Below are 54,860 nucleotides of genomic sequence, written 5' to 3'. Positions count from 1 at the left end.
CCCGGGCGGCGCCGCGGACGACCCGCTCGCCACCCTGCGCGAGGTCCTCCGCATCGCCCCCCGCCACGCCGTACTCGTCCTCACCGCCGAGGCCGACGCGGAACGCGCCGCCGAGGCCGTCCGCGTGGGGGCGCAGGACTTCCTCTTCCGCGACGAACTCGACGGCCGCCTCCTCAGCCGCGCCATCCGCTACGCCGTGGAACGCAAGCGGGCCGACGTCGCCCAGTACAAGCTTGCAGAATCGAAACTGCGCGCCCAGGAGAACGCCCGCCTCGAACGCGGACTGCTGCCCAACCCGCTCCTGGACGGCTCCGACCTGCGCTTCGCGGCCCGCTACCGCCCCGGCCGCAGCCGCGCCCTGCTCGGCGGGGACTTCTACGACACCGTCCGCACCCCGGACGGCACCGTCCACGCCATGATCGGCGACGTCTGCGGCCACGGCCCCGACGAGGCCGCCCTGGGCGTGGAACTGCGCATCGCCTGGCGCGCCCTGACCCTCGCCGGCCTGTGCGGGGACGACCTGCTGGCCACCCTCCAGCAGGTGCTGGAAGTGGAGCGGCCCTGCGACGAGATCTTCGCGACGCTGTGCACGGTGGACATCTCCCCCGACGGCCGCCACGCCGGCCTGTGCCTGGCGGGCCACCCGGCCCCGCTGATCGTCCGGGCGGGCGGCTCGGCGCGGCTGTTGCCGTACGAGAGCAGCGGCCCGGCGCTCGGTCTGCTGCCCAAGGCCCGCTGGCCCCGGCGTCAGGTCGAGCTGGGCGGCGCGTGGAGCCTGATGCTCTACACCGACGGCCTGATCGAGGGCCGCATCGGCGAGGGCAGGGAACGCCTGGGCCAGGACGGCATGGTCGAGATGATCAACCGCCACCTCGACGCCGGCCTGAGCGGCGAAAGCCTGCTGGAAGCCTCCGTCACCGAGGCCCGCCGGCTCAACGGCGGCGAGCTCACCGACGACGTCGCCGTCGTCCTGCTCTCGCGCGCCGAGGGCTGACCCCGCCTGACCGCCGGGCCCGCGCCCGCCGGCCCGCCATGCCCGCGCCCGCCCCCCACCGCAGGCGCCCGCCCGGCTGCTACCGCCCGCTACCGCCCGCTAGCGCCCGCCGTTGTACGGTCCGTACGGCCCGTCGCTGCTGCTGCCGCCGGAGCGCCGGCCGCCGCCCGAGACCTGCTTGAGGGCCGGCCGGACGTCGACGAAGAAGACGATGGTGGCCACCAGACCGGCGATCTGCAGGAACAGCATCCCGAGGAAGAAGTCCACGAGGACCGTGATGCCGAGGATGACCAGCCAGAAGGTCTTGGTCTGCTTGTCCGCGGCCCGGTACGCGTCCTCGCGCCCGAGCAGCGCGAGCACGAAGGCGACGACGGCGAGCGCCAGCATGGCGTAGCCGAGCAGGGGGAGCACCCCGTTGTCGAAACCGTTCATCAACATCGCCCGACCGCCTCTTCGCGCTTGTGCCGCCTGATACCGCCGATACCGCCTGCCTCCACGCTACTGGCAGAGCCGCCTTCACCCACGACAACGGACCGGACACCCCGCAGGTGCCCGGTCCGTCATCACCTCACCCGCTCTTGCGATCAGCTCTCTTCGCCGGCGGTGGCGGCCGGCTTCTTCACCGGCGCCTTGCGCGCGGCGGGCTTCTTGGCGGCGGACTTGTCCTCGTCGGCGGAGAAGTCCGACGAGGCCGCGGACGTCGCCGGCGCGGACTGGGCCGGGACGTCCGGCTCCACCACGGCGGCGATGTCGACGATGTCCTCGGAGACCTCGCCGCGCCAGGCCCGTACGGCCTGCTCGCCGTGTTCGGCGACCTTGTCGTATGTCTCCTTCGCCCGTACGGCGTACTCGGCGGCCACGCCGACGCCGCGCAGCGCCAGGTCCTGGGCGGTCTCGCCCAGCTTCTTCGGGTCGATCGCGCCGAAGACCTCGGCGACCTTGGCGGCGACGACCTCCTGCGCCTCCCTGGCCTTCTCCTGCACGATCTTCGTGTCGGTGTTGCGCACCGCCTCGATGCGCGCGGGGGCCTCGGCGCGCAGCTGTTCGATCAGCCCGGGCACCTTCTTCGCCTGCTGGACGGCGAGGTCGGCGGTGCCGGCGGCGAAGTAGAGGGGGGTCGGGTCGGTGAGGGTCTTCTTCAGGTCATCGGCGATGGCCATGTGCTGGTCCTCCCGGATCACAGTCAGTTCGTGTGGGGCTTCTCGTCGTCGGCACCGGCCGGATCGGCCTCTTGAGCGTTCTCCTTGCGGAACGACTCGTAGATCTGGAGCAGCACCTGCTTCTGCCGCTCGTTTATGGACGGGTCGGCGAGGATGACGGCCCGCGTCTCCACCTCGTCGCGGTCCCGCTCGTCCAGGATCCCGGCCTGCACGTACAGCGTCTCCGCGGAGATCCGCAGCGCCTTGGCCAGCTGCTGGAGGATGTCCGCGCTCGGCTTGCGCAGCCCGCGCTCGATCTGGCTCAGGTACGGATTCGACACCCCCGCCGCGTCGGCCAGCTGCCGCAGCGAAAGCTGGGCCTGCCGCCGTTGCTCGCGGAGGTACTCGCCGAGATTTCCGACGTTGAGCGATGCCATGTCCCCATGCTGCCGCACCTTGCTAACTATTGCAAGCAGGCGCTTGCAATAGCTCCCACGGGCGGCCGCGCCCCACGGCGCGAGCCGTCACCTTCCCCCGGCCGCAGACCCCGCCCCTCCGGCGCCGCTCGCCAGGCGCTGGGCCGCACGGTCCCCGCGGCGGCCCACCGGCTCGACCCCCCAGGCGGCGCCCAGGCCGGCCGGCGGCATGTCGACGTAGATCGACTCGTACGAACCGGCCGGCACCGCGTACGTCTCGTGCCAGATCCCCACGGCACCCCTACTGCCCCGCACGCGGCGGTTGAACGCCGTCCACGCGGGGCGGTGCTCGCCGTCCTGGTCGGAGGCGTAGGCGAGGAGCTTCTCGCGCGACTCCCAGTACTGCACCACGCCGAACAGGCGGGGGCCGCCGGCCAGCCTCCGCAGGCCCAGCAGCCCGCGGTCGTCGTCCCGCGCGAGCTCCTTGAGCATGCGCGGCATCGCGACCAGGGTCGGCAGCCAGTGCCGTACGGCCCGCCAGCGGTTGATCCGCATCCCGATGAGGAAGACGACCACCTCGCCCTCCGCGGCAGCCGTGACCCGACCGGATTCCGGTGCACTACCCATTGGATTCCCCGTCCCTTGTTGGATAGCGGCGCTACCCATGATTGGATAGTGGCACTGTCCGATGGAAGGTGCAAGAGGGATGCGGCTGGCGGAACTGAGCGAGCGCAGTGGCGTGTCCACGGCGACGATCAAGTACTACCTGCGCGAGGGGCTGCTCCAGCCCGGGCGCCGCGTCTCCGCGACCCAGGCCGAGTACGGGGAGGACCACCTGCGGCGGCTGCGCCTCGTGCGCGCGCTGATCCAGATCGGCGGGGTTCCGGTGGCCGCCGCGCGCGAGGTGATCGCCGCCGCGGAGGACGAGTCGCTGGACCACCACCTGCGGCTGGGCGCGGCGACCCGGGCGTTGCCCACCGCCGGGCGGCCCGCCGAGGACGACCCCGCGGTGGAGACGGCCTGCCGTTCGGTGGAGGCGCTGATGGAGCGGCTGGGCTGGTCCTGCGCATCCGGCCTGGACATGCTCGACCCCGCCCACCGGCGGCTCATCGACTCGGTCGCCGCGCTGGTCCGGCTCGGCTACCCCTGCGACACCGAGCAGTTGCTGCCGTACGGACGGCTGGCCGCGCAACTGGCCGTCACCGACCTGGACATGGTCGAGGCGCAGCCGACCCCGACCGGGCAGATCGAGGCGGCAGTCGCGCTCACGGTGCTCTACGAACCGGTGCTGCTGAGCCTGCGGCGCATGGCCCACGCGGAGGAGTCCGCCCGGCGGTTCTGAGGCGCCCGCGCGGCGGGGACGTCCGGGACCGTGACCCCGGCGGCTGCGGACGGGCCGGTGGTACCGTCGGGACATGGATCCGCAGGAGCTTGCCAACCTCGCGCATCTGCGCCGGGCGCGGGACCTGATCGACCGGGAGTACGCGCGTCCGCTCGACGTGCCCACCATGGCGCAGCACGCGCTGATGTCCCCGGCCCACTTCTCGCGGCGGTTCCGCGCCGTCTACGGCGAGACCCCCTACAGCTACCTCATGACCCGCCGGATCGAGCGGGCGATGGCGCTGCTGCGCGCCGGCATGAGCGTGACCGACGCGTGCATGACCGTCGGCTGTACCTCCCTCGGCTCGTTCAGCTCGCGGTTCACCGAGATCGTGGGCGAGACCCCCACCTCGTACCGCAGCCGGGAGCACCACGCGGTCACGGCGATGCCCGCCTGCGTGGCCAAGGTGTACACCCGCCCGACCCGCTGAAGCGCCGACCCCGCGCAACGCCGGCCCGCGGAACGCCGAGCAGGATCCGAGAAGCGGGCGCCACGGCCGCGGCCTAGCGTGGGCGCCATGAACATCTCACTCCAGTACTGCCACATCACCGTCAACGACGTGGACGAGGCGCTCGGCTTCTACCGCGACGCCCTCGGCCTCGACGTCCGCAACGACGTCGCCTCGGGCGACTACCGCTGGGTCACCCTCGGCAGCCCGGCGCAGCCCGGCCTCGAAATCGTGATCTCCGAGCCGCACGCGGGCCGCTCCCAGGCCGACGGCGACGCCCTCCAGGAGCTGCTCACCAAGGGCGTCCTGCCGATGGTCGTCTTCCGCACCGACGACCTCGACGCGACGTTCGAGAAGGTACGGGCCTCCGGCGCCGAGGTGCTCCAGGAACCGATCGACCAGCCCTGGGGCCCGCGCGACTGCGCGTTCCGGGACCCCTCCGGCAACCTCGTACGGATCAACCAGGCGCCCGCAGCCTGAGGAGGCGCTGCCCGAGCAGTCGCCCGGCGGGTCGCCCGCTGGGTCGCCCGATAAGTCGCCCGGAACACCGCTCAGACGCTGCCGATCAGGACCGTGGCGTAGAGCTCGTCCGAGGTGACCGCGCGCACCGCGAGCCCGCCCGACGTCAGGGCCGACGCCGTCAGCGGGGACTGGCGGGCGCTCGTCTCGATCAGCAGGTGGCCGCCCGGGGCCAGCCATCGGGCGGCCTCCGCCGCGACCCGGCGGTGGATGGCGACGCCGTCCGGGCCGCCGTCCAGCGACACCGGCGGCTCGTGGTCGCGGGCCTCCGCCGGGAGGAAGGCGATCTCCCCGGTCGGCACGTACGGGGCGTTGACCACGAGCACGTCCACCCGCCCCCGCAGCGAACCGGGCAGCGCCTCGTACAGGTCGCCCTCGTGGACCCGGCCGCCGTACGGAGCCACGTTGCGCCGCGCGTACACCAGCGCCCCCGCGTCGATGTCCGCCGCGTGCAGCTCGACCCCCGGGACCCGCGAGGCCACCGCCGCCCCCAGCGCGCCCACCCCGCAGCACAGGTCCACGACGACGGCGCCCGGGCCGGCCTGCGCCACCGCCTGCTGCGCGAGGAACTCGCTGCGCCGGCGCGGTACGAAGACCCCCTCGCCCACCTCCATGCGCAGCCCGCAGAACTCCGCCCAGCCGACGACCAGTTCCAGGGGCGCGCCGGCGACCCGGCGCGCCAGCAGCTGCGCCAGGTGCTCCTCGTCCCGGGCGGCCGCCGTGAGCAGCTGCGCCTCCTCCTCCGCGAACACGCAGCCGGCCGCGCGCAGGGATTCCACCAGTGTCACCACGTACCTCAGTCCTCGTTCCCGTCCCGGCCAGTGTCCCCGTCACACGCTCCGACGGTCGTCAGAAGACGTCCGGGCACCACGGCCGGCGCGCCGTTCGGAACACCGCGTCCGCCAGGGCCACCGCGCCGGGCCGCTCCTGCGCGACCAGGCCGAGCGCCGCCAGCCGGACCGCCGACTCGTCCCCGAGGTACAGCGACCCGAGCGTGCCGACGTCCAGCCGCAGATCGGCCGGCTCCCGCGTCCGGGCGCACTCCCCCGTGCCCGCGTCCAGCCGGTAGCGCCCGCCGGCCGGACCCGCCGGGTCGCTCACCTCCAGTACGAGCACCCCGGGCACGGCGTACGTCCGCGCGCCCAGCGCCCGTACGACGTCCAGCAGCCGCACCCACAGGAAGTCGGCCGAGGTCACGAGGCGGGCGGCGCGCGGGTCCGGCAGGTACCGCGGGAGCAGGTCGTCGGGGGCGCGGTAGCCGGTGCGCACCTTCTGCACCCAGTCGATGGAGCACAGGAAGTGCCAAAGGGCCCGCTCCGCGGCCGGGGTCAGCGCGAGCAGGTCCTTCACCTCGATGGTGTTCTGCGGGACCTTCGCGTCCGTCCAGTGGTCGTCGGCGCCGTAGGCGGCCAGCCCGGCCACCTCGCCGTCCGCGTCGCGGTACACGGCGTAGAACTTCTCCCGGTGGGGCCGGGACGACACCTCCTGCAGGCCGGTGAACAGGTTCCACCGGTACGTGCTGCGGTCGACGGCGCCGGGCGTCGTCGCGCGCAGCCGCTCGTGCAGCGCGGGCCCCACGCGCCGCACCTCCGCCCCGTCGACGAGGTCGATCCGGCCGCCGTCCACGGGCGCGGGCCGGTGCGGGTCGAGGCCGGTGCGCGGGACGTCGATCTCCCACTCGCAAGTGTGGGAGGCGGGCCCGAACCCGTAGCGCCCGTAGATCGGGTACTCCGCCGCGATCAGGGTCGCCATGACGTCGCCGCGGTCCCGGGCGGCCGTCAGTTCGGCGGCCATCATCCGGGTCAGCAGGCCCTGGCGGCGGTGCGTGGGCAGCACGGTGACGTTCGTGACCGCGCTGCAGGGCACGGCCGCGCCGCCGGGCACCGTCAGCCGCTGGGCGAAGGAGCGGAAGGTCGCCACGCAACGGCCGGTGACGGCATCGAAGGCGCCCTGGGTGCGGGCGAGCTCACCGTTCTTGGCCCGCTGGGCCACATCCGACTCGGTGACCCCGGCAGCGGTCAAGAAACCGGTGTTCACGGTCTGGATCCACTCGCGGATCTCGGCTTCGGCTATCGGCCGCACGTCAGCGCTCATAGCCGCCCACGCTAACCGGCCGCCCGGTTCAGGTCGCCTGATTTTCGGCGCGGGCGGGACGGGCCCCCGCGCTACGCCAGCAGGTCGTCCACCTGTGCCTCGCCCTCCCGGTAGCGCCGGGTGATCTCCGCGCTGGAGTCGTCCGCCATGCGCTGCAACTGCTGCCTGCGCCGCGAGACCTGCTGCTCGTAGCGGAGCAGCCGGGCCATCGCCTCGTGCAGTTCGGCGTCCGTCCGGGCGCCCAGGTCCGACAGCTCCACGTCCGACAGCATCTCGGCCGCCAGCAGCCGGGACTCCTCGCTCTGCGGGGTGCCGAGCGTGACGTGCCGGGCGGAGGCGCTGCGGCTGGACGGGGCGTCGGCGAGGATCTCCGAGAGCCGGTCCACCACCGGCGCCTCGGGGTCCGTACGCCGGGCCAGCTCCGCACGCAGGATGTCGATGCGGCCGTGCAGGAGTCTGCGTACGTAGCTCAGGTCGGCCTCGTCGCGCTGCGCGTCGCGGCGCATCGCGCGCAGTTCCCGCAGCCCGAGGGCGGTGGCCGGGATGGTCGGTCCCGGGCCGTCGCCGTTGCGCTGGGCGGGCGGGCGGCCTGCCGATGGCATGGCCGACATGGCTGACATGGCTGACATGGCTGACGTGGCTGACGTGGGTACAGGTACGGAGGTACCAGAGGTGTTCATCGTTCGTGTCCGTCCCCTCGACCGGTGCTGGGGGCACCGCCTCACTGCATCGTGCCACTGACCGCGGTGCCGACGCAGTCCCACGCCACCCGATCGGCCCCGGACGGGTGCACGCCTGGTACACAGGTGGTATGCGAGCAGTGGTGCAGAGGGTGGACGGCGCGAGCGTCGTGGTGGCCGGCGAGACCGTCGGGGAGATCGTCGGCGAGGGACTGTGCGTCCTGGTGGGGGTCACCCACGACGACACGCCGGAGAAGGCGGCGCTGCTGGCCCGCAAGCTGTGGTCGGTGCGGATCCTGGAGGCCGAGAAGTCCTGCAGCGACGTGAACGCGCCGCTGTTGGTGATCTCCCAGTTCACGCTCTACGGGGACGCCCGCAAGGGCCGCCGGCCCACCTGGAACGCGGCCGCGCCCGGACCGGTGGCCGAGCCGCTGGTCGACGAGGTGGTGGCGCAGCTGCGCGCGCTCGGCGCGACCGTGGAGACGGGCCGGTTCGGTGCGGACATGCGCGTCTCGCTCACCAACCACGGCCCGTTCACCATCGTCATCGACGTCTGAGCGGTCCGGGACGTCCGCTTCGTATACGGCGTCCTGTCGTATACGAAGTCCCGGCGGGGGACGGCGTCCCGGCGGGGACGGCGCCCCGGCCGTCAGGGCGCGACCACGACCTCCTGCGCGGCGGCCGTCGTGCCGACCAGCAGCGGCGCGTCCACCGGAACGTTCCGCTTGACCAGTGCCAGCGCGATCGGCCCCAGCTCGTGGTGGCGGACGGCGGTGGTCACGAAGCCGAGCTGCCGTCCCTCCTCCCCGTCCGAGGCGAGCCGTACGGGCGTCCCGTGCGCGGGCAGCAGCACCTCCGAGCCGTCCAGGTGCAGGAAGACCAGACGGCGCGGGGGCTTGCCCAGGTTGTGGACGCGGGCCACCGTCTCCTGACCCCGGTAGCACCCCTTCTGGAGGTGCACGGCGGTGCCGATCCAGCCCAGCTCGTGCGGGATCGTGCGGTGGTCGGTCTCCTGGCCGAGCCGCGGCCGGTGCGCCTCCACGCGCAGCGCCTCGTACGCCAGCAGGCCCGCGGCCGGGCCGTGGGCCGCGGCGAAGGCCTCCAGGTCACCGCGCGGGACGAACACGTCGCGGCCGTGGGGGGTCTCGCGTACGGCGAGTACCTTGGCGACTTCGGCGATGGAGCCGGCCGGCAGGTGCACGACCGCGAAGTCGGCGGTGCGGTCCGCCACCTCGACGCGGTAGAAGAACTTCATCGACTCCAGGTAGGCGATCAGCGCCTCCTGCGTGCCGGGCTCGACGTGCGCCCACACCGTCTCGCCGTCGTCCACGAGGTACAGCGCGTGCTCGATGTGCCCGTGCGCGGAGAGGATCAGCGCCTCGGTGGCCTGCCCCGGCGGCAGATCGGTGACGTGCTGGGTGAGCAGCAGGTGCAGCCAGCTCAGCCGGTCCGGTCCGGTGACGGTGATGACTCCGCGGTGGGAGAGGTCTACGAAGCCCCGGCCGTCCGCGAGGGCGCGCTGTTCGCCGTACAGCTCTCCGTAGTGGGCGGCGACGCCCTCGTCGCGGCCTTCGGCCGGTACGGCGCCGGGGAGATGGAGCAAGGGGCTGCTGGTCATGGCACCAAGCGTACGGCCCTCCCGGGCAGGGCCGGGGCGGAGCCTCAGGCGGAGCCGGAGCGGTGCTCGGCGGCGCAGCCGGCGCACAGTCCGAAGATCGCGAAGTGCTTCATGTCGGTCTCGAAACCGAAGGTGGTACGGAGCTTCGCGGTGAACTCGGAGGCGATGTCCACATCGGCCTCGATCACCTCGGCGCAGTCGCGGCAGACCAGGTGGATGTGGTGGTGCCGGTCCGCGAGGTGGTAGGTGGGGGCGCCGTGCCCGAGGTGGGCGTGCGAGACCAGACCCAGCTCTTCGAGCAGCTCCAGCGTCCGGTAGACGGTGGAGATGTTGACCCCGGAGGCCGTCTTGCGCACCTGGACGAGGATCTCGTCAGGGGTGCCGTGCTCCAGGGCGTCGACCGCCTCCAGCACGAGCTGGCGCTGCGGTGTCAGCCGGTAGCCGCGCCGCCGCAGGTCGGTCTTCCAATCGGTGCCTTCGGTGCTCTCGGTGCTCACCACCCGGCAAGTGTAAGCGCGCGAAGGGGACCTGCGGGCGGTCCCGAGGTCCCCTTCTCGCGTGCGCTGCGGCCTTGCGCGGGCCTGGGCGGACCTGCGGCTCAGCGGAAGAACGCGATGCCGTCGTCCGGCATGTCCGGGAGGTTGCGCGCCATCTCGGCGACCTCCTCGGGCGTGACGACCTTCTTGAGCTGGGCCGACATGTACGGGCGCAGCTCGACCTCCGGGGTGGCCTTCTCGCCGACCCACATCAGGTCGCTCTTGACGTAGCCGTAGAGCCGCTTGCCGCCGCTGTACGGGCCGGAGGCCGCGGTGCGCGCGACGGCGTCCGTCACCAGGTCGATCTGGGGCTTCTGGTCGGCGAGCTCGCCGTACCAGACCTCGACGACGCCCTGGTCGCGGACCATGACGATCTCGACCTTGCGGTCCCCGTCGATGCGCCAGTAGCCGGACTCGGACTCCAGCGGCCGCACCTTGTTGCCCTCGGCGTCGAGGACCCAGCTGTGGGAGGTGTACTCCAAGAAGTCCCGGCCGTCGTGGCTGAAGACGACTTCCTGGCCGAAGTTGCACTTCTCCTCACCGGGGAAGTCGAAGACGCCCGCGCCCTCCCAGGTACCGAGGAGGAAGGCGAGGGGCACGAGGCCCGGGTTCAGGTCGGACGGGATCTGGATCATGGGTGGCTGCTCAGACGATCTGTGTGAGGGGTTCCGGGGCGGTCGGCGCGGCGGATGCTCAGCGCTGACCCTGGTACAGCTTCTTCACGGCCAGGCCGGTGAAGGCGAGGACGCCGACGCAGACCAGGATCAGCAGGGAAGTGAAGACTGCCTCAAGCACGGGGTGCTCCTCGGAGGATTCGGTGCGGTGTACGGGCCGGTCCCCAAGCCTACTGGCCCGGAGACCGGCGCACTCTGTGAGGTAGGCCGTACCCGCCCTCAGGCCGGCAGCCGGCTCTGCAGGACCAGCGCCTGGCGCACGGGGAGGATCGGCGCCCGGTGCACGGGGAGGAACGGCGCCGCTCCCTCATTGCGGTGGATTCGGGTCGCCGTTCCCGTCGTACCGGCGCCGCTTTCCGTCCAGTTCGTCCCACCATTCGTCGGACTTGGGATCGCCCGACGGGTCGTCCCACCAGCGGTCGTCCGGGCCGCGCCGGTTCGCGATCATGGCGGCGACCGGGGGGATGACCATGGCGACGACGCACAGCGCGACGGCGGCCTCGACCGACCACAGGCGTACGAAGGCCCAGGCGGAGACGAAGAGGAACAGGCAGCCGCCCATCATCAGGAAGTAGACGCGGCGCCTCCTGGCGTACATACCTCCAGAGTAGGGCGGGATCCCGGACGGCACGAAGGGCCGCACCCCGTTCCAGTGGCGTCCAACCCCCTGGGGTGCGGCCCTTCGGCCGGTCGTACGTGGAGCAGCGGTCAGACCGCGATCGCCACGTCCGTCACTCCGCCGGCCTCGGCGACGACGACGGCACGGTCCGCCTGGGCACCGGGGACGAGCGCCCGCAGCGTCCAGGAGCCGGTGGCGGCGTAGAAGCGGAACTGGCCGGTGGCCGAGGTCGGGACCTCGGCGGTGAACTCGCCGGTCGAATCCAGCAGCCGCACGTAACCGCTGACGGGCTCGCCGTCCTTGGTCACCTGGCCCTGGATGGCGGTCTCACCGGGCTTGAGCGTGGCGAGGTCGGGCCCGCCGATCTGTGCTCCACACATGTTTCTCTGTCCTGTCCTGGAGAGGGCTTGTGCTGGTTACTTGTTCGGACCGAGCTCGATCGGCACGCCGACCAGCGAGCCGTACTCGGTCCAGGAGCCGTCGTAGTTCTTGACGTTCTCCTGGCCCAGGAGCTCGTGCAGCACGAACCACGTGAGCGCGGAGCGCTCGCCGATGCGGCAGTAGGCGATGGTGTCCTTGGACAGGTCCACCTGCTCGGCCTCGTAGAGGGCGGTCAGCTCTTCGTCGGACTTGAAGGTGCCGTCGTCGTTGGCGTTCTTCGACCACGGGATGTTGCGGGCGCTCGGCACGTGGCCGGGGCGCTGCGACTGCTCCTGCGGGAGGTGCGCCGGGGCGAGCAGCTTGCCGGAGAACTCGTCGGGCGAGCGGACGTCCACCAGGTTCTGGTTGCCGATCGCGGCGACGACGTCGTCGCGGAAGGCGCGGATCGAGGCGTCCTGGGGCTTGGCCTTGTACTGGGTGGCCGGGCGGTTCGGGACGTCCTTGCCGTCGACCAGGTCGCGGGAGTCGAGCTCCCACTTCTTGCGGCCGCCGTCGAGCAGGCGGACGTCCTGGTGGCCGTAGAGCTTGAAGTACCAGTAGGCGTAGGAAGCGAACCAGTTGTTGTTGCCGCCGTAGAGGACGACGGTGTCGTCGTTGGAGATGCCCTTGGCGGACAGCAGCTTCTCGAAGCCCTCCTGGTCCACGAAGTCGCGGCGGACCGGGTCCTGGAGGTCGCTCTTCCAGTCGATCCGGACGGCGTTGGTGATGTGGTTCTTGTCGTACGCGGACGTGTCCTCGTCCACCTCGACGATGACGACGTTGGCGTCGTTCAGGTGGGCCTCGACCCAGTCGGCGTCGACGAGGACGTCGCTGCGGCTCATGGTGTTCTCCTCCGGGGCAGTGTGCGGCGGGACGGTGCGGGTGCTGCTGCGGGGTGGTGCTCGTGCGCGGTGCTCCGGCGACCGGCCGTGAGCCCTGCGCGGGGAGGCGTCAGGGGGCAGCCGGGCGGGTCGCGGAATCGGTCACGCGGGAAAGGCCGTCGACGGCCGGTGGAGCGGAAGGGCTCACACCGCTAGACGGAGCGACAGAGCATGGCGGCGACGCGACACAGGTCTACTGCCCGCCGCTTCGTGAGGTCCGCCTGCTGATGCTTCATAGGTAGGGATCGTAGGGACGAATCGGCCGCCCTGTCACCGGTGTGTCATATTCCGAGACAGGATCGTCCGAATGGCGGGATGTGAAGAGCCCCGGAGGCCGTGGTACGGCCTCCGGGGCTCTTCGTTGCGGCCCGTTCTCCTGCGGATCGGACCGTCCGTCTCACGATCCGGCCACCGTGCGGGCCGGGTCGTCCTACTGGCCGGCCAGGACCACGTCCGTACCCGTCAGGGAGAGGTGTACGCCCTGCTCGTCCGAGGTCAGCGTGGAGAGCTGGAGCCCGGCCGGCAGGCCGCCGTCGACGGAGCGGTCGAAGTCCGTCTGCTTGCGGATGAGCCGCTCGATACCGGGGATCCCCTCCCCCGGCACCTCGTCGGCGTGCACCCGGACGATCTTCCCCTTGCCGGACGGGGCGTCCGCGAGGCTGACCGTCGACACGACGCTGCGCGTCAGGGTCTTGCCGAGGATCTCCACCCGGGCGGTGACCTTCACCTTGCCCGGCGTGCCGCCGTAGGCGACGGTGACACCGGTCTGCGAGGCCTCGGTCAGGTCCGCGTACGAGACGAAGGCGGTGCCCTCGGCGCGCCGGGCCGTGCCGCCGCTGTAGTCGCCGTTCAGCTTCACCCCGTGGAAGGCGGCGTCGAGCCGGGTGAGGCGGGTCTTGCGGCCGTCCGCGGTGGCCTCGACGCCCTTGAGGGTGACGTCGACCTGGTCGAGGTCGTGGCTGAGCGCCTGCGTCAGGAACGGGAACCCGTGGATGTCCACCTCCGCACTGCCCGCGAGCCCCTGCCGGGCCTGTATCCGGTCGGCGAGCCGGTTCTCGGCGTAACCGACCGCCCAGCGGTCGACGCCCACGAAGAGCCCGCCCAGGATCACTGCGATGATGACGACGGCGCGTAGAAGACGCACGTTCCCCTCCCCCTACTGATCGGTACGTGCGCTCTAGTTGACCATGTCCGGCCATGTGGCCGCCGTCAGCACGGCGGTCAGCCGACCACCCGGCCCATCAGGTAGACGGCAGGGGCGGCGGCCGCGAGCGGCAGCGCGACACCGGCCGTCATGTGCACGAACTTCGACGGGTAGTCGTACGCGGCCACCCGCAGGCCGACCAGCGCGCACACACCGGCGGCCAGACCGACCAGTGCCCCGCCTGCCCCGAGACCGTTCAGCGAACCGACCGCGATGCCCGCGCCGGCCGCGGCGGCCAGCGAGACGGCGACGGAGGCCGGGGTCGGGAGCGGCAGCGCGCGGGCGAAGACGGCCACCGCCACCGCTGTCGCGCCGACGCCGACGGCGGGCGAGCCCGCGGCCAGGAACCCGGCGCAGACGATGGCGAGTGCCGCGGAGGCCACCGAGGCCATCAGCCCGTACATCCGCTCGTCGGGGTCTGCGTGGCTGCGCAGTTGGAGGACCAGCGTGAGCAGCACCCAGGCACCGAGGGTGCCGATGATCGCGCCGGGGCCGTACACGTCGTCCACCGCGAGCACCGCCGCGTCGGCGACGACGGCTCCGGCGAAGGCGAGGACGATGCCCTGGCGGGCGGGCCACATGCCGTTGAGGCGGAACCAGCCGGCCGCGGTGAGCCCCTGGAGGGCGATCAGCGGCACGAGCAGCGCGAGGTCGCCGAACGCGGCGGCGCCGGCCAGCAGCAGCCCGAGGGCGGCGGTCAGTACGGCCGACTGCGGGCCGGGGTCGATGATCGGCGACCGGCCCTCGGCGCGGGCCTGCGCGGGGTCGACGGCGCGCAGCGTGTTCCCCGCCAGGGTGGGCGGCGAGTACTCGGGCTCCTCGTCGGGCGCGGCGTGCGCGGCCGGTGCGGCCTGCACCGGCGGGGCCGTCGCGTCCGTGATCGGCGGCAGGTAGGCCGTGGCCCCGGAGTCGTTGCCCGGGACCGGCGGCAGGTAGGCCGTGGCCCCGGAGTCGTTGCCCGGGACCGGCGGCAGGTAGGCGGTGGCCGCGGCGTCGTCGTTCCGGACCGGGGGCAGGTAGGCGGTGGCCGCGGCGTCGTCGTTCCGGACCGGCGGCAGGTACGCGGTGGCCGCGGCGTCCGGGGCCTGGGGAGCGGCCGCCTGGGGCGGGAGGTAGGCCGCGGACCCGGCCCAGTTCCCATCGGGTGCGGGTGCCTGGGCCTCCTCGCGGAACCAGCCCTGCGGGCCGGCGTCCTCCCGCACCGGCGGCAGGTACGCCGTCTCGGCCGCCCACTCGGACGCGGGCGCCTGCGCCGCGGCCGCCGGGGCCTCCTCGCGGAACCACCCCTCGGGCGCGACGGGCTGCTGCTGCGGCTGGGGCTGGGGCTGGGGCTGGGGCTGGGGCTGTACGGGAGGCTGCTCCCGGTACGGCGGCAGGTACGCGGTCTCGGCGGCCCACCCGGACGGCGCCTGGCCCGGGCCCGCCGGGGCCTCGTCGCGGAACCATCCGTCGGGCGCGACGGGCGGCTGCTGCTGGCCCGGCACCCCGCCCAGCGGCGGAGCGGGCGACTGCGGGGCCTGCTGCACCGGCTGGTAGCCGGTCTCCCAGGTCTCGGACTGCCAGGTCTGGGTCCCGTACGGGGCCTGCTCGTGCCCGTGCTGCGCGTGCCCGTGCTGCTCGTGCCCGTGCCGCCCGTGCCGCCCACGGGGCTGTTGGTGCGGCTCGTGCGGCTGCGGCTGCTGTTCGTCGGAGTTGCTCATCGGCTCCCGCTCACCCGCCCGCGAACGGCGGGAGCACCTCGACGGTGCCCCCTTCCGTCAGCAGGACGGCATCGTGCGGGCGCTTGCCCACAGGCTCGTCGTTCACGAGGAAGGAGCAGCGCAGCAGGACCCGGGTCAGTTCACCCGGGTGGCGTTCCCGCACGGCGTCCAGCGCCTCGGCCAGCGTGCGCGCCGAGTACGGCTCCTCCGCCGTCTCGGCCGCGGCCTTGGCCGCCGCCCAGTAGCGGATGGTTCCGGTTGCCACTGCTGCTCCCATCGTCGGCTCTCTACCGTCGGCCTCCATGATGACGCCTCCCACCGGATGCCCGGCGTGGCGGGAACCACAGAAGCGGGATCAGCGGGAACCTCGGCCCCTCGAGGGCAGGTGGGCTATCCTGGCGGTGCAGAGGATCCGGGCAACGTTGCCCCCGGGTCCTTTTGTGCTTTCAGCACGTTGAACGGACCGAGAACAGGTGCCGTCCGGGCCTCAGGGCGCGGGGACCGGGCAGGCGCCGCACGAAGTCGTACGAAGCAGTGCCGCGAAAGTCCTCGACGGGACCGAGGAGGAACCGAGTGATGGACCAGCGAACCGTGCACGCGCACACGGGCGTGCACGACCACCCGACCCGGGCAGGTGGTCGGGCATGAGCTCGCTCCTGCTCCTCACCAACGCCCTGCAGCCGTCCGCCGAGGTGCTGCCCGCCCTCGGCCTGCTGCTGCACAACGTCCGGGTCGCCCCCGCGGAGGGCCCGGCCCTCGTGGACACGCCCGGCGCCGACGTGATCCTCATCGACGGCCGCCGCGACCTCCCGCAGGTGCGCTCGCTGTGCCAGCTGCTGCGCTCCACCGGGCCCGGCTGCCCGCTGCTCCTCGTCGTCACCGAGGGCGGCCTCGCGGCCGTGACCGCCGACTGGGGCATCGACGACGTCCTCCTCGACACCGCCGGACCGGCCGAGGTCGAGGCGCGGCTGCGGCTGGCCACCGGCCGGCAGCAGCTCGGCTCGGACGACTCCCCGATGGAGATCCGCAACGGTGACCTGTCGGTCGACGAGGCGACGTACTCCGCGAAGCTCAAGGGGCGGGTCCTGGACCTCACCTTCAAGGAGTTCGAGCTGCTCAAGTACCTCGCCCAGCACCCGGGCCGGGTCTTCACGCGCGCCCAGCTCCTCCAGGAGGTGTGGGGCTACGACTACTTCGGCGGCACCCGGACGGTGGACGTCCACGTCCGGCGGCTGCGTGCCAAGCTCGGCCCCGAGCACGAGTCGCTGATCGGTACGGTGCGCAACGTCGGCTACCGCTTCGTCACGCCGGAGAAGGTGGAGCGGGCGGCCGCGGAAGCGGCGGCCCAGGCCGCCGCGGCCCTCCCCCGTATGGAGGAAGCACCGGTAACGGTCCAGTCGGCAGGACGCCCTGCCCAGAGGTAGGTCACCCCGCGTAGACTGCCGCGCGTGGCCAAGGTGACGCGGGATGACGTGGCGCGACTTGCGGGTACCTCTACCGCCGTCGTGAGCTACGTCATCAATAACGGACCCCGGCCGGTTGCCCCGGCCACGCGCGAGCGTGTACTCGCCGCCATCAAGGACCTGGGCTACCGGCCAGACCGGGTGGCCCAGGCGATGGCCTCGCGGCGCACCGACCTCATAGGCATGATCGTGCCCGACGCGCGGCAGCCGTTCTTCGCGGAGATGGCGCACGCGGTCGAACAGGCAGCCGCCGAGCGCGGGAAGATGGTGCTGGTCGGCAACTCCGACTACCGCGACGAGCGCGAGGTCCACTACCTGCGGGCCTTCCTCGGCATGCGGGTGTCGGGCCTGATCCTGGTCAGCCAGGGCATGAGCGAGCGCGCGGCGTCGGAGATCGAGGCGTGGGACGCGCGGATCGTGCTGCTGCACGAGCGGCCCGAGGCGATCGACGACGTCGCGGTCATCACCGACGACATCGGCGGCGCGCAGCTCGCGACGCGGCACCTGCTGGAGCACGGGCACCCGTACGTGGCCTGCATCGGCGGCGTCGAGAACACCCCGTCGGTGGGCGACCCGGTCGCGGACCACGTCGAGGGCTGGCGCCGGGCGATGCTGGAGGCGGGGCGGTCGGTGGAGGGCCGGCTGTTCGAGGCCCCGTACAACCGCTACGACGCGTACAAGGTGGCCCTGGAGGTCCTGTCGGGGCCGGACCGGCCCCCGGCGATCTTCTGCGCGACGGACGACCAGGCGATCGGCGTGCTGCGGGCGGCTCGGGAGCTGCGGATCGACGTGCCGGGGGAGCTGGCGGTGGCCGGCTTCGACGACGTCAAGGAAGCCGCCCTGACGGACCCGCCGCTGACGACGATCGCCTCGGACCGGCCGGCGATGGCCCGCGCGGCGGTGGATCTCGTCCTGGACGACGCCCTGCGCGTGGCCGGCTCCCGCCGCGAGCGGCTGAAGCAGTTCCCGTCGGCCCTGGTGATCCGCCGCTCCTGCGGCTGCCGTCCTTCCTGACGCGCCCCTCGCACCGCTCGGCCCTGGCGGGTCACCCCACTCGACGCGCGCCTCGCACCGCTCGGCCCTGGCGGGTCACCCCTCTCGACGCGCGCCTCGCACCGCTCGGCCCTGGCGGGCCTTGCGGGCTTCGGCGCGCTGCGCCGGACTCCGTCCGTCGGTTCCCGGGGCGGGGCCCCCTGGCGCCCGCGGGCCGGATGAGGATTCCTGCGGATCCTCGGTGCGCTGCGCCGACGTCCGCCGGTGCCCGGGCGGGGCAGGCTGACGCCTGCGGGCCGGTGGGGCCCTGCGGGGCTGTCCCCTACCCGCCCTTCCCCCGTTCCCCGGAGCTCCGCCCCGGACCCCCTCACCAGCCCCGCGATTCCCAGCAGCAGCAGCTGGAAGCCCTCCCAGCCCCAGGACGCGGGGCCCGGGGCCCCGCCCCCCTGCCGGTCCCGCCGACGTTTGAGGCCCCTCCAGCCCGCCGGCGATGGAGGCGCACCCCTCCAGCCCCGCCGTCGATCGAGGCGCACCCCTCCAGCCCCGCCGGCGTTTGAGGCGCGGGGGTTCGGGGGCCGGCCCCCGCAGCGGCGGCGCACACGAACGTGCCCCCGCCCCAGCTCTGTCGGCGTCGAGGCGGGACCTTATATCGGGCATACGCGGTTCTGTCGGGCTTCTCAGACGGGACTCAGAATGCTCTCATCATCCGGGGACACAGTCTGGGACATGACCGACAGCTTCCGCCGCGAAGGCAACTACCCGCAGGAGTACCCCCCGCCACCCGCGTACCCGCCGCCCGCGTACCCGCCGGCGGCCGCCGCACCACGTCCCCGCCGCCCCGTCGCGCTGCTCGCCGCCGTCGCGCTCGCCGCCGCCCTCGTCGGCGGCGGGACCGCCGCCGCCGTGGAAGGGCTGCTCGCCCAGCACGGCACCGGCACCGGCGCCTTCACCGGCACCAACGTCTCGCAGTCCAGCAGCGGCACCGTCTCCGGCGTGGCCGAACAGGTCAGCCCCTCCGTCGTCCGCATCGACACCCGCACCGGCTCCGGCCAGGGCACCGGCTCCGGCATCGTCCTCACCGCCGACGGCGAGATCGTCACCAACAACCACGTCGTCGCCGGCGCCTCCGAGATCCAGGTGACGATGAGCGACGGCAAGAAGTACGCCGCCAAGACCCTCGGCACCGACCCCGCCAAGGACCTGGCCCTCATCAAGCTCCAGGGCGCCTCCGGCCTCAAGCCCGCCCACCTCGGCAACTCCGACAACCTGCGCGTCGGCGACCAGGTCGTCGCCATCGGCTCCCCCGACCGCCTCACCGGCACCGTCACCAGCGGCATCGTCTCGGCGCTGAACCGGGACGTGAGCGTCCCCAAGTCCGAGGAGCAGCCCCCGCAGCGCCGCCAGGGCGGCGACGGCTGGCCGTTCTCCTACGACGGCCGGCAGTTCAACGGCGACACCGGCAAGGACAGCACCTCGTACAAGGCGATCCAGACCGACGCCTCCCTCAACCCGGGCAACTCCGGCGGCGCCCTCGTCAACATGAACGGCGAGATCGTCGGAATGCCCTCGGCGATCTACTCGCCCTCCTCGGACAGCTCCAGCGCCGGCAGCGTCGGCCTCGGCTTCGCCATCCCGGTCAACACGATCAAGGGCGACCTGTCCTCCCTGCGCCACGGCGGAACCGGCACCGGACCGGGTGCCGACAACGGCACCGACAACGGCGGCAGCGACGACAGCGGCCTCAACTCCTACTGACCTAGCCTGGGGGAGCCGCCGATCACCGACCGACCACCACCCTGGGGGACCCGACCATGGCTGCAACGACTGCCGGGAGCGCCGAAGGCGACCCCCAGCGCGTCCTCGTCGTCGATGACGAGCCGGCCGTCCGTGAGGCCCTGCGCCGCAGCCTGGCCTTCGAGGGGTACGCGGCGCAGACCGCCGTCGACGGGCTCGACGCCCTCGACAAGGCGGCTTCGTACGCCCCCGACCTGATCGTCCTGGACATCCAGATGCCCCGCATGGACGGTCTGACCGCCGCCCGCCGGCTGCGCGCCTCGGGCAGCACCACCCCGATCCTGATGCTGACGGCCCGCGACACCGTCGGCGACCGCGTCACGGGGCTGGACGCGGGGGCCGACGACTACCTCGTCAAGCCCTTCGAGCTGGACGAGCTCTTCGCCCGGGTCCGCGCCCTGCTGCGCCGCAGCGCCTACGCCGCACCCGCGCCCGGCGGCGCACAGCCGGAGCACGGCCTCGCCTTCGGCGACCTGCGCATGGACCTCGCCACCCGCGAGGTCACCCGGGCCGGGCGCCCCGTGGAACTCACCCGTACCGAGTTCACGCTGCTGGAGATGTTCCTCTCCCACCCCCGCCAGGTCCTGACCCGCGAGCAGATCCTGAAAACGGTCTGGGGCTTCGACTTCGAGCCCAGCTCCAACTCCCTCGACGTGTACGTCATGTACCTGCGCCGCAAGACCGAGGCGGGCGGCGAACCCCGGCTCGTGCACACCGTGCGCGGGGTGGGGTACGTCCTGCGCGCCGGTGAGAGCGGACCGGAATGAGCCCGGTCGACCGGTTCCGTGCCCTGCCGCTGCGCTCCCGGCTGGCGCTGCTGGTGACCGTAGCGGTGGCGGTGGCGGTGGCGGCCGTCGCCGTCGTCAGCTGGTTCATGGTCCGTACGCAGCTGCGGGACCAGCTCGACAGCTCCCTGCGCTCCACCAACGCCAGCGCGCAGGCCAACCAGACCCTGTCGGAGGTCGGCTGCCGCGAGAAGGTGCCCGGCGCCATCGTCAACAACCTGAGCGCCCAGGTGCAGATCGTCCTGCCCGCGGGCGGGCGGTGCTGGGTGGACGGCAAGAACACCCTCCCCGTGACCGCGTACGACCTCGAGGTCGCCCAGGGCCGGCGCGGGCCCGTGCTGTACGACGGCCGCACCACCGAGGGCACGCCGGTGCGCGTGTACACCCAGCCGGTGAACGTCAGTGGGCCGGTCGGCGGAACCGTGGCCATCTCCGTCGCCAAACCGCTCGCCGACGTCGACAGGCCGCTGTCCACCCTGGCCTGGGTGCTGCTGTTCGTCTCGGGCGTCGGCGTGGTCGGCGCGGGCGTGGCGGGGCTGTGGGTGGCGCGGACGGGTCTGCGGCCGGTCGACGAACTCACCGGCGCCGTGGAGCACATCGCGCGCACCGAGGACCTCACCGTTCGGATCCCGGACGAGGGCGACGACGAGATCGCCCGCCTGTCGCGGTCGTTCAACTCGATGACGGCTGCCCTGGCCTCGTCCCGGGACCGGCAGGCCCAGCTCATCGCGGACGCCGGGCACGAGCTGCGCACTCCGCTGACCTCTCTGCGGACCAACATCGAACTGCTGGCGCGCAGCGAGGAGACCGGCCGGGCCATCCCGCCGCAGGACCGCAAGGAGCTGCTGGCCTCGGTCAAGGCGCAGATGACGGAGCTGGCGGCGCTGATCGGGGACCTCCAGGAGCTGTCCCGGCCGGATGCCGCGGCCCACGTACGCCTGGAGGTGGTGGCCCTGCACGACATCGCGCAGACCGCGCTGGCCCGGGCGCGCCTGCGCGGTCCCGAACTCGTCTTCGGTTCGGACCTGCGGCCCTGGTACGTACGGGGCGAGGCGGCCGCGCTGGAGCGGGCGGTGGTCAACCTGCTGGACAACGCCGTGAAGTTCAGCCCGCCGGGCGGCGCGGTGGAAGTGGCGCTGCGGGGCGGGGAGCTGACCGTACGGGACCACGGGCCCGGCGTCCCGGCCGACGACCTCCCGCACGTCTTCGAGCGGTTCTGGCGCTCCCCGTCGGCCCGTGCCCTGCCCGGCAGCGGGCTGGGCCTGTCGATCGTGGCCCGTACGGCGGACCGTGCGGGCGGGAGTGCCGAGCTGCGGGCGCCGGCGGACGGCGGCCCGGGCACGGAGGCGGTGCTCCGCATCCCGGGCGCCCCGACCCCGCCGCCCGCGCCGCCCGCCGCGCCGCCGACGTCGCCACCCGCGCCGCCGCCGCCGTCGTCAGTTGTGCCGGATCAGTGAGGCGACCAGGCCGGAGCGGGTGTTCGGGAAGTCCATGGGGACGATGCCGAGCCCGATCCGGCCGGCCAACTCCGCGCCGTCGACAAAGCCGTGGACCTGCGGATTGAGCCGGTCGGAGTTCCAGCGGGGCGGCATGTACGCGGCGGTGCTGGTGTAGTTCACGAAGAGCTTGCCGGGCTGCCCCGCGGCCCGGCGGAACTGGTCCTCGATCTTGCCCCGTTTGGCGAACGGCTCGGCGTTGTAGTCGTCCTGGATGTCGAAGACGTTGCCGTCGCCGTAGCGCAGACCCGGCAGCCCGCCGTTGTCGGCGAGCAGCACCACCTTCCCGCGGGCCTGCCCGAGCGAGGCGGGCAGGGCGTCGGCTATCCGGAACAGGGGGCGCCAGCCGCGGTTGTCGAGGTAGTCGTCGAAGACGGCCCGGAAGGTCGCGTCGCTCTCGCCCGAGTACTCCTGCTTGACCCGCATCAGGACGGTCTCGGAAGGGTGCGCGGCGAGGAAGTTCCAGCAGGCCACGAGGACGTCGCCGAACATCAGGTCCTGGAAGAACGCCGCGTGGTGGATGGCGAAGGAGCCGCCGGTGACGCGGCAGCGGACGTCGAGGAACCGGATGCCGGAGTCGAGCTGCTGGGCGATCGAGGTGTTCTGGCAGGCGACGTAGAGGCCGCCCTTGGTGGCGCCCGAGTCGTGGGTGCCGGGGATCGTCATCCGTTGGAGCGGGGTGGAGTCGGCGAGGCCGGCCATCCAGTCCTGGGTGCCGAGCGCGGCGCGCGCGGCGGGGGCCGTCCGGGCCGATGCCGGGGCCGCGGTCCCCAGGGTCATCGCGGCGCCCGCGCCCGCCGCCAGCGCCCCGGTGAGGAATCCACGCCGATCCAGTGCCATGCCCGCCCCTTTTTCCGGTCCAGTGGTCGGACCGGAGTATGGCGTGCGGCAGCGGCCATTACTACCCGTCGGTACGGGTCATCTTTCGAGCAACTCGGCCATGGCGCGCAGGCCTTGGGCGAGCTCGCGCCCGTTCGGCGCCTGCTCCGGGTCGGTGAGGCACTGGACCATCACCCCGGTCAGCAGCGCGAGGTGCACCGACCCGAGGCCCCGTACGTCCTCCTCCGCGACCTCCTCCTGCGGCACGCCCCGCCACTGGGCCGCGACCATCCGGCGGGAGCGGCGCTGGTCTTCGGCGAGGACCGCGAGCAGCGGGGGCGAGGACTGCGCGTGCACGAAGGCCTCGACGGAGGCCGTCCACAGCCAGCGCATCTCGCCGAAGTCCGCGATCTTGCGGTCCCACATGTCGGCGTAGCGCTCGGCGGCGGTGTCCCCCTGTCCGGCGAGCCGGCCGGCCGAGGCCGCCCATTCGTCCATGGCCGCGGACAGCGCCTGGTTGAGCAGGGCCTCACGCGATCCGAAGTGGTAGCCGATGGCGGCCATGCTCACCTGCGCGGCCGATGCGATGTCGCGCACGGTGGTGCGCAGGTACCCCTTCTCCTCCAGGCAGCGGCGCGCTCCGGCCAGCAGGTCCTCGCGATTTCCCATGGCGGGATCGTATCCGCGCAAGCATTTGGGCGAACGCCCAAGACATATGTATTGCGCGCCTGCCCAAATCCTGGCAGGGTCGTACCCGTCACCGAAGGCCTCACAGGGGAGAGCGAAACCATGCGCCACACGCTGACGATCGACGGCCGCGCCTTGTCCTACCTCGACTTCGGCGGCCCCGGCCGCCCGCTCCTCGCGCTGCACGGGGGCATGTCCGAGGGCCTCGCCTTCGCCGGCCTCGCCGCCGTGCTCGGCGACGGGTGGCGGGTCATCGCCCCCGACCAGCGCGGGCACGGCGACTCCGACCGGGCCGCCGACTACGGCCGCGCCGGGTACATCGGCGACGCCGTCGCGCTCCTCGACCACCTCGGCCTGGACGAGCCCGTCGCCGTACTCGGCTACTCCCTCGGCGGGATCACCGCCTACCAGCTGGCCGCCGCCCACCCCGGCCGGGTCTGCGCCCTGGTCAACGTGGACGCCACCGTGCAGATCGTCCCCGACACCGCGGGAGGGCTCTTCACCTTCCTCGGGGGCATGCGGTACACCGCCCCCACCCGGGAGGAACTCCTCGCCGCGGCCGGGCCGGTGGGCTCCCGGTTCGTCGAACAGGCGCTGCGCCCGCTCCCCGGCGGCGGGGGCTGGCGGCTGCCGTTCCACCCGCAGGACATGACCGACTCCGCCGAGGCCTGCCGCGGCGACCACTGGGACAGCTGGCTCGCGAGCACCTGTCCGGCCCTGCTGATCCACGGCACCCGCAGCCAGACGCTCCGGAAGGACACCGCCGACGCCATGTTCACCCGGCGGCCCGGGACCTCGTACACACCCCTCGACGGGGACCACTTCGTGCCGTTCACCGACCCGGACGGCTTCCACGAGGCCGTCCGGAAGTTCCTCGCCGGACTCTGAAACGCCGCAGAGAACGCCGCAGAGAACGCCCCAGGGGCGTCGGGCCGTCCGGCCCGCCGCCCCTGGTCGTACTCGTTACTGCTCGTACTCCTCGTACTCCTCGTACTACTTGACGACCGTGATCCGGTCCGCCGCCGGCGGGGCGATCGGGGCCGCCGCCGAGGACTTGTTCAGGTACGCGTTGAAGCACTCCAGGTCGGACGCGCCGACCAGCTTGTTCTTGTGCTCCTTGAGGACGGTGAAGCCGTCGCCGCCGCCCGCGAGGAACTCGTTCATCGCGACCCGGTAGGTCTTGGCGGGGTCGATCGCCGTGCCGTTCAGCCGCACCGAGTCCACGACGACGCGGTCCACGCCCGCCTTCGTCATGTCCAGCGTGTACGTAAAGCCCTTGGAGACCTGCAGGATCTTCGGGTTGGGGCCGTTGACCGGCCCGGACACCTGCTGCTGGAGAGCGGTGATCAGCTGGGCACCGGTCAGGTCGACCACGTTCATCATGTTGGTGAACGGCTGGACGGTGTACGACTCCCCGTACGTCACCACGCCGTCGCCCTCGTTACCGGCGGCCTTGTAGGCCAGGTCCGCGCGGATACCGCCCGGGTTCATGATCGCGAGCTGCGCACCCCCCTTGTCGGCCGGCGCGAGCGCCTCCAGCTGGGCATCGGCGATCAGGTCACCGAGCGGCTTCTCCGGCGCCTCCGAACCACGGCCCGGCACGTCCGCCGAGATGTAGCCCTCGGGGCGGCTCGCGATGGGCGCGGCGAGCGCGTTCCAGCGCTGGATCAGCTCGGTCATGTCGCCCGCCTTCGGCAGGTCACGGCTGACGACCTTCTGGACCGGCTTGGGCGAGCTGACCGGCGTACGGACGATGTCCTTGGTCTGCCGGTCGTAGGTGAGGGTGGTGTCCGTGAACAGCCGGCCGTAGGAGGCCGCCGAGGTCACCATGCGCGGGTTGCCCGCCGGGTCCGGGATGTTGCAGGCGTACGCCTGGTGCGTGTGGCCCGTCACCAGCGCGTCGACCTTCGGGTCGACGTTCTTGGCGATGTCGACGATGGCACCCGAGACGCCCGCGCCCGCGCCGGGCGCGTCGCAGTCGTAGTTGTACGCGCCGCTCGCGGGCAGACCGCCCTCGTGGATCAGCGCGACGATCGACTTCACGCCCTGCTTGTTCAGCTCGTTGGCGTACTTGTTGATCGTCTCGACCTCGTCACCGAACTTGAGGCCCTTGACCCCCTCGGCGGTCACGACGTCCGGCGTGCCCTCCAGGGTCACGCCGATGAAGCCGATCTTCACGTCCCCCTTCTTCCAGATGAAGGTGGGCGACATCAACGGACGCTTGGTCTTCTCGTCCGTCACATTGGCCGCGAGGTACTGGAACTGCGATCCACCGAACGTCTTGCCATACTCGAAGCAGCCGTCCACGGGGTGGCAACCGCCGTACGCCATACGGCGGAGCTCGGTCTTGCCCTCGTCGAACTCGTGGTTGCCGACGCTGGTGACGTCCAGCCCCAGCTTGTTCAGCGCCTCGATGGTCGGCTCGTCGTGGAACATGCCGGACATCATCGGGCTGGCGCCGATCATGTCGCCGGCCGCGGCGGTGACCGAGTACTCGTGGCCCTTGCGGGCCTCGCGCAGGGCCGACGCCATGTACTCGACGCCGCCTGCGGGTATGGCCTTGGTGGTGCCGTCGGCCTGCCGTTCGCTCACGGTGCCGGACGAGCCCTGCGGGGGCTCCAGCGTGCCGTGGAAGTCGTTGAACGACAGCATCTGCACGTCGACGGTGCGGCTCTTGGCCGCACCGCCACCACTCGCGGCACCGGCCGGAAGGGCGGCGGCGACCATCGCGCCGGCCCCCGCCGTGAGGGCGAGGGCGGTGAAGGTCAACCGGCGGGCTCGGCGGTGCCGTTGTGGCGTCGCTGACATTTGTTCCCCTTTGTGGACAGCGAGACAACTTGGGAGGTCCGCCGAAGCCTAAGGTCAACGCGCGTAGCATGTCAGGCCCTAATCGGTTACGGGCAGGTTGCGGTCGTACGGTGGAGTCATGACTGACGCAGCAGCGGCCCTTGAGCCGGGACGGCAGATTGACATCCTCGACGAGCTGACGGGGGAACAGGCCGACGCGGTACTGGCCCTGATCGCTGACGCGGCGCGGAGCGACGGCACCACCGCCGTGTCCGAACAGGGCCGGCTCCAACTCCGCGGCGGCCGCCGCGAGGGCATCCGGCACTTCCTCCTCACCGACAGGGAACGGCTCGCCGGATACGGGCAACTGGAGGACACCGACCCGGTGGAGGCCCCCGCCGCCGAACTCGTCGTTGACCCCTCACTGCGCGGCCGCGGCCACGGCCGGGCCCTCGGCTCGGCCCTGCTCGCCGCCTCCGGCAAGCGGATCCGGGTGTGGGCGCACGGCGGCAAGCCCGCCGCCCGCCACCTCGCCCAGGTACTCGGCCTGACCCTCTTCCGCGAACTGCGCCAGCTGCGCCGTCCCCTCGGCCCCGAGGCGCCGCGGCTTCCCGAAGCGGCCCTGCCGCCCGGCGTCACCGTCCGCACCTTCGTCCCCGGCGCCGACGACGCGGCCTGGCTCGCCGCGAACGCCGCCGCCTTCGCCCACCACCCCGAGCAGGGCGCCCTGACCCAGCGCGACCTGGACGACCGGATGGGCCAGACCTGGTTCGACCCCAAGGGCTTCTTCCTCGCCGAGCGCGACGGCGAGCTGATCGGCTTCCACTGGACGAAGGTCCACGCCGACGAGCGGCTCGGCGAGGTCTACGTCGTCGGGGTCCGCCCCGGCGCCCAGGGCGGCGGCCTCGGCAAGGCACTCACCGCGATCGGCCTGCGCCACCTCGCCGAGGCGGGCCTGCCCACCGCCATGCTGTACGTCGACGCCGACAACCCGGCCGCCCTGGCCGTCTACGAGGGCCTCGGCTTCACCACCCACGAGGTGGACCTGATGTACCGCACGGAGAGCTGAGCCGCACGGGCGCCGCGGTACGGGTCCCGCGCGCCGGGACCCGCACCGCGCACGCGGGCGGGCGCCGGCATGAGCCCGGGGTCCGCCCCCGCGTCGCCCCCGCGCCGTGACGGCCGGCGTACGCCCCCGGGCCGGTACCCGCGCCGTTCCCCCGCCGTGACGGCCGGCGTACGCCCCCGGCCCGCTGCCGCGACGTACTCGTGCGCCAGGCAGAGCCTGGAAGCCATGCGCCATTCACCGCCCATTAAGCAGCGCTTGCCAGTCTCCCCCCATGCATCCGCGACTCAGGCTGACGGCCGACACGTCCGACGCGCCTGTCCTTCCGCTCGCGCGGAAGAATGGAGTCATGAGCCACCAGCCCAGCGCAGGCCCCACCGAGGTCCCCGCCCAGCACCCGTCTCACACGTCCCCCGCGGCGAAGACGCGCATAGGCTCCATAGCCGCGCACCGCCCCCACGTCGATCTCGCGCCGGATCTCGCGCCCGACCTCGACTCCGACCCGGACGCCTACGACGGCAAGGACAGCGACGAGCTGCCCGCCGGGCGGTTCCTCGACCGGGAACGCAGCTGGCTCGCCTTCAACGAACGCGTCCTGGAGCTCGCCGAGGACCCGGCCACCCCGCTGCTGGAACGCGCGAACTTCCTCGCGATCTTCGCCAGCAACCTGGACGAGTTCTTCATGGTCCGCGTCGCGGGCCTCAAGCGCCGCATCGCGACCGGCGTCGCCACCCGTTCGGCCTCCGGCCTGCAGCCCCGCGAAGTGCTGGACCTGATATGGACCCGCTCGCGCGAACTCATGGCCCGGCACGCCGCCTGCTACCAGCAGGACATCGCCCCGCAGCTCGCCGAGGAGGGCATCCACCTCATCCGGTGGCCCGACCTCACCGAGAAGGAGCAGGCCCGGCTCTTCACCCTGTTCCGCAACCAGATCTTCCCGGTCCTGACCCCGCTGGCCGTGGACCCCGCGCACCCGTTCCCGTACATCTCCGGCCTCTCCCTGAACCTGGCCGTCGTCGTACGCAACCCCGTCAGCGGCCACCGCCACTTCGCGCGCGTCAAGGTCCCGCCGCTCCTCTCCCGCTTCCTGGAGGCCTCGCCGCAGCGCTACGTCCCGCTGGAGGACGTCATCGCCGCGCACCTGGAGGAGCTCTTCCCCGGCATGGAGGTGCTCGCGCACCACATGTTCCGCGTCACCCGCAACGAGGACCTCGAAGTCGAGGAGGACGACGCAGAGAACCTGCTGCAGGCCCTGGAGAAGGAACTCATGCGGCGCCGCTTCGGCCCGCCCGTGCGCCTGGAGGTCGAGGAGTCCATCGACCCCGGCGTACTGGACCTCCTGGTGCAGGAGCTCAACGTCAGCGCCGCCGAGGTGTACCCGCTGCCCGGCCCGCTGGACCTGACCGCCCTCTTCGGGATCTCCTCCCTGGACCGGCCCGAGCTCAAGTACCCGAAGTTCATCGCCGGCACCCACCGCGACCTCGCCGAGGTGGAGTCCGCTTCCGCGCCCGACATCTTCGCGGCGCTGCGCGAGCGGGACGTGCTGCTGCACCACCCGTACGACTCCTTCTCCACCTCCGTACAGGCCTTCCTGGAACAGGCCGCCGCCGACCCGGACGTCCTCGCGATCAAGCAGACGCTGTACCGGACCTCCGGCGACTCCCCCATCGTGGACGCCCTGATAGACGCCGCGGAATCCGGCAAGCAGGTCCTCGTCCTCGTCGAGATCAAGGCCCGTTTCGACGAACAGGCCAACATCAAGTGGGCGCGCAAGCTGGAGGAGTCCGGCTGCCACGTCGTCTACGGCCTCGTCGGCCTCAAGACCCACTGCAAGCTGTCCCTCGTCGTCCGCCAGGAAGGCGAGACGCTGCGCCGCTACTCGCACGTCGGCACCGGCAACTACCACCCCAAGACCGCCCGGCTCTACGAGGACCTCGGCCTGCTCACCGCCGACCCACAGGTCGGCGCGGACCTCTCCGACCTCTTCAACCGGCTGTCCGGGTACTCGCGGCGCGAGACCTACCGCCGGCTGCTGACCGCGCCGAAGTCGCTGCGGGACGGGCTCATCGCCCGGATCGACAAGGAGGCCGACCACCACCGGGCCGGCCGCCCCGCGTACGTGCGGCTCAAGATGAACTCCATCGTCGACGAGGCCCTGATCGACGCCCTGTACCGGGCCGCCCAGGCGGGCGTCCCGGTGGACATCTGGGTCCGCGGCATCTGCGCCGTACGGCCCGGGGTCCCGGGGCTGTCGGAGAACATCCGGGTCCGCTCGATCCTCGGCCGCTTCCTCGAACACTCCCGGGTCTTCGCCTTCGGCAACGGCGGCGAACCGGAGGTGTGGATAGGCAGCGCCGACATGATGCACCGCAACCTCGACCGCCGCATCGAGGCCTTGGTCAGGGTCGCCGACCCGGCCCACCGCGCGGCACTGGACCGGCTGCTGGAAACCGGGATGTCCGACGACACCGCCTCCTGGCACCTGGGGCCGGACGGCGAATGGACCCGGCACAGCACCGACTCCGAAGGCCAGCCGCTGCGGCACGTACAGGAGACGCTCATAGACGCCCGGAGGCGCCGGCGTGGCTCAGCCAAACCATGACCATGACCATCACCATGACCTTATGACGGGGGCCGCGACGGCGGGCGACGTGCTCGGCACGTACCTGCGCTCCCAGGCCACCACCTTCCTGCGGGCACTGCGCGTGCACGAGGAGGGCGCGGCCGGCGGCGCAGGTCCCGCGGAAGGGGGCGAGGCGGCGCGCGGCCTGCGGGGGGCCGCGCGCCGCATCGCCTCCTCCCTGACCACCTTCCGCGCCGTGGCGGAGTCCTCCTGGGCGGACGGGCTGCGCACCGAGCTGGTCTGGCTGTCCTCGACCCTGGCCGACGAGCACGCGTACGCCGTCCGGCTGTCCCGGCTGATGGACGCCCTGCACCGGCTCTCGGGCGCGAGCGGCGCCGGGTCCCTGACGGTGGGCTCGGCGCGGGCCGGCGCGCTGCTGGAGCGCCAGCTGACCCTGGCCCGGACGCGGGCCCACTCGGCGACCCTGTCCGCGCTGGGCTCCTCCCGCTTCCACGCGGTCGCGGACGCGGTGGCGGTCCTCGCCTCGGAGGTGCCGCTGGACCCGGTCGCGGCGCGGGGGCGGGTCGAGGACGTACTCGTCCCGCTGGCGGAGGTGGCGCGGACCCGGCTGGACTCGGCGGTGGAGGCGCTGCCGCCGCGGCACTCGCCGTACTCCGCGCAGGACGACGGGGCCTGGCACGAGGTGCGGAGGCTGCTGCGGGTGCACCGGTACGCGCGGGAGATGCTGGGCGGGGAGGTCACCCGCCTCGCGGCGGCCGGCGAGGCCCTGGACCGCCACCGCGACGCGTCCGAAGCCGCGGCCGCCTCCGCGACGGCGGCCCGCACCCCCCGCATCGCTCCGGCCACGGCCTACGCCCTGGGCGTCCTGCACGCCGACCAGCGCCACGCGGTCGAGGCGGCCCGCCACAGCTTCGAGGCACTGGTGCCCTGCATTTCTTCTTGACGCGCCCCTCGCACCCCTCGGCCCTGGCGGGCCCCGCGGGCTTCGGCCCGCTGCGCCGGACCCGTCCGTCGACGCCCGGGCCGGGCCCCAGCCCTGCCGCGAGCCGCCCGTCGCGCCCGCGGGCCGGTAGGGGGCGCCCTGCGGGGCTGTCCCCTGCCCGCCCTTCCCCCGTTCCCCGGGGCTCCGCCCCGGACCCCCCTCCACGAGCCTCCGGGCTCCTGGTGGCAGCAGGCGGCCCGGCCCCGCCGCGTCGGTCCTCCCGACGGCGGAATCCGGCCAATCCCACCCCCCACCCCGACGGCCAGGGCAAGGTCACGGCGGCATAACGTGCGGGTAACGTCCCGTTACGCCCAGGTACAAACCCCCCCACTCGCACCGGGCCGTCCGCCACGGTTCACCCCCCGTTCACCAACCCCCGTCGACCGCTTCACCTGTTCTGCCTAATTTCAGTACCGCAAGGTGAAGGCCCCGCTCACGGGCGCAGCACCAACCCACCCGTAGTCCTCTTCGCACGCCGCCCCGATACAGAAAGCGGCCGGCGGCTTCTGGAAGGAACACCCGAAAGTGAAGCTTCAGCGCAAGAGCATGCTTCGTGCCTCCGCCCTCGGGGCGCTCGTCGTGTCCGGCGCCCTGGTCCTCACGGCGTGCGGCTCGGACGACAACACCAAGGCCGACTCCTCTGCGAGCGGCAAGGCCTCCGTCCCCGCGGCCGGCGACATCAAGTGCGACGACGCCAAGGGCAAGCTGCTCGCCTCGGGCTCCTCCGCGCAGAAGAACGCCGTCGACCTGTGGGTGAAGGCCTACATGTCCGCCTGCTCCGGCGTCGAGGTCAACTACAAGTCGTCCTCCTCCGGTGAGGGCATCGTCGCCTTCAACCAGGGCACCGTCGGCTTCGCCGGCTCGGACTCGGCGCTCAAGCCCGAGCAGGTCGAGGACTCGAAGAAGGTCTGCACCGGCGGCCAGGGCATCAACCTGCCCATGGTCGGCGGCCCGATCGCCATCGGCTTCAACGTCGCCGGCGTGGACAAGCTGAACCTCGACGCCCCCACCCTCGCCTCGATCTTCAACGACAAGATCAAGAAGTGGGACGACGAGGCGATCAAGAAGCTGAACCCGGGCGTCACCCTCCCCTCCACCGCCATCCAGGCCTTCCACCGCTCCGAGGACTCCGGCACCACCGAGAACCTCGGCAAGTACCTCAAGGCCACCGCCCCCGACGCGTGGAGCTACGAGGCCGCGAAGAAGTGGCCGGCCCCCGGTGGCCAGGCCGCCTCCGGCTCCGCCGGTGTCGCCTCCCAGGTCAAGGCCGTCGACGGCGCGATCGGCTACTTCGAGCTCTCCTACGCCGCCTCGCAGAACATCAAGACCGTCGACATCAACACCGGCGCCTCCGCCCCGGTGAAGGCTTCCGCCGAGAGCGCCTCCAAGGCCATCGCCGCCGCCAAGATCGCCGGTACCGGCTCCGACCTGGCGCTCAAGCTCGACTACACGACCAAGGCCGAGGGTGCCTACCCGATCGTGCTGGTCACCTACGAGGTCGTCTGCGACAAGGGCAACAAGGCGGAGACCCTGCCCACCGTGAAGTCCTTCCTGAACTACACCGCCTCGGACGCGGGCCAGAAGGTCCTGTCCGAGAATGGTTACGCGCCCATTCCGGCCGAGATCAACACCAAGGTCCGCGAAGTCGTCAAGTCGCTGTCCTGACGCTGAACGAGTGAGCCTCCGGGCGCGGTGTCCGGTCCCCGTCCGGACCGGACCCGCCCCCGAGGACCCTCCCCCTTCCACCCCGGGGGATCCGGTGCACCGCCGCCAGGGGGCTCGCCCCCGTCCAGACCGGAAAGACCATGGCTTCCACCACACCCACCTCGCTTGACCAGGCTCCGCCGGTCACCACGAGCGCAGGATCCACCGGCCGCGCCGGTGACAAGATCTTCGCCGGGCTCTCCAAGGGCTCCGGCATCCTGCTCCTGGTGATCATGGCGTCGATCGCCGTCTTCCTCACCTACCGCGCCACGCTCGCCCTGTCGAAGAACGAGGGCAACTTCCTCACCACCTTCGACTGGAACGCGTCGGCCAACCCGCCCGTCTTCGGCATAGCCGTCCTGCTCTTCGGCACCGTCGTCAGCTCGATCATCGCGATGGCCATCGCGGTTCCGGTCGCCGTCGGCATCGCCCTGTTCATCTCGCACTACGCGCCGCGCAAGCTGGCCGCCCCCCTCGCCTACGTGGTCGACCTGCTGGCCGCCGTGCCGTCGATCATCTACGGCATCTGGGGCGCCCTCTTCCTCGTCCCGTACCTCGGCGGCCTCAACCTCTGGCTCGACGAGTACATGGGCTGGACCTACGTCTTCGACAAGACCCAGGTCGGCGTCGCCCGCTCGCTGTTCACCGTCGGCATCCTGCTCGCGATCATGATCCTGCCCATCGTGACCAGCGTCAGCCGTGAGGTCTTCCTCCAGGTCCCGCGCATGAACGAGGAGGCCGCCCTGGCCCTCGGCGCGACCCGCTGGGAGGTCATCCGCATGTCGGTGCTGCCCTTCGGCCGCTCCGGCGTCATCTCCGCCTCCATGCTCGGCCTCGGCCGCGCGCTCGGCGAGACCATGGCGGTCGCCACCGTCCTGTCCCCGAGCTTCCTGATATCCGGCCACGTCCTGAACCCGGGTGGCGGGACCTTCGCGCAGAACATCGCCGCGAAGTTCGACGAGGCCAACGAGTTCGGCCGGGACGCGCTGATCGCCTCCGGTCTGGTCCTGTTCCTCCTCACCCTGCTGGTCAACGGCGGAGCACGCATGATCATCGCCCGCCGCAAGGAGTACTCGGGGGCGAACGCCTGATGAGCCACACCATCCAGGACCAGCGGCCCGCCCGGGCCCCCGGGTCCGCCGCCCCCACCCGACTGACCCGCGGCGGCCTGCCCCGCTGGGCCCCGGCCGGCATCGCCGCCCTCTCGGTCGCCCTCGGCTGCGCGATCGGCGCCGCCTCCGGCCTCCAGAGCAAGATCCAGTGGGGGCTGCTCGCGGCCCTGCTGTTCGTCGCGATCACCTACGTCGCCAGCTCGGTCGTCGAGAACCGCCGCCAGGCCAAGGACCGGGTCGCGACCTCCGTCGTGTGGGTCTGCTTCCTCCTCGCGGTCATCCCGCTGCTCTCGCTGATCTGGACCACCGTCAGCCGCGGCATGAACGCCCTCGACGGCGACTTCCTCAGCCACTCGATGAACGGCATCACCAGCTTCGAGAAGGGCGGCGGCGTCTACCACGCGCTGCTCGGCACCATCGAACAGGTGGCCCTGGCCACCGCGATCGCCGCGCCCGTCGGCCTGCTGACCGCCGTCTACCTGGTCGAGTACGGCCGGGGCTCGCTCGCCAGGGCCGTGACCTTCTTCGTCGACGTCATGACCGGCATCCCCTCCATCGTCGCGGGTCTGTTCATCCTCACGACCTGGAACCTGATGCTCGGCTTCGGCCCCTCCGGCTTCGCCGGCTCGATGGCCCTGTCGATCCTGATGATGCCCGTCGTGGTCCGCTCCACCGAGGAGATGCTCAAGCTCGTCCCGAACGAGCTGCGCGAGGCCGCGCTCGCCCTCGGCGTGCCGAAGTGGCGCATGATCCTCAAGGTCGTGCTCCCCACCGCCATCGGCGGCATCGCCACCGGCGTGACGCTGGCCGTCGCCCGCATCGCCGGCGAGACCGCGCCGATCATGCTGCTGGTCTTCGGTACGCAGCTGATCAACGGAAACCCCTTCGAAGGCGCCCAGTCCTCGCTCCCGCTGTACATCTGGGAGCAGTACAAGGTCGGCAGTGAAGCCTCCTACGACCGGGCATGGGCAGCAGCCCTCGTCCTGATCGCCTTCGTCATGATCCTCAATCTGGTGGCCCGCGGCATCGCCCGCTGGAAGGCCCCGAAGACCGGTCGCTGACGCGCGACCGCATGAAAGCGAAGTGACCCCTCATGGCCAAGCGAATCGACGTCAGCGGCCTGTCCGCCTTCTACGGCAACCACAAGGCCATCGATGACATCTCGATGACCGTGGAGCCCCGCTCCGTGACCGCCTTCATCGGGCCGTCCGGCTGCGGCAAGTCCACCTTCCTGCGCACCCTCAACCGCATGCACGAGGTCACCCCCGGCGGACGTGTCGAGGGCAAGGTGCTCCTGGACGACGAGAACCTGTACGGCCCCGGCGTCGACCCGGTCGCCGTCCGCCGCACCGTCGGAATGGTCTTCCAGCGCCCGAACCCCTTCCCCACCATGTCGATCTTCGACAACGTGGCGGCCGGTCTGCGCCTGAACGGCAACTTCAAGAAGTCGCAGCTGTCCGACATCGTGGAGCGGTCCCTGCAGGGCGCCAACCTGTGGAACGAGGTCAAGGACCGCCTGGGCAAGCCCGGCTCCGGCCTCTCCGGTGGCCAGCAGCAGCGCCTGTGCATCGCCCGCGCCATCGCGGTCGAGCCCCAGGTCCTGCTGATGGACGAGCCCTGCTCCGCGCTGGACCCGATCTCCACCCTGGCCATCGAGGACCTGATCGGCGAGCTCAAGGAGCGCTTCACGATCGTCATCGTGACGCACAACATGCAGCAGGCGGCCCGCGTCTCGGACCGCACCGCCTTCTTCAACCTCGCCGCGGTCGGCCAGCCCGGCAAGCTCGTCGAGATCGACGACACGGACCGGATCTTCTCCAACCCGTCCGTCCAGGCCACCGAGGACTACATCTCGGGCCGCTTCGGCTAGACCCGGACCCCGCGGATGTACTGAGCGTCCTGCGGTGCTGCATGGCGGTGCCACCGCAAGGCGAAAGGGCCGGCTCCCCCTGGGTGGGGGGAGCCGGCCCGCTTTCGTACCGCCGTGGCGCCGTAGGGTCCTACCGCCGTGGCGCCGTAGCGACCGGACGGCGCCGGTCAGCCGACGAAGGCCAGGTCCACGATCCAGAAGCACAGCGCGGCGACCATGGCCGCGGCCGGCATGGTGATGAACCAGCCGAGGATGATGTTCTTGGCGACGCCCCAGCGGACCGCGTTGACCCGCTTGGTCGCGCCCACGCCCATGATCGCCGAGGTGATCACATGGGTGGTGGAGATCGGCGCCTGGTACAGGTACGAAGCCGTGTACATGATCGACGCGCCCGTCGTCTCCGCGGCGAAGCCCTGCGGCGGGTCCAGCTCGATGATCTTGCGGCCGAGGGTGCGCATGATGCGCCAGCCACCCGCATACGTACCGAGCGACAGCATCACGGCGCACGCGATCTTCACCCAGATCGGAATGGGATCGCTCGCCCCCTGGACGTCGGCGATGACGAGCGCCATCACCACGATGCCCATGGTCTTCTGCGCGTCCTGCAGACCGTGACCGAGGGCCATGGCGGCCGCCGAGACGGTCTGTGCGATCCGGAAGCCCCGCTTGGCCTTGTGCGGGTTGGAGCGGCGGAACATCCACATGATCGCGACCATCACCAGGTAACCCACGATGAGGCCGACGACGGGCGACAGGAACATCGGGATGACGACCTTGTCCAGCACCCCGCTCCAGATGACGCCGATCCCGCCCGCGAGCGCCGCCCCCACCATGCCGCCGAAGAGGGCGTGCGAGGACGACGACGGCAGGCCGAAGTACCAGGTGATGAGGTTCCAGACGATCGCCCCGACCAGCGCGGCGAACAGGATCCACATGCCCCGGTTGCCGTGCGGCGTCTCGATGAGCCCCTTGCTGACCGTCTTGGCCACTCCGCTGCCCAGGAAGGCACCGGCCAGGTTCATCACGGCGGCCATGGCGAGCGCGGCACGCGGAGTCAGCGCCCGCGTCGAGACCGAGGTCGCGATCGCGTTCGCCGAGTCGTGGAAGCCGTTGGTGTACGTGAAGCCGAGCGCGACACCGATGGTCACGATCAGCGCGAAGGTGTCCACGAGGTTCAGGACTCCTTGACCGCGATGGTCTCCACCGTGTTCGCGACGTGCTCGAACGCGTCGGCGGCTTCTTCCAGCACGTCGACGATCTGCTTGAGCTTCAGCACCTCGATGGCGTCGTACTTGCCGTTGAAGAGCTGGGCGAGCAGCTTGCGGTGGATCTGGTCGGCCTGGTTCTCGAGGCGGTTGACCTCGATCCAGTACTCGGTCAGGTTGGTCATCGTCCGCAGGTGCGGCATGGCCTCGGCGGTGAGCTCGGCGGCCCGCGCCAGGACCTCGATCTGCTGCTCGACGCCCTTGGGCAGCTCCTCCACGTTGTAGAGGACGACCAGGTCGACCGCCTCTTCCATGAAGTCCATGATGTCGTCGAGGCAGGACGCCAGGCTGTAGATGTCCTCGCGGTCGAACGGCGTGATGAAGGAGGAGTTCAGCTGGTGGAAGATCGCGTGCGTGGCGTCGTCCCCCGCGTGCTCCGCAGCCCGCATCCGCTCCGCGATCTCGGCCCGGGCGGAGGAGTCCGCTCCGAGCAGTTCCATCAGGAGCTTCGAGCCCGTGACGATGTTGTCCGCGGATGCGGCGAACATGTCGTAGAAGCTCGTCTCCCTGGGGGTCAGACGAAATCGCACGTGAGGTCCTCGGGGTGCATTGGATTCGGTCAGGCTGATGCTAGGCGCATCCCCCGGCCACGGCTAACCGGCGGTTCCCCAGTGTCCTCCATCGGGCACAGTGGTGAGCACGGACCCCCGCCCGCTCGGGCGCGGCCCAGTACCCTATACCCACGAGGGGTATACATCACCGGTATCCGTCACCGGTATCCATCCCTCGTCCGGACCACGGGAGGACGTATGACGACCATCGAGGCCGAAGGCCCCGGAGCCGGCGGCGTCGCCGCGGCGCCCGTCCACGGCTACCACCACCAGAAGGACGAGCACCTCAAGCGGCTGCGCCGGATCGAGGGACAGATCCGCGGTCTCCAGCGCCTGGTCGACGAGGACGTCTACTGCATCGACATACTCACCCAGGTCTCGGCGAGCACGAAAGCGCTCCAGTCCTTCGCGCTCCAGCTGCTGGAAGAGCACCTGCGGCACTGCGTCGCGGACGCGGCCGTCAAGGGCGGAACCGAGATCGACGCCAAGGTCGAGGAAGCGACGAAGGCGATCGCCCGGCTGCTGCGTACCTGAGCACCCTCCACGGGCCCCAGCGGCCGGCCGCCTCCCGGCCGGCCCTCTCCCGGCCGGTCGTCTCCCGGCCGGCCCTCTCCCGGCCGGCAAGGGCTCAGAGCCCGATGCCCATCAGCACTTCGTCGATCCGGTCCTGGCTCAGCCGGTCCTCGCCCGCCGCCGAGGCCGCGATGATCAGTTCACCGCACAGCTCGATCTCGGCAAGCGCCACGTGGTCCTGCACCGTCGTACCGCACACGGGAGTCACGCGTGTCACCTCTCTCTGCCGCTTGCTTGCCGCCCGGCTTCCCAGCGTAGGGAGCGCCCCTCGTGGCGCGCATGACACGGATGGACCATTTCCGGATACCGGGCCATGGCCCGATCGCGCCGCCTCCGCCCCACGGTCCGACTATCCGGCGATCTTCCCGGCGTAAATGTCCCCGCTTGGCGGCAATGTGACGGTCACCGGAGTCCCGAAACCGTAGAGCAGCGTGGTCGACGACACATCGATCACGCCATTGTTGACGTAGCTGAAGCGGTGCCGGACCTTGCGCAGCCGCCCCTCCATGTCCAGGTACACGTCGAACGGGACGGTGTCCTTGCTGAACCCTTTCGCCGCGGCCTCCAGTGCTCCCCTGACCCCGGGTGACGCGCTCCGCGCGGCCCGCCCGATGTCGGTGGTGCCCTGGTAGTGCCGCACCTTGGTGCCCGCCAGGTCGGTCTCGCCGACATACGTGACCTGCTGCGCGCCCCGCAGCAGCTCGGCGGCGGCCAACGGGTCGGTGGCGCCCCCGGTGACCAGGTTCCCGTCGGCGAGGGTCGTCGTATCGACGCGGACCCACTTGTCGTCGGGGACGCCCGCGCCGCGGTTCTTCATGTAGAGCGCGCCGGGGACGAGGAGTTCGGTGATGGGCCGGTGCTCCGCCTTGCCGGTCACATCGGCCGGGAGCATCACCAGCAGCTGGCCCATCCGGTTCTTGAAGTCGACGCCCCCCTCGCCGCGGATGGTGACCCGGGTTCCGCCGGTCGCCATCTCCATCGCCGTACGGGCCTGCGCGCTGCCGGCGCCGGTGAGCGCGTCGGCAGCGCCGCGGACCACCGCGGCCGGGTCCTGCGGGGGGCGGTCGTCGCCGCTCGCCGGGCCGCCGCAGCCGCTCATCGCCGCCACGGCCAGCGCGACGCCGACGGCTAGCACCGCCTCACCCGCACGCCCTCGTCGCCGCCTGTGCTGGTGCACCACCATCGCCTGCCAACCCCCAACGCGTGCCCGCTGTTTGCCCGAGGCCCCACCCGTTCCGTTTAACGAGGTCCGCGGTTTCCCGTCACGGGCGGCGGCGGTTCCGGGGGCGGGCCGGTCCGAGTACCGTGGTGGCGTGGACCCGCACACCAAAGCGATCCTGAGCACTCCGCTTGCCCGCGACAGGGGCGAGCCCGCCCACACCACGAGCACCGCCGAACGCGGCGCGTTCTGCCTGGCCGTATGCAGCTGTGGCTGGACCGGCCCGGCCCGCCGCTCCAGAGACCTGGCCCGCCGCGACGCCGGCCGCCACCCGGCGGGCTGAGCACCCCCCTCTCCCCGGCCGGCCGCCCGGCTGCGGCGCGTCCCCCGTTCGGACGGCCCCGAGTGGCCGGGCCGCGCGGCACCGGTTGCCCTTGACTCATGCCAGGACCTCGACGGGGACCCCGTTTCGCTGCGGCGTTCGCCTGGGCCGTGTCGCTCGTCGCCCTGCCCCCGTCCCCGGCCTGGGCCCGCCCGGTCGGCTCCGCGGACGGACCGGCCGACGTAGCCCTGGCCATCGCCGTCACCACGGCAGCCGCCATCGCCACGGGCCTTTGGCTCCGCTCCCGCTACCGCCGCGACGAAAAGGACGACTGACCCGGCCCGGCCGCGCGATCCGGCAGCCCCCTGCCCCCGGCCCTGGCCGGGGCTGCCGGGCCCGGCATCAGCCGGCTCGGTCCCCGGCCCCCAACGGCCCCGGGCCCGCCCTAGCCCCTACGCGGCGAGGTCCTTCTCCCCCGCCTCCACCTCGACGGCCACCGTCCGCGCCACGACCCCCCGCCCCCGCCCGCGCAGAAGCGGGCCCAGCACCGCCATCGCCACCGGCGCGGGCACCAGCACCACCGCCGTCCCCAGCGCCAGCCCCCCCAGCACGTCCGTCGGGTAGTGCACGCCCATGTACACCCGGCAGAGCCCCTCCACCACCGCCAGCCCGATACCCACCAGCCCGAGCCGCCGGTTCGCCATGAAGATCCCGACCCCGAGCGCCATCGCCACCGCCGTGTGGTCGCTGACGAACGAGAACCCGGCCCCGCCGAACCCGTGGACCGCGCCGCCCACCACCTCCAGCCCCTCGTGCTGGAGGAACGGCCGCGGCCGCCCCACGAACCCCCGCAGCGGGACGTTCACCAGGAGGGCGATCCCCGCCGCCAGCGGCGCCCACACCAGCGCGGCGAACGACTCGGCCGCGCTCGTCTCGTCAGGCCGCTGCCACCGCTCCCGCCGGACCCCGCGGGCACACCACAGGACCAGCAGGACCATCGCCAGCGGGATCCCGTAGTCGCCGACGAGGCCCACCGCGCGGTCGACCCGGTCCGGCGCGTGCCGGGCCAGGCCGTTGATCTCGTACAGCAGGCTTACATCCACGTTCGGCCCACCGGTCGTGAGTCCAGCCATGGTGATGCGGTCCCTTGCCCTTGCCTAGGTCCGTGCGGACGCACCCGGCGCACGCCCTGTCAACCTCCGCCGATCAGCTCCTGTGCCCATGGAACGCCCGTCGTGGCACGTACGTTCCACTCTCCACGGGATGATCACTCCAACGTTATCCAAGAGTGACTGATCGTCGCAGCTCAGGGCCCATGCTTAACGGACCGTCACGACCCGGCGCGAGCACCCGCCGTACGCTCCGGAAGCGCCTCCGCGCCGTCCTTCGTGACGCGGGTCGCGCCGAAGTAGTCAGGCGTGTCGATCTTGTCGAAACGGATCACCGCACCCGTGAACGGGGCGTTGATCATGTAGCCGCCGCCGACGTAGATCCCCACGTGCCGGATGTCCCGAGAGTTCGTCAGATCATCGGAGAAGAAGACGAGGTCACCTGGGAGGAGCTCCGCACGCGACGGGTGCGGCCCGGCGTTGTACTGGTCGTTCGCGACCCGCGGCAGCTCGACCCCCACCGACTCGTACGCCGCCTTGGTCAGCCCCGAGCAGTCGAACCGCCCGTCCTGGTCGGGCGTTCCGTTTCCGCCCCACAGATACGGGGTCCCCAGCTGCTTCTGCGCGAAGTAGAGCGCCCCGGACGCCTGTTGCGACGGCGAGACCCGGCCCAGCGGCCGCTCGAAGCTCTTGGCCAAAGTGGTAATCGTCTTTACGTACCCCTGCGTTTCCGCATACGGAGGCACCCCGCCGTACTTGATGACCGCGTACGAGCCCGCGTTGTACGCCGCGAGCATGTTCCCCGTCGGGTCGCCAGCCACCCCCGCCACGTCCTTGGCCAGCTCGCAGTCGTACGAAGCCGCCGACGGGATCGCGTCGTTGGGGTCCCAGATGTCGCGGTCGCCGTCACCGTCGCCGTCCACCCCGTGCCCGGCCCAGGTCCCCGGGATGAACTGGGCGATCCCCCGCGCATCCGCCGGGCTGACGGCATTGGGGTTCCAGCCGCTCTCCGAGTACAGCTGCGCCGCCAGCAACGCCGGGCTGATCGCCGGGCACAGGGTGCCCCATTTCTGCACCAACGGCTGGTACTTGCCGGGTACGGCGCCCTTCGCGAGCCCCAAGGCCCTGCCGCCCGCCTCCGCGCCCACCAGCCCCGCGGCCGCCGAGTACGTCCCCACGACGAGCAGCACCAGGAAGCTCAGGGCCACTCCGATTCCGATCCCGCCGACCATCCAGAATCTGCGCACCCGTCAACCCTCCCCCACCCCGCCCGTTTTCGGCGGTTTATTCCCATCTCCCGCGCCGACAACCCGACTAACCCACCCGTAAGCCGGAACATCCGACATCCGACGCCCAGTCTCCTGGGTCGCCGGGGCGCGCAAAAGCCTTCCGGCCTTCCCGGCCACGCGCTGGCCGAAATCACACCTCGGCCACGACGGACACCCGGCACCGGTGACCGGCGCCCCGCGGCCGCCCTACGCCGGCACCCCTACCTCGCCTACCTCGGCGCGACGAACAGGCTCTGCGCGCTGCGCCCGATGGGCCCCTTCTCGTCGTGCAGCCGCGCGTCGGCGAGCCCGATCCCGGCCGCGTCCACGCTCGTACGGGCCTCCACGCACACCCACTCCCCCACCGGATGGCGGTGCAAGTGGACGGTGAGGTCTCCGTTGACGAAGACGTAGCTGCCGAAGTCCAACACCGCGCTGATCCCGTTGCCCGAGTCGGCGGCGACCAACACCCGGTCCAGCGGGCGGGTCTCCTCCCCCACGATCAGCGGCACCCTCATCCGCATCCAGCAGGTCCCCGGCCCCGGCTCCAGGAACGCCCCGGCGGCGAAGCGGGTCTCCACGGCCGTGTGGTAGCCCCTCTCCCACGGCAGCTCGAAGGGGGTCTGCGCCACTTCGCCGGGCGGGGGCAGCTGCGGCCCCGGCGCCACCGCCGGCACCGTCTCCCGTGCGACCCGGATCCGCAGGGCCCGCGCGAGCATCACCGGCGCGCCCCCGGCCGGGGCGAGGACGGCCTCCACCAGCTCGGTACCCCGGCCCGCGCGCACCACGCTGGTGGTGACCTCCAGCTCGCCGATCGGCACCGGCCGCAGGATCTCGTAGGTGATCCGCGCGATCCGCATGTCCTCCCGGGCGCCTTCCCGCTCCTCGACGGCCCGCCCCAGCAGTGCCGCGGGCGGCCCGGCGTGCTGGGAGCGCTCGTCCCACGGCCCGCGCGTGAAGGCGGTGGCCAGGAAGCGCCCGGTGTCGATCCGCTCGAAGAACCCCTCAGCAGCACCCATGCCCCGCACGCTACCCACTGGTAACCACCGGCACCACCCCTTCCCCCCGACAGCCGAGGTCCACCGACGGCCGAGGTCCACGACGAGGGACAATGGAGCGGTGTCGACCACCCCCGCCCCCGCCCTGCGCGCCGACTGCGCCAACTGCTTCGCGCTCTGCTGCGTCGCCCTCCCCTTCGCCAAGTCCACCGACTTCGCCGTGGACAAAGCCGCCGGAACGCCCTGCAAGAACCTCCGGCAGGACTTCCGCTGCGGCATCCACACCGGGCTGCGCGACAAGGGCTTCCAGGGCTGCACCGTCTTCGACTGCTTCGGCGCGGGCCAGCAGGTCTCCCAGGTCACCTTCGGCGGCCGCGACTGGCGCACCGACCCCGGCACCGCCCGCCAGATGTTCGAGGTCTTCCCCGTCATGCGGCAGCTGCACGAGCTGCTGTACTACCTCACCGAGGCCCTCGCCCTCCCCGCGGCGGCCCCCCTCCACGAGGACCTGCGCGCGGCGCTCACCACGACCACCGAAGCCACCCGCGCCGACGCGGACACCCTGGCCCCCTTCGACGTCGGCGCCCTGCGCCAGGACATCAACACCCTCCTCCTGCGGACGAGCGAACTGGTCCGGGCCACCGCCCCCGGCCGCAAGAAGAAGAACCACCGCGGCGCCGACCTCATGGGCGCCCGCCTCCGCGGCGCGGACCTGCGCGGAGCCAACCTGCGCGGCGCCTACCTGATCGCCGCCGACCTCTCCGGCGCCGACCTGCGCACCGCCGACCTGATCGGCGCGGACTTCCGCGACGCCGACCTGCGCGGCGCCGACCTCCGGGACGCCCTCTTCCTCACCCAGGCCCAGCTGAACGCCGCACACGGCTCCCCCGCGACCCGCATCCCCGCCTCCCTGACCCGCCCCTCCCACTGGGCCTGACCCGCCCCTCGCGCCGGACCTGACCCGCGCCCCCGCCCGCCCCGGGGCGACCGGCCGCCCGCGCCGCGACGGCAATCATTGCCCGGCGTCACCCACCGTGATACACAGAGTGACCATACGTTCTTCCGTATACACACCGCCTCCGCCCAGGTCAGGGCAACGAGGCGGGGGCCGGCCCGGGAGATCGGGTAAAGAGAGCCGCCAAGTCGACGACTGGGCAGGTTTCATCAGCGAAGATAGTGCGTAACCCCTGCCGTCGGGCACGGGCTACCGGAACTACCCATACTGGGGCGGTGAGTTACATGATCCTGGCAGCCGAAAAGGGCGACATCACCACCATCATCGGCGGAATCGCCCCGAACTGGGGGCCGTTCGGCAGTCTCGGCAACGAAGCGAAGGTCATGGTCGAGGTGGTCATGGCCGTCGCCATCCTCCTCTGCCTCGGCATCGCCATCTGGGGCGCCGCCAAACAGCGCATCGGCGCGACCGCCCTGCGCGACACGTTCAGCGCGGAACAGGGCAAGGGCCTGATCGTGGCCGGACTCACGGGCGTCTTCATCATCGGCTCCCTGGGCACCCTCTTCACGATCGTCTACGGAATGGCCGTCTAGCCGTGCCGCCCGCCGGCCGTCGTACCTGATGGCGAATCAACACACCGCGGCCACGCGGCAACGAGCGCTACCGTCGTACGACGCGGAGGGGGCGGACACGCAATGAGCAACGACGACCAGTACGGTGGCGGCGGCCACGGCGAGGTCGGCGGCACGGGCCAGACCCGTACCCGCCTCCCCGACGCCCCCACCGACGCCTACGGTGCTCCCCGCCGCACCCCCCGCGCCTCCCGCGGCCTGATCACGGTGGTCGGCGTGGTGGTCCTCCTCGTCGCCGCCATCGCCTTCGCGAACCGGTCGGGCGACACCACCACGCCCACCACCTCGGACAAACCCCCGTCCGCCACCCCCACCTCCCCGACCGGCACCCGCCCCGTGGACACCAAGACCAACGGCATCCCCCGCGGCTTCGCCCACACCGAACAAGGCGCCCAGTCCGCGGCCGCCAACTACGCGGTCGCCCTCGGCTCGGACGGCATGCTCAAGCGGGACCTCCGCCACGCGATCATGGACACCCTCTACACCCCGGAAGCGGCGGCGGCGCGCAAGGGCGCCCAGGACTCCGCGTACTCGCCCGCCTTCCTCACCAGCCTCGGCCTCGACGCCGACGGCAACCCCCCGCAGGGCAGCACCTTCGTCACCCGCGCCGTCCCCATCGGCACCCGCGTCGAGAGCTACGGCCCCACCAGTGCGAAGGTCGCCGTCTGGTACACGGGCCTGCTCGGCATGTCGGGCCCCAAGTCCACCGACCCCGTGCGCACCACCTGGAAGACCTGGACGTTCGAACTCTCCTGGGCCGGCGAGGACTGGAAGATCGGCGCCGACACCCAGCAGGACGGGCCCGCCCCCGTCCCCGGTGACGTCCCCGCCTCCACGTCCGACGACATCAGCAAGGCCGTCAAGGAGTTCGGAGGGTTCACCTATGCCCGGTAGCCGCCCCTTCCGCATCGCCGCAGCACTGGTCACCGTCCAGAGCACACTGGTCCTGCTGTCCGCCCGGGCCTTCGCCGCACCCACCCCGCCGCCCACGACCAGCCCCACGCCCAGCACCTCCGCCACCCAGAGCGGCAAGTGCGAAGGCGTCATCGGCCCGCTCAAGGAATCCTGCGAGCGCAGCGTCGGCGGCAGCGCCACCGGCAGCCCCAACACCGGCCTCACCACCAACACCCCCGACGCCATCAACCCCCTCGCCTCCCTCGCCAAGGGCTGCGCCGACGCCGCTTCCTGGATCGTCGGCAAACTCGGCTCCGCCATCAAGGGAACGGCCACCGTCGACTTCACCAACCCCGCCTTCCTCCAGCAGTACGCGGTCGTCTTCGCGGCCAGCACCATCCTCACCCTCGTGCTGTGGCTCCTCGCCGTCGCCAAGCGCGCCATCCGGGGCGTCCCCCTCGCCACCGCCATGTCCGAAGCCATCGGCTTCCTCTGGCTCACCGTCCTCGCCTCCGCCTTCACCCCCCTCGTCCTGTACACCGTCGTCTCCGCCACCGACGCCGTCACCGGGGTCATCGCCACCGCCACCGGCAGCCAGGGCGACGTCTTCTTCGGCTCCTTCGCCGAAGCCCTCAAGAAGGGCGACGACATCGGCGGCGGCCCGATCATGCTGATCGTCGTCGCCCTCGTCACCGTCCTCGCAGCCGGCGTCCTGTGGCTCGAGCTCGTCATCCGCGCCGCGCTCCTCTACGTCGGCGCCCTCCTCGGCACCGTCGTCTACGCCGGCCTCGTCGACCGCAACATGTGGGGCCACGTCCGCCGCTGGGCCGGCATCATGATCGCCGTCATCCTCGTGAAGCCGGTCATCGTCATCGTCCTCGGCCTCGCCGGGGCCCTCGCCGGCGACAAGGGGCCCGACGCCTTCTCCGCCGTCGTCTCCGGCCTCGCGATCATCCTCCTCGCGATCTTCGCCTCCGCCATGATCTACCGCTTCGTCCCCGGCTTCGGCGACGAGATCGCCTCCGCCCGCTCCAACCGCAGCAAGGCCACCGACGGCGCCCAGGCAGCGGCCGTCATCAGCTCCCCGGCCTCCCTCGTCTCCCAGGGCATCAAGACACACAGCAGCCGAGGCGCCCACCGCGCCGGCGGCGAAGGCGGCGGCGCCCCCCGCCCCGCCAACCCCATCTCCGGAGGCGTGGCCGCCCACAGCAGCCGCCCCACCGGCGGCGGATCCGGCGGAACTGTCCCCTCCGCCGCACCCGCGCCCCGCACTGGATCGAGTACGAGGAACACAGGAGGTGACGGGCGTTGACGACCCAGTCCCACCAGCTCCACCCGGTCGCGCCCCGCCGCACGTATCTCATCGGCCGCGCCCGGCCGAACGCGATCGTCGGCAAGAACCGCGAAACCGGCGAGATCGCCCTGATCATCGTCGGCGCGTTCTTCGGCATGATGAGCGGACTGCTCGTCCCCGACCTCGCCCTGCGCATCGTGAGCCTCGCCGGCTTCCCCCTGCTCGCGCTCGCCGCCGTGTACGTCCCCTACAAGGGCCGCACCTTCTACAAGTGGTTCGAGATCAACCGCAGCTACAAGCGCACCCTGCGCCGCGGAGCCACCTACCGCTCCGGCGCCGTCGAAGCCGGCGTCCGCGCCTCGGACGGCCGCGAAGTCGAAATCGGCCCGCCCCCCGGCATCGGCCGCATCAACTGGCTCGCCGCGCCCTTCGGCCCCGACGAGATCGCCGTCCTCCTCCACGCCGACCGCCGCACCGTCACCGCCGCCATCGAAATCGAAGGACCCGGCGTCGGCCTGCGCGACAGCGAGGACCAAGAAGCCCTCGTCGACCGCTTCGGCACCCTCCTCAAACACGTCGCCAACGGCGACGGCTTCGTCACCCGCCTCCAAATGCTGGCGCGCACCCTCCCCGCCGACCCCGACGCCCACGCCAAGGACGTCGCCCAGCGCGGCGACACGAACGCCCCCGTCTGGCTGCGCGACTCCTACGACCAGCTCCAGTCGATGGTCTCCACCTCCAGCGAGCAGCACCGCGCCTACCTCGTCGCCTGCATGCACTACACGCGCGAACTCGCCGCCGAAGCCCACACCATCGCCCGCGCCTCCACCCCCCACAAGGGCCGCAAACTCGACCGCGACGCCGGACTCGCCATCGTCATGGCCCGCGAACTCACCGACATCTGCGCCCGCCTCGCCGAAGCCGACATCCGGGTGCGCCAGCCGCTGGGCCAGGGCCGCCTCTCCTCCCTCGTGCACTCCATGTACGACCCGGACCACCCCATCGACCACATCCAGGCCATGACCAAGCGCAACGCCTGGCCCGCCGAACTGGACGCGGTCGAACCCACCTACCTCCAGGCCAAGACCCGCGAGTCCTCCACCCGCGCCCCCTGGTGCCACGCCACCGCCTGGGTGAAGGAATGGCCGATGACCCCCGTCGGCGTCAACTTCCTCGCCCCCCTCCTCGTCCACACCCCCGACGTCATCCGCACCGTCGCCGTCACCATGGACCTGGAGCCCACCGAAGTGGCCATCGAGCGCATGCTCACCGAGAAGACCAACGACGAGGCCGACGCCAGCCGCGCCGCCAAGATGAACCGCACCGTCGACCCCCGCGACATCGCCGCCCACGGCCGGCTCGACCAGAGGGGTGAAGATCTGGCCAGCGGTGCGGCAGGAGTCAACCTCGTCGGGTACATCACGGTGTCCTCGCGTTCCCCCGAGGCCCTCGCCCGCGACAAGCGCACCATCCGCGCCTCCGCCGGCAAGTCCTACCTGAAACTCGAATGGTGCGACCGCGAGCACCACCGCGCATTCGTCAACACCCTGCCGTTCGCCACCGGCATCCGACGCTAGCCGGAAGGAAGTGCCGCCCATGCGCGATCCCATGTCCGCCCTGACGGACGCCTTCACCAGCTTCCTCTTCGGCAAGGTCGAAACCACCCGCCTGCCCGTACGCACCTCGACCGGCCAGGCCCAAGCCGTCTACCTGCCCACCGCCGCCCCCGGTCTCGGCGACTCCGGCGTCATCATCGGCCGCGAGGTCTACAGCGGCAAGGGCTACATCTACGACCCCTTCCAGCTCTACGGGCAACAGCTCCCCGCCCCCCACTGGCTGGTCCTCGGCGAATCCGGCAACGGCAAGTCCGCCCTGGAGAAGACCTACGTCCTGCGCCAGCTCCGCTTCCGCGACCGACAGGTCGTCGTCCTCGACGCCCAGGGCGAAGACGGCGTCGGCGAATGGAACCTCATCGCCCAGCAGCTGGGGATAACCCCCATCCGCCTGGACCCCATCGCCGCCAACGACGACGGGATCCGCCTCAACCCCCTCGACCCGGCGATCACCACCACCGGGCAGCTCGCGCTGCTCCGCACCATCATCGAAGTCGCCATGGGACACGGCCTGGACGAACGCTCCGGCTTCGCCCTCAAGGTCGCGCACGCCTACGTCGTCGAAACGATCATCGACCGCCAGCCCGTCCTCACCGACATCGTCGAACAGCTGCGCCACCCCAAACCCGAATCCGCCGAAGCGATGAACGTCGACATAGACGATGTCCGCGCCTGGGGCCTCGACGTCGCCCTCGTCCTGGACCGCCTCGTCGACGGCGACCTGCGCGGCATGTTCGACGGCCCCACCACCGTCGGCATCGACCTCGACGCGCCGCTCATCGTCTTCGACCTGTCCCACATCGACCGCAACTCCATCGCGATGCCGATCCTCATGGCGATCGTCGGCGTCTGGCTGGAACACACCTGGATCCGCCCCGACCGCAAGAAGCGCATCTTCCTGGTCGAAGAGGCCTGGCACATCATCAACAGCCCCTTCGTCGCACAGCTGTTCCAGCGCCTCCTCAAGTTCGGCCGCCGCCTCGGCCTGTCCTTCGTCGCCGTCGTCCACCACCTCTCCGACGTCGTGGACGGAGCAGCCGCCCGGGAGGCCGCCGCCATCCTCAAAATGGCCTCCACCCGCACCATCTACGCCCAGAAGGCAGACGAAGCCCGCGCCACGGGCCGCGTCCTCGGCCTGCCCCGCTGGGCCGTCGAAATCATCCCGACCCTCACCCCGGGCATCGCCGTCTGGGACGTCAACGGCAACGTCCAGGTCGTCAAACACCTGATCACCGAAGCCGAACGCCCCCTCGTCTACACCGACCGCGCCATGACGGAATCCTCAGCCCCCCAACTCCCCGACGACCTGCTGGCCGCCGAACTCGAAGCGGAACAGCGCGCCCTCCACATGGAACGCCACCGCAACGGCGGCCCCGGCTCGGCGACCACGGTGGCGTAGCCATGCCCGACCCACGCCGTACGGACCCCTCCGCCCGCCCCGGCGGCATCCCCGACGGAGTCCTGGTCGGCCTCCTGGCCTTCCTCCTCGGCCTGGCCGTCCTGATCTGGTCGACCACCGGCCTGGCCGCCCTCTTCGCGAAGGGCGCCTGGCCGGACACGGTCACCTTCACCCGCACCCCGACGGCCGTCCGCGCCCTGATAACGCACCCCCACGACATCCCCGGGGCCTGGCCCGACACCGACCCCGCCTCCCTGTCCGGCTGGGGCCTCTTCTGGGGCCTCTTCATCAGCCAGCTCCTGATCCTCCTGGTCCTCGGCATCTTCACCCTCGGCGTCATCACCCGCACGAAAGCCCGATCACAAAATCCGGCCGCCCCCTCAGCCCCGCCAACCCCAGCCCCGGCACACCACCCAGCCCCGCCGCACCACCCAGCCCCGCCGGCGTTTGAGGCGCGGGGGCCTGGGGGCAGCGCCCCCAGCACTCAACCCGCGCCCGGCACCGGCACGGCCCCAAATCCAGCCCCGCCGGCGTTTGAGGCGCAGGGCCCGGGGGGCAGCGCCCCCAGCACACAGCCCGCACCCGGCACCGGCACGGCCCCAAATCCAGCCCCGCCGGCGTTTGAGGCGCAGGGCCCCGGGGGCAGCGCCCCCAGCACTCAACCCGCACCCGCCACCGGCACGGCCCCAAATCCAGCCCCGCCGGCGTTTGAGGCGCAGGGCCCCGGGGGCAGCGCCCCCAGCACACAGCCCGCGCCCGGCACCGGCACCGGCACCGGCACCGGCACCGGCACCCGCCTGGCCTACGCCCCACCGGCCACCCGCGACCACGCGGCCAGGACCTTCCTCGACTCCGCAGAAGGCGCGGCCCTCGTCGTCACCTCCTCCCCCACCCTCTGGTCGGAGACCAGGGACGCCCGCGCCAAACTCGGCCCCGTCCTCCTCTACGACCCCTCACACCTGTGCGACACCCCCGCACCGGCCCGCATGCACTGGAACCCCACCACCGGCTGCGCGGACCGCGACACCGCCGCCGCCAGAGCGGTCGCCCTGCTGGCCCCCGTCCGCCCCACGGCCCGCATGGACGCCGCCCTCGCCGACACCGCCGAAACACTCCTCCGCAGCTGGCTCCACGCCGCAGCCCTCGACGACCGCCCCTTCAAGCAGCTCCACCGCTGGGCCCAAGGCACGCACGCGCAGGACCCGGTCCGCATCCTGCGCACCCACCCCGGGGCCACCCCCGGCGCGGCCGGCGCACTCGAAAGCGCCCTCACCGCACACCCCCAACGCCGCGAGCAGGCCCAGCACCTGACGGCCCGTGCCCTGTCCTGCCTCAGCTCGGTCCACATCCGCGACGCGTGCAACCCGAATCGAACGGATTCGCTGACCCTGGCATCGTTCGTCCCCGAGGGGGGAACCCTCTACGTGGTGGGTGAACCCCTGGAAGACCCCCGTACCCACCCGGGTGCGATGCCCTTGCTGACCGCACTCGCCGCGAGCGTGGTCGAGCACGGCCGTCGCATGGCTGCAAGGTCATCCCACGGTCGGCTCGACCCACCACTCACCCTCGTCCTGGACGACGTCGCCGCGGTCGCCCCCATCCCGCAGCTCCCCGAGCTCCTCCAGGACGACACGCTCCCCCTCCTCGCCCTTTGCCGGAGCAGGGAACAGGCCCGCGCCCGCTGGCCGGAGGCCGTCGAGTTCACCCCCGCCGGCCCCCACCACCACCGCTGACCCCGGCCGTCTCTTACGGCCTCCGGAGCACGTACTCCCGCTCCCTCGCCCCGCCCGCATCCCCCGGCATCGGCACGGTCAGGCCACTCTCCCGGAAGCCGAACCGCCGGTAGAACGCCTCGGCCCGCGCGTTCTCCTCGTGCACGAACAGCCGTACGCGCTCCAGCGGCGGCTCCTCCAGCGACCACGCCCATTCCAGCGCGGCCCGGAACAACGCCTCGGTCAGCCCGGTGCCCCGCTGCTCGGCCCGCACGAACACGCCGACCACGTGTCCCTGCTCCTGCTCGACCGCCTCACCGAAGTAGTCCGGCACGCCGCCGGGCTCGACCAGCAGCGTCACCGAGCCGTTCCACTGCCCGTCCGCGGCTTCCGCGATGAACTGCCGCGCGCCCCGCCCCTGACTCGCCCGCTCCGTGCGCCCCTGCCAGAACTCGTCCGGCTGCGCCTCCGCCTGCTCCAGCGTTTCCAAGAAGGCGATCGCCGCCGCCGGATCCCGCAACGCGAGGAGCCTCAGCTCCTTCGCCTGCTTCCACTCGTCGCCCCGTACCGCCCGTATCACGTGTTCGTTCATAACAGCGGATCCAACCACGCCCACTTGCCATGCCGCACCCGCAATTCCGTGTGCCGGGCGCCGGTTCACACGAAACGGGTCCGGAACGCAGAAAAGCCCCGCACCGGCCCCGAAGGGCTGGTGCGGGGCTTCCCGCAATGATTGTTCGGCGGCGTCCTACTCTCCCACAGGGTCCCCCCTGCAGTACCATCGGCGCTGAAAGGCTTAGCTTCCGGGTTCGGAATGTAACCGGGCGTTTCCCTAACGCTATGACCACCGAAACACTATGAAGTTGACCAACCGGATGACAACACGGTCGTTACTTCAGAACTAACACAGTGGACGCGAGCAACTGAGGACAAGCCCTCGGCCTATTAGTACCAGTCAGCTCCACCCGTTACCGGGCTTCCACATCTGGCCTATCAACCCAGTCGTCTACTGGGAGCCTTACCCTCTCAAGGAGGTGGGAATACTCATCTTGAAGCAGGCTTCCCGCTTAGATGCTTTCAGCGGTTATCCCTCCCGAACGTAGCCAACCAGCCATGCCCTTGGCAGGACAACTGGCACACCAGAGGTTCGTCCGTCCCGGTCCTCTCGTACTAGGGACAGCCCTTCTCAATATTCCTACGCGCACAGCGGATAGGGACCGAACTGTCTCACGACGTTCTAAACCCAGCTCGCGTACCGCTTTAATGGGCGAACAGCCCAACCCTTGGGACCGACTCCAGCCCCAGGATGCGACGAGCCGACATCGAGGTGCCAAACCATCCCGTCGATATGGACTCTTGGGGAAGATCAGCCTGTTATCCCCGGGGTACCTTTTATCCGTTGAGCGACGGCGCTTCCACAAGCCACCGCCGGATCACTAGTCCCGACTTTCGTCCCTGCTCGACCCGTCGGTCTCACAGTCAAGCTCCCTTGTGCACTTACACTCAACACCTGATTGCCAACCAGGCTGAGGGAACCTTTGGGCGCCTCCGTTACTCTTTGGGAGGCAACCGCCCCAGTTAAACTACCCATCAGACACTGTCCCTGATCCGGATCACGGACCGAGGTTAGACATCCAGCACGACCAGAGTGGTATTTCAACGGCGACTCCACCATGACTGGCGTCACGGCTTCAAAGTCTCCCACCTATCCTACACAAGCCGAACCGAACACCAATATCAAACTGTAGTAAAGGTCCCGGGGTCTTTCCGTCCTGCTGCGCGAAACGAGCATCTTTACTCGTAGTGCAATTTCACCGGGCCTATGGTTGAGACAGTCGAGAAGTCGTTACGCCATTCGTGCAGGTCGGAACTTACCCGACAAGGAATTTCGCTACCTTAGGATGGTTATAGTTACCACCGCCGTTTACTGGCGCTTAAGTTCTCAGCTTCGCACGCCCGAAAGCGCACTAACCGGTCCCCTTAACGTTCCAGCACCGGGCAGGCGTCAGTCCGTATACATCGCCTTACGGCTTCGCACGGACCTGTGTTTTTAGTAAACAGTCGCTTCTCGCTGGTCTCTGCGGCCACCCCCAGCTCAGGAAGCAAGTTCCTTCACCAGTGATGGCCCCCCTTCTCCCGAAGTTACGGGGGCATTTTGCCGAGTTCCTTAACCATAGTTCACCCGAACGCCTCGGTATTCTCTACCTGACCACCTGAGTCGGTTTAGGGTACGGGCCGCCATGAAACTCGCTAGAGGCTTTTCTCGACAGCATAGGATCATCCACTTCACCACAATCGGCTCGGCATCAGGTCTCAGCCTTAATGAGGGACGGATTTGCCTACCCCTCGGCCTACACCCTTACCCCGGGACAACCACCGCCCGGGCTGGACTACCTTCCTGCGTCACCCCATCGCTTACCTACTACAAGTCTGGTTCGTCGGCTCCACCACTTTCCTTTCCCCGAAGGGTCCGGAACGGCTTCACGGACTTAGCATCGCCTGATTCGATATTGGGCGTTTCAAAGCGGGTACCGGAATATCAACCGGTTGTCCATCGACTACGCCTGTCGGCCTCGCCTTAGGTCCCGACTTACCCTGGGCAGATCAGCTTGACCCAGGAACCCTTAGTCAATCGGCGCACACGTTTCTCACGTGTGTATCGCTACTCATGCCTGCATTCTCACTCGTGAACCGTCCACAACTAGCTTCCGCTGCTGCTTCACCCGGCACACGACGCTCCCCTACCCATCACAGCAGGCGTTGGCCCTATTGCTGCAATGACACGACTTCGGCGGTACGCTTGAGCCCCGCTACATTGTCGGCGCGGAATCACTTGACCAGTGAGCTATTACGCACTCTTTCAAGGGTGGCTGCTTCTAAGCCAACCTCCTGGTTGTCTCTGCGACTCCACATCCTTTCCCACTTAGCGTACGCTTAGGGGCCTTAGTCGATGCTCTGGGCTGTTTCCCTCTCGACCATGGAGCTTATCCCCCACAGTCTCACTGCCGTGCTCTCACTTACCGGCATTCGGAGTTTGGCTAAGGTCAGTAACCCGGTAGGGCCCATCGCCTATCCAGTGCTCTACCTCCGGCAAGAAACACACGACGCTGCACCTAAATGCATTTCGGGGAGAACCAGCTATCACGGAGTTTGATTGGCCTTTCACCCCTAACCACAGGTCATCCCCCAGGTTTTCAACCCTGGTGGGTTCGGTCCTCCACGAAGTCTTACCTCCGCTTCAACCTGCCCATGGCTAGATCACTCCGCTTCGGGTCTAGAGCGTGCAACTCAATCGCCCTATTCGGACTCGCTTTCGCTACGGCTTCCCCACACGGGTTAACCTCGCTACACACCGCTAACTCGCAGGCTCATTCTTCAAAAGGCACGCAGTCACGACCGTTGTTCCGAAGAACAACGGCGACGCTCCCACGGCTTGTAGGCACACGGTTTCAGGTACTATTTCACTCCGCTCCCGCGGTACTTTTCACCATTCCCTCACGGTACTATCCGCTATCGGTCACCAGGGAATATTTAGGCTTAGCGGGTGGTCCCGCCAGATTCACACGGGATTTCTCGGGCCCCGTGCTACTTGGGAGATGAGCAAGCAAGCCGCTGATGTTTCGTCTACGGGGGTCTTACCCTCTACGCCGG

At 71.1% G+C, this 54,860-nt stretch carries 56 protein-coding genes and 2 rRNA genes (2 of these 58 cut by a window edge); 28 read left to right on the top strand and 30 right to left on the bottom strand.

What is annotated here, in order from left to right; translation table 11 throughout:
• Window positions 1–994 carry the 3' portion of a PP2C family protein-serine/threonine phosphatase gene (locus OHA81_RS17435; protein WP_329197035.1) on the top strand. It extends 290 nt beyond the left edge of the window, so the window shows 994 of its 1,284 coding nt (coding positions 291–1,284); the start codon falls outside the window, past its left edge; its stop codon occupies window positions 992–994.
• A gap of 99 nt (window positions 995–1,093) precedes the next feature.
• Here the strand turns inward: OHA81_RS17435 and OHA81_RS17430 are convergent, their stop codons facing one another.
• The 4 genes from OHA81_RS17430 to OHA81_RS17415 form a co-directional block, all read right to left on the bottom strand.
• Entirely contained in the window at window positions 1,094–1,432 is a 339-nt protein-coding gene (locus OHA81_RS17430) for a DUF2516 family protein (RefSeq protein ID WP_329197033.1), read from the bottom strand.
• A gap of 146 nt (window positions 1,433–1,578) precedes the next feature.
• Complete coding sequence (locus OHA81_RS17425) at window positions 1,579–2,154, bottom strand: hypothetical protein (RefSeq protein WP_329197032.1); 576 nt, start codon at window positions 2,152–2,154, stop codon at window positions 1,579–1,581.
• A gap of 23 nt (window positions 2,155–2,177) precedes the next feature.
• Complete coding sequence (locus OHA81_RS17420) at window positions 2,178–2,570, bottom strand: helix-turn-helix domain-containing protein (protein ID WP_190187217.1); 393 nt, start codon at window positions 2,568–2,570, stop codon at window positions 2,178–2,180.
• Between the two features lie 87 nt (window positions 2,571–2,657).
• Entirely contained in the window at window positions 2,658–3,176 is a 519-nt protein-coding gene (locus tag OHA81_RS17415; RefSeq protein WP_329197031.1) for a DUF4188 domain-containing protein, read from the bottom strand.
• A gap of 79 nt (window positions 3,177–3,255) precedes the next feature.
• Here OHA81_RS17415 and OHA81_RS17410 point away from each other — a divergent pair, with 79 nt between their 5' ends.
• From OHA81_RS17410 to OHA81_RS17400, 3 genes are all read left to right on the top strand, one after another.
• Window positions 3,256–3,891, top strand: a complete 636-nt coding sequence (locus OHA81_RS17410) for a MerR family transcriptional regulator (RefSeq protein WP_329197029.1) — start codon at window positions 3,256–3,258, stop codon at window positions 3,889–3,891.
• Between the two features lie 73 nt (window positions 3,892–3,964).
• Window positions 3,965–4,360, top strand: coding sequence for a helix-turn-helix transcriptional regulator (locus tag OHA81_RS17405; protein WP_329197026.1), 396 nt, complete (start codon window positions 3,965–3,967; stop codon window positions 4,358–4,360).
• A gap of 87 nt (window positions 4,361–4,447) precedes the next feature.
• Window positions 4,448–4,858, top strand: a complete 411-nt coding sequence (locus OHA81_RS17400) for a VOC family protein (protein WP_329197024.1) — start codon at window positions 4,448–4,450, stop codon at window positions 4,856–4,858.
• A gap of 71 nt (window positions 4,859–4,929) precedes the next feature.
• Here OHA81_RS17400 and OHA81_RS17395 read toward each other — a convergent pair whose 3' ends face one another.
• The 3 genes from OHA81_RS17395 to OHA81_RS17385 all read right to left on the bottom strand — a co-directional run bounded on the left by OHA81_RS17395 (window position 4,930) and on the right by OHA81_RS17385 (window position 7,611).
• Window positions 4,930–5,688 (bottom strand): putative protein N(5)-glutamine methyltransferase, encoded by a 759-nt coding sequence (locus tag OHA81_RS17395; RefSeq protein ID WP_443056568.1) that lies wholly within the window; start codon window positions 5,686–5,688, stop codon window positions 4,930–4,932.
• A 58-nt stretch (window positions 5,689–5,746) separates the two neighbouring features.
• Window positions 5,747–6,991, bottom strand: a complete 1,245-nt coding sequence (locus tag OHA81_RS17390) for a GNAT family N-acetyltransferase (protein WP_329197022.1) — start codon at window positions 6,989–6,991, stop codon at window positions 5,747–5,749.
• Window positions 6,992–7,062: 71 nt separating this feature from the next.
• Window positions 7,063–7,611, bottom strand: a complete 549-nt coding sequence (locus OHA81_RS17385) for an RsiG family protein (RefSeq protein WP_443056567.1) — start codon at window positions 7,609–7,611, stop codon at window positions 7,063–7,065.
• Window positions 7,612–7,802: 191 nt separating this feature from the next.
• Between OHA81_RS17385 and dtd the strand changes: the two genes are divergently transcribed.
• Window positions 7,803–8,228 (top strand): D-aminoacyl-tRNA deacylase, encoded by a 426-nt coding sequence (dtd, locus tag OHA81_RS17380; protein WP_329197018.1) that lies wholly within the window; start codon window positions 7,803–7,805, stop codon window positions 8,226–8,228.
• Window positions 8,229–8,320: 92 nt separating this feature from the next.
• On the opposite strand, the gene ygfZ is transcribed toward dtd, so the two are convergent.
• The 10 genes from ygfZ to OHA81_RS17335 form a co-directional block, all read right to left on the bottom strand.
• Entirely contained in the window at window positions 8,321–9,289 is a 969-nt protein-coding gene (ygfZ, locus tag OHA81_RS17375) for a CAF17-like 4Fe-4S cluster assembly/insertion protein YgfZ (protein WP_329197016.1), read from the bottom strand.
• 44 nt (window positions 9,290–9,333) lie between these two features.
• Window positions 9,334–9,789 carry a Fur family transcriptional regulator gene (locus tag OHA81_RS17370; protein ID WP_329197014.1) on the bottom strand — a complete coding sequence of 152 codons (456 nt, stop codon included), beginning with the start codon at window positions 9,787–9,789 and terminating at the stop codon, window positions 9,334–9,336.
• Between the two features lie 98 nt (window positions 9,790–9,887).
• Window positions 9,888–10,460, bottom strand: coding sequence for an FABP family protein (locus OHA81_RS17365; protein WP_329197012.1), 573 nt, complete (start codon window positions 10,458–10,460; stop codon window positions 9,888–9,890).
• A gap of 346 nt (window positions 10,461–10,806) precedes the next feature.
• Window positions 10,807–11,097: a DUF3099 domain-containing protein gene (locus OHA81_RS17360; protein ID WP_229874108.1), complete on the bottom strand. Its 291-nt coding sequence runs from the start codon at window positions 11,095–11,097 to the stop codon at window positions 10,807–10,809.
• Between the two features lie 110 nt (window positions 11,098–11,207).
• Window positions 11,208–11,498 (bottom strand): DUF1416 domain-containing protein, encoded by a 291-nt coding sequence (locus OHA81_RS17355; RefSeq protein WP_030030422.1) that lies wholly within the window; start codon window positions 11,496–11,498, stop codon window positions 11,208–11,210.
• 36 nt (window positions 11,499–11,534) lie between these two features.
• Window positions 11,535–12,380 (bottom strand): sulfurtransferase, encoded by an 846-nt coding sequence (locus OHA81_RS17350; protein ID WP_329197009.1) that lies wholly within the window; start codon window positions 12,378–12,380, stop codon window positions 11,535–11,537.
• A 191-nt stretch (window positions 12,381–12,571) separates the two neighbouring features.
• A complete protein-coding gene (locus OHA81_RS34625; RefSeq protein ID WP_443056774.1) occupies window positions 12,572–12,655 on the bottom strand; it encodes a putative leader peptide in 84 nt (27 codons plus the stop codon).
• A 194-nt stretch (window positions 12,656–12,849) separates the two neighbouring features.
• Window positions 12,850–13,563 carry an LmeA family phospholipid-binding protein gene (locus OHA81_RS17345; RefSeq protein WP_329197007.1) on the bottom strand — a complete coding sequence of 238 codons (714 nt, stop codon included), beginning with the start codon at window positions 13,561–13,563 and terminating at the stop codon, window positions 12,850–12,852.
• Window positions 13,564–13,640: 77 nt separating this feature from the next.
• Window positions 13,641–15,323 (bottom strand): hypothetical protein, encoded by a 1,683-nt coding sequence (locus OHA81_RS17340; RefSeq protein ID WP_329197005.1) that lies wholly within the window; start codon window positions 15,321–15,323, stop codon window positions 13,641–13,643.
• 10 nt (window positions 15,324–15,333) lie between these two features.
• Window positions 15,334–15,588, bottom strand: coding sequence for a MoaD/ThiS family protein (locus OHA81_RS17335; RefSeq protein ID WP_190187233.1), 255 nt, complete (start codon window positions 15,586–15,588; stop codon window positions 15,334–15,336).
• 379 nt (window positions 15,589–15,967) lie between these two features.
• On the opposite strand from OHA81_RS17335, the gene OHA81_RS17330 reads away from it, so the two are divergent.
• The 5 genes from OHA81_RS17330 (at window position 15,968) to OHA81_RS17310 (ending at window position 21,815) form a co-directional block, all read left to right on the top strand.
• The gene (locus OHA81_RS17330) at window positions 15,968–16,747 is read left to right on the top strand and encodes a winged helix-turn-helix transcriptional regulator (protein WP_329197002.1); all 780 of its coding nucleotides are present in this window, start codon (window positions 15,968–15,970) and stop codon (window positions 16,745–16,747) included.
• A gap of 24 nt (window positions 16,748–16,771) precedes the next feature.
• A complete protein-coding gene (locus OHA81_RS17325) occupies window positions 16,772–17,800 on the top strand; it encodes a LacI family DNA-binding transcriptional regulator (protein WP_190187235.1) in 1,029 nt (342 codons plus the stop codon).
• Between the two features lie 705 nt (window positions 17,801–18,505).
• Window positions 18,506–19,534, top strand: coding sequence for a S1C family serine protease (locus OHA81_RS17320; protein WP_329197001.1), 1,029 nt, complete (start codon window positions 18,506–18,508; stop codon window positions 19,532–19,534).
• A 56-nt stretch (window positions 19,535–19,590) separates the two neighbouring features.
• Window positions 19,591–20,340 carry a response regulator transcription factor gene (locus OHA81_RS17315; RefSeq protein ID WP_329197000.1) on the top strand — a complete coding sequence of 250 codons (750 nt, stop codon included), beginning with the start codon at window positions 19,591–19,593 and terminating at the stop codon, window positions 20,338–20,340.
• Window positions 20,337–21,815, top strand: coding sequence for a HAMP domain-containing sensor histidine kinase (locus tag OHA81_RS17310; RefSeq protein WP_329196999.1), 1,479 nt, complete (start codon window positions 20,337–20,339; stop codon window positions 21,813–21,815). The genes OHA81_RS17315 and OHA81_RS17310 overlap by 4 nt, the downstream gene beginning before the upstream one ends.
• On the opposite strand, the gene OHA81_RS17305 is transcribed toward OHA81_RS17310, so the two are convergent.
• Window positions 21,795–22,694 carry a phosphatidylinositol-specific phospholipase C gene (locus OHA81_RS17305; RefSeq protein WP_329196998.1) on the bottom strand — a complete coding sequence of 300 codons (900 nt, stop codon included), beginning with the start codon at window positions 22,692–22,694 and terminating at the stop codon, window positions 21,795–21,797. The two genes, OHA81_RS17310 and OHA81_RS17305, sit on opposite strands and share 21 nt — an antisense overlap.
• A gap of 78 nt (window positions 22,695–22,772) precedes the next feature.
• Window positions 22,773–23,342, bottom strand: coding sequence for a TetR/AcrR family transcriptional regulator (locus tag OHA81_RS17300; RefSeq protein WP_329196996.1), 570 nt, complete (start codon window positions 23,340–23,342; stop codon window positions 22,773–22,775).
• A gap of 120 nt (window positions 23,343–23,462) precedes the next feature.
• Here OHA81_RS17300 and OHA81_RS17295 point away from each other — a divergent pair, with 120 nt between their 5' ends.
• Window positions 23,463–24,248: an alpha/beta fold hydrolase gene (locus tag OHA81_RS17295; protein ID WP_329196994.1), complete on the top strand. Its 786-nt coding sequence runs from the start codon at window positions 23,463–23,465 to the stop codon at window positions 24,246–24,248.
• Window positions 24,249–24,353: 105 nt separating this feature from the next.
• Here OHA81_RS17295 and OHA81_RS17290 read toward each other — a convergent pair whose 3' ends face one another.
• Entirely contained in the window at window positions 24,354–26,168 is a 1,815-nt protein-coding gene (locus tag OHA81_RS17290) for a bifunctional metallophosphatase/5'-nucleotidase (protein WP_329196992.1), read from the bottom strand.
• Window positions 26,169–26,286: 118 nt separating this feature from the next.
• Here OHA81_RS17290 and mshD point away from each other — a divergent pair, with 118 nt between their 5' ends.
• The 7 genes from mshD to pstB all read left to right on the top strand — a co-directional run bounded on the left by mshD (window position 26,287) and on the right by pstB (window position 35,465).
• Entirely contained in the window at window positions 26,287–27,216 is a 930-nt protein-coding gene (mshD, locus tag OHA81_RS17285) for a mycothiol synthase (RefSeq protein WP_329196991.1), read from the top strand.
• A gap of 346 nt (window positions 27,217–27,562) precedes the next feature.
• A complete protein-coding gene (locus OHA81_RS17280) occupies window positions 27,563–29,815 on the top strand; it encodes an RNA degradosome polyphosphate kinase (protein ID WP_329196988.1) in 2,253 nt (750 codons plus the stop codon).
• 22 nt (window positions 29,816–29,837) lie between these two features.
• Window positions 29,838–30,740, top strand: coding sequence for a CHAD domain-containing protein (locus OHA81_RS17275; RefSeq protein WP_329196986.1), 903 nt, complete (start codon window positions 29,838–29,840; stop codon window positions 30,738–30,740).
• Between the two features lie 564 nt (window positions 30,741–31,304).
• Window positions 31,305–32,444: a phosphate ABC transporter substrate-binding protein PstS gene (pstS, locus tag OHA81_RS17270; protein ID WP_329196984.1), complete on the top strand. Its 1,140-nt coding sequence runs from the start codon at window positions 31,305–31,307 to the stop codon at window positions 32,442–32,444.
• Window positions 32,445–32,584: 140 nt separating this feature from the next.
• A complete protein-coding gene (gene pstC / locus OHA81_RS17265; protein ID WP_329196982.1) occupies window positions 32,585–33,574 on the top strand; it encodes a phosphate ABC transporter permease subunit PstC in 990 nt (329 codons plus the stop codon).
• Window positions 33,574–34,656 carry a phosphate ABC transporter permease PstA gene (pstA, locus tag OHA81_RS17260; protein ID WP_329196980.1) on the top strand — a complete coding sequence of 361 codons (1,083 nt, stop codon included), beginning with the start codon at window positions 33,574–33,576 and terminating at the stop codon, window positions 34,654–34,656. The genes pstC and pstA overlap by 1 nt, the downstream gene beginning before the upstream one ends.
• 32 nt (window positions 34,657–34,688) lie before the next feature.
• The gene (pstB, locus tag OHA81_RS17255; RefSeq protein WP_329196978.1) at window positions 34,689–35,465 is read left to right on the top strand and encodes a phosphate ABC transporter ATP-binding protein PstB; all 777 of its coding nucleotides are present in this window, start codon (window positions 34,689–34,691) and stop codon (window positions 35,463–35,465) included.
• A 167-nt stretch (window positions 35,466–35,632) separates the two neighbouring features.
• On the opposite strand, the gene OHA81_RS17250 is transcribed toward pstB, so the two are convergent.
• Both OHA81_RS17250 and OHA81_RS17245 read right to left on the bottom strand, forming a co-directional pair.
• Complete coding sequence (locus OHA81_RS17250) at window positions 35,633–36,634, bottom strand: inorganic phosphate transporter (RefSeq protein ID WP_329196975.1); 1,002 nt, start codon at window positions 36,632–36,634, stop codon at window positions 35,633–35,635.
• Between the two features lie 5 nt (window positions 36,635–36,639).
• Complete coding sequence (locus tag OHA81_RS17245) at window positions 36,640–37,260, bottom strand: DUF47 domain-containing protein (protein ID WP_329196974.1); 621 nt, start codon at window positions 37,258–37,260, stop codon at window positions 36,640–36,642.
• 219 nt (window positions 37,261–37,479) lie between these two features.
• On the opposite strand from OHA81_RS17245, the gene OHA81_RS17240 reads away from it, so the two are divergent.
• Entirely contained in the window at window positions 37,480–37,815 is a 336-nt protein-coding gene (locus tag OHA81_RS17240; protein WP_329196972.1) for a metal-sensitive transcriptional regulator, read from the top strand.
• Between the two features lie 94 nt (window positions 37,816–37,909).
• On the opposite strand, the gene OHA81_RS17235 is transcribed toward OHA81_RS17240, so the two are convergent.
• Window positions 37,910–38,062, bottom strand: coding sequence for a hypothetical protein (locus OHA81_RS17235; protein ID WP_329202663.1), 153 nt, complete (start codon window positions 38,060–38,062; stop codon window positions 37,910–37,912).
• 141 nt (window positions 38,063–38,203) lie between these two features.
• Window positions 38,204–39,037 (bottom strand): hypothetical protein, encoded by an 834-nt coding sequence (locus OHA81_RS17230; RefSeq protein WP_443056566.1) that lies wholly within the window; start codon window positions 39,035–39,037, stop codon window positions 38,204–38,206.
• 130 nt (window positions 39,038–39,167) lie between these two features.
• Here OHA81_RS17230 and OHA81_RS17225 point away from each other — a divergent pair, with 130 nt between their 5' ends.
• Both OHA81_RS17225 and OHA81_RS17220 read left to right on the top strand, forming a co-directional pair.
• Complete coding sequence (locus tag OHA81_RS17225; RefSeq protein WP_329202661.1) at window positions 39,168–39,356, top strand: hypothetical protein; 189 nt, start codon at window positions 39,168–39,170, stop codon at window positions 39,354–39,356.
• A gap of 98 nt (window positions 39,357–39,454) precedes the next feature.
• Entirely contained in the window at window positions 39,455–39,670 is a 216-nt protein-coding gene (locus OHA81_RS17220; RefSeq protein WP_329196968.1) for a hypothetical protein, read from the top strand.
• A gap of 117 nt (window positions 39,671–39,787) precedes the next feature.
• Here OHA81_RS17220 and OHA81_RS17215 read toward each other — a convergent pair whose 3' ends face one another.
• From OHA81_RS17215 to OHA81_RS17205, 3 genes are all read right to left on the bottom strand, one after another.
• Window positions 39,788–40,468 (bottom strand): phosphatase PAP2 family protein, encoded by a 681-nt coding sequence (locus OHA81_RS17215; RefSeq protein WP_329196966.1) that lies wholly within the window; start codon window positions 40,466–40,468, stop codon window positions 39,788–39,790.
• 197 nt (window positions 40,469–40,665) lie between these two features.
• On the bottom strand, window positions 40,666–41,676 hold the full coding sequence (locus tag OHA81_RS17210; RefSeq protein ID WP_329202343.1) for a C40 family peptidase: 1,011 nt from the start codon (window positions 41,674–41,676) through the stop codon (window positions 40,666–40,668).
• 266 nt (window positions 41,677–41,942) lie between these two features.
• Window positions 41,943–42,731 carry a thioesterase family protein gene (locus OHA81_RS17205; protein ID WP_329196964.1) on the bottom strand — a complete coding sequence of 263 codons (789 nt, stop codon included), beginning with the start codon at window positions 42,729–42,731 and terminating at the stop codon, window positions 41,943–41,945.
• A gap of 100 nt (window positions 42,732–42,831) precedes the next feature.
• On the opposite strand from OHA81_RS17205, the gene OHA81_RS17200 reads away from it, so the two are divergent.
• The 7 genes from OHA81_RS17200 to OHA81_RS17170 all read left to right on the top strand — a co-directional run bounded on the left by OHA81_RS17200 (window position 42,832) and on the right by OHA81_RS17170 (window position 51,230).
• Window positions 42,832–43,647, top strand: coding sequence for a pentapeptide repeat-containing protein (locus OHA81_RS17200; RefSeq protein WP_329196962.1), 816 nt, complete (start codon window positions 42,832–42,834; stop codon window positions 43,645–43,647).
• Window positions 43,648–43,949: 302 nt separating this feature from the next.
• Window positions 43,950–44,258, top strand: a complete 309-nt coding sequence (locus OHA81_RS17195) for a hypothetical protein (RefSeq protein ID WP_136213834.1) — start codon at window positions 43,950–43,952, stop codon at window positions 44,256–44,258.
• Between the two features lie 102 nt (window positions 44,259–44,360).
• Complete coding sequence (locus OHA81_RS17190; RefSeq protein ID WP_329196960.1) at window positions 44,361–45,191, top strand: hypothetical protein; 831 nt, start codon at window positions 44,361–44,363, stop codon at window positions 45,189–45,191.
• Window positions 45,181–46,503, top strand: a complete 1,323-nt coding sequence (locus OHA81_RS17185) for a hypothetical protein (RefSeq protein ID WP_329196959.1) — start codon at window positions 45,181–45,183, stop codon at window positions 46,501–46,503. The genes OHA81_RS17190 and OHA81_RS17185 overlap by 11 nt, the downstream gene beginning before the upstream one ends.
• The gene (locus OHA81_RS17180) at window positions 46,500–48,062 is read left to right on the top strand and encodes an SCO6880 family protein (RefSeq protein ID WP_329196957.1); all 1,563 of its coding nucleotides are present in this window, start codon (window positions 46,500–46,502) and stop codon (window positions 48,060–48,062) included. Before OHA81_RS17185 ends, OHA81_RS17180 begins: the two co-directional genes overlap by 4 nt.
• 19 nt (window positions 48,063–48,081) lie before the next feature.
• The gene (locus OHA81_RS17175; protein ID WP_329196955.1) at window positions 48,082–49,497 is read left to right on the top strand and encodes an ATP-binding protein; all 1,416 of its coding nucleotides are present in this window, start codon (window positions 48,082–48,084) and stop codon (window positions 49,495–49,497) included.
• Window positions 49,498–49,499: 2 nt separating this feature from the next.
• Complete coding sequence (locus OHA81_RS17170; RefSeq protein WP_329196954.1) at window positions 49,500–51,230, top strand: type VI secretion protein; 1,731 nt, start codon at window positions 49,500–49,502, stop codon at window positions 51,228–51,230.
• A 13-nt stretch (window positions 51,231–51,243) separates the two neighbouring features.
• Here OHA81_RS17170 and OHA81_RS17165 read toward each other — a convergent pair whose 3' ends face one another.
• The 3 genes from OHA81_RS17165 to OHA81_RS17155 form a co-directional block, all read right to left on the bottom strand.
• The gene (locus tag OHA81_RS17165) at window positions 51,244–51,801 is read right to left on the bottom strand and encodes a GNAT family N-acetyltransferase (RefSeq protein ID WP_329196952.1); all 558 of its coding nucleotides are present in this window, start codon (window positions 51,799–51,801) and stop codon (window positions 51,244–51,246) included.
• Window positions 51,802–51,944: 143 nt separating this feature from the next.
• Window positions 51,945–52,061, bottom strand: a 5S ribosomal RNA gene (gene rrf, locus OHA81_RS17160).
• A 73-nt stretch (window positions 52,062–52,134) separates the two neighbouring features.
• Window positions 52,135–54,860: ribosomal RNA gene (locus OHA81_RS17155) — 23S ribosomal RNA — on the bottom strand; it runs 397 nt beyond the window's last position.

Source organism: Streptomyces sp. NBC_00667 (genome assembly GCF_036226825.1).
Taxonomy (GTDB): Bacteria; Actinomycetota; Actinomycetes; order Streptomycetales; family Streptomycetaceae; genus Streptomyces.
The sequence above is the reverse complement of the archived record's forward strand: the minus strand, read 5'-3'. Positions and strand labels throughout refer to the sequence as shown.

What these genes read in the sequence shown, in the direction of transcription:
- OHA81_RS17385 (WP_443056567.1), bottom strand. Translation starts at nt 7,611, where the DNA reads ATGTCAGCCATGTCGGCCATGCCATCGGCAGGCCGCCCGCCCGCCCAG.
- OHA81_RS17305 (WP_329196998.1), bottom strand. Translation starts at nt 22,694, where the DNA reads ATGGCACTGGATCGGCGTGGATTCCTCACCGGGGCGCTGGCGGCGGGC.
- OHA81_RS17425 (WP_329197032.1), bottom strand. Translation starts at nt 2,154, where the DNA reads ATGGCCATCGCCGATGACCTGAAGAAGACCCTCACCGACCCGACCCCC.
- OHA81_RS17430 (WP_329197033.1), bottom strand. Translation starts at nt 1,432, where the DNA reads ATGTTGATGAACGGTTTCGACAACGGGGTGCTCCCCCTGCTCGGCTAC.
- OHA81_RS17165 (WP_329196952.1), bottom strand. Translation starts at nt 51,801, where the DNA reads ATGAACGAACACGTGATACGGGCGGTACGGGGCGACGAGTGGAAGCAG.
- OHA81_RS17280 (WP_329196988.1), top strand. Translation starts at nt 27,563, where the DNA reads ATGAGCCACCAGCCCAGCGCAGGCCCCACCGAGGTCCCCGCCCAGCAC.
- OHA81_RS17295 (WP_329196994.1), top strand. Translation starts at nt 23,463, where the DNA reads ATGCGCCACACGCTGACGATCGACGGCCGCGCCTTGTCCTACCTCGAC.
- OHA81_RS17355 (WP_030030422.1), bottom strand. Translation starts at nt 11,498, where the DNA reads ATGTGTGGAGCACAGATCGGCGGGCCCGACCTCGCCACGCTCAAGCCC.
- OHA81_RS17330 (WP_329197002.1), top strand. Translation starts at nt 15,968, where the DNA reads ATGAGCTCGCTCCTGCTCCTCACCAACGCCCTGCAGCCGTCCGCCGAG.
- OHA81_RS17205 (WP_329196964.1), bottom strand. Translation starts at nt 42,731, where the DNA reads ATGGGTGCTGCTGAGGGGTTCTTCGAGCGGATCGACACCGGGCGCTTC.
- OHA81_RS17215 (WP_329196966.1), bottom strand. Translation starts at nt 40,468, where the DNA reads ATGGCTGGACTCACGACCGGTGGGCCGAACGTGGATGTAAGCCTGCTG.
- OHA81_RS17230 (WP_443056566.1), bottom strand. Translation starts at nt 39,037, where the DNA reads ATGGTGGTGCACCAGCACAGGCGGCGACGAGGGCGTGCGGGTGAGGCG.
- dtd (WP_329197018.1), top strand. Translation starts at nt 7,803, where the DNA reads ATGCGAGCAGTGGTGCAGAGGGTGGACGGCGCGAGCGTCGTGGTGGCC.
- OHA81_RS17185 (WP_329196959.1), top strand. Translation starts at nt 45,181, where the DNA reads ATGCCCGGTAGCCGCCCCTTCCGCATCGCCGCAGCACTGGTCACCGTC.
- OHA81_RS17240 (WP_329196972.1), top strand. Translation starts at nt 37,480, where the DNA reads ATGACGACCATCGAGGCCGAAGGCCCCGGAGCCGGCGGCGTCGCCGCG.
- OHA81_RS17210 (WP_329202343.1), bottom strand. Translation starts at nt 41,676, where the DNA reads ATGGTCGGCGGGATCGGAATCGGAGTGGCCCTGAGCTTCCTGGTGCTG.
- OHA81_RS17390 (WP_329197022.1), bottom strand. Translation starts at nt 6,991, where the DNA reads ATGAGCGCTGACGTGCGGCCGATAGCCGAAGCCGAGATCCGCGAGTGG.
- OHA81_RS17320 (WP_329197001.1), top strand. Translation starts at nt 18,506, where the DNA reads ATGACCGACAGCTTCCGCCGCGAAGGCAACTACCCGCAGGAGTACCCC.
- OHA81_RS17175 (WP_329196955.1), top strand. Translation starts at nt 48,082, where the DNA reads ATGCGCGATCCCATGTCCGCCCTGACGGACGCCTTCACCAGCTTCCTC.
- mshD (WP_329196991.1), top strand. Translation starts at nt 26,287, where the DNA reads ATGACTGACGCAGCAGCGGCCCTTGAGCCGGGACGGCAGATTGACATC.
- OHA81_RS17195 (WP_136213834.1), top strand. Translation starts at nt 43,950, where the DNA reads ATGATCCTGGCAGCCGAAAAGGGCGACATCACCACCATCATCGGCGGA.
- OHA81_RS17300 (WP_329196996.1), bottom strand. Translation starts at nt 23,342, where the DNA reads ATGGGAAATCGCGAGGACCTGCTGGCCGGAGCGCGCCGCTGCCTGGAG.
- OHA81_RS17360 (WP_229874108.1), bottom strand. Translation starts at nt 11,097, where the DNA reads ATGTACGCCAGGAGGCGCCGCGTCTACTTCCTGATGATGGGCGGCTGC.
- OHA81_RS17420 (WP_190187217.1), bottom strand. Translation starts at nt 2,570, where the DNA reads ATGGCATCGCTCAACGTCGGAAATCTCGGCGAGTACCTCCGCGAGCAA.
- OHA81_RS17365 (WP_329197012.1), bottom strand. Translation starts at nt 10,460, where the DNA reads ATGATCCAGATCCCGTCCGACCTGAACCCGGGCCTCGTGCCCCTCGCC.
- OHA81_RS17275 (WP_329196986.1), top strand. Translation starts at nt 29,838, where the DNA reads ATGACGGGGGCCGCGACGGCGGGCGACGTGCTCGGCACGTACCTGCGC.
- ygfZ (WP_329197016.1), bottom strand. Translation starts at nt 9,289, where the DNA reads ATGACCAGCAGCCCCTTGCTCCATCTCCCCGGCGCCGTACCGGCCGAA.
- OHA81_RS17340 (WP_329197005.1), bottom strand. Translation starts at nt 15,323, where the DNA reads ATGAGCAACTCCGACGAACAGCAGCCGCAGCCGCACGAGCCGCACCAA.
- OHA81_RS17410 (WP_329197029.1), top strand. Translation starts at nt 3,256, where the DNA reads ATGCGGCTGGCGGAACTGAGCGAGCGCAGTGGCGTGTCCACGGCGACG.
- pstA (WP_329196980.1), top strand. Translation starts at nt 33,574, where the DNA reads ATGAGCCACACCATCCAGGACCAGCGGCCCGCCCGGGCCCCCGGGTCC.
- OHA81_RS17350 (WP_329197009.1), bottom strand. Translation starts at nt 12,380, where the DNA reads ATGAGCCGCAGCGACGTCCTCGTCGACGCCGACTGGGTCGAGGCCCAC.
- pstB (WP_329196978.1), top strand. Translation starts at nt 34,689, where the DNA reads ATGGCCAAGCGAATCGACGTCAGCGGCCTGTCCGCCTTCTACGGCAAC.
- OHA81_RS17290 (WP_329196992.1), bottom strand. Translation starts at nt 26,168, where the DNA reads ATGTCAGCGACGCCACAACGGCACCGCCGAGCCCGCCGGTTGACCTTC.
- pstC (WP_329196982.1), top strand. Translation starts at nt 32,585, where the DNA reads ATGGCTTCCACCACACCCACCTCGCTTGACCAGGCTCCGCCGGTCACC.
- OHA81_RS17310 (WP_329196999.1), top strand. Translation starts at nt 20,337, where the DNA reads ATGAGCCCGGTCGACCGGTTCCGTGCCCTGCCGCTGCGCTCCCGGCTG.
- OHA81_RS17315 (WP_329197000.1), top strand. Translation starts at nt 19,591, where the DNA reads ATGGCTGCAACGACTGCCGGGAGCGCCGAAGGCGACCCCCAGCGCGTC.
- OHA81_RS17170 (WP_329196954.1), top strand. Translation starts at nt 49,500, where the DNA reads ATGCCCGACCCACGCCGTACGGACCCCTCCGCCCGCCCCGGCGGCATC.
- OHA81_RS17415 (WP_329197031.1), bottom strand. Translation starts at nt 3,176, where the DNA reads ATGGGTAGTGCACCGGAATCCGGTCGGGTCACGGCTGCCGCGGAGGGC.
- OHA81_RS17190 (WP_329196960.1), top strand. Translation starts at nt 44,361, where the DNA reads ATGAGCAACGACGACCAGTACGGTGGCGGCGGCCACGGCGAGGTCGGC.
- OHA81_RS34625 (WP_443056774.1), bottom strand. Translation starts at nt 12,655, where the DNA reads ATGAAGCATCAGCAGGCGGACCTCACGAAGCGGCGGGCAGTAGACCTG.
- OHA81_RS17405 (WP_329197026.1), top strand. Translation starts at nt 3,965, where the DNA reads ATGGATCCGCAGGAGCTTGCCAACCTCGCGCATCTGCGCCGGGCGCGG.
- OHA81_RS17400 (WP_329197024.1), top strand. Translation starts at nt 4,448, where the DNA reads ATGAACATCTCACTCCAGTACTGCCACATCACCGTCAACGACGTGGAC.
- OHA81_RS17220 (WP_329196968.1), top strand. Translation starts at nt 39,455, where the DNA reads ATGCCAGGACCTCGACGGGGACCCCGTTTCGCTGCGGCGTTCGCCTGG.